Here is a 56,991-nt window from a genome sequence, read left to right as displayed (position 1 = left end):
GGCGGCCGACGGCCCGTTGCTGTCGTACGTGGTCAACACCAGGCCCGATCGCTCCACCATCAGGTCCGTCGAACGGGCGATAGCCGCGGCCGGCGGCCAGGTGGTCATCTCGTACGACAAGATCGGCGTCATCGTCGTCCACTCGGCGAACCCCGACTTCGGCGCGACGATACGCAAGGCGCGCGGCGTGCAGACCGCGGGCGCGACCCGTACCGCCGCGCTGTCCACGGCCTCGACAACCGACGAGGGCGCGCCGGAGGTGCTGAGCGCGGCGGAGGTCGCGAAGGCCGAGGCGGGCGCCACCGACGGGCAGGAGCCGCTGGAGGCCAACCAGTGGGATCTGCGGGCCATCGGCGCCGACAAGGCGGCCAAGATCAACGACGGCAGCCGCAAGGTCACGGTCGCCGTCATCGACACCGGTGTCGATGACACGCACCCGGACATCGCGCCGAACTTCTCCGCCTCCCAGTCCGCGAACTGCGTCGGCGGCGTGGCCGACACCAGCGCGGGCGCCTGGCGTCCCTACGCCCCGACCGCCTACCACGGCACGCACGTGGCCGGCGAGATCGCCGCCGCGCGCAACGGAATCGGCGTCGCGGGCGTGGCCCCGGGTGTGAAGGTCGCCTCGATCAAGGTGGCCGACCCGGACACGCAGCTGTTCTACCCCGAGAGCGTCGTCTGCGCCTTCGTCTTCGCCGCCGACCACGGCATCTCGGTCACCAACAACAGCTACTACATCGATCCCTGGCTCTACAACTGCCTCGACGACCCCGACCAGCGGGCCATCGTCGACGCCGTCAACCGGGCCTCGCTCTACTCCCAGGCCAAGGGCGTCCTCAATGTCGCCTCGGCCGGCAACTCCAACGACGACCTCGACTCCGACGCGATCGTCGACGACTCCAGCCCGGACGACACGACCGCGGTCACCCGCACCATCGACCCGCACACGTGCTTCGACATCCCGACCCAGCTGCCGGGTGTCGCCACCGTCTCGGCGACCGGCGTCCAGAACCTCAAGTCGTACTACTCCAGCTACGGCCTGGGCGTCATCGATGTCGCGGCCCCCGGCGGCGACCGCTACCAGATCCCGGACACCCCGGACGCCAACGGCCGGATCCTGTCCACCCTGCCGGGCAACACGTACGGGTACCTCCAGGGCACCTCGATGGCGAGCCCGCACGTCGCCGCTGTCGCCGCGCTGGTGAAGAGCACCCACCCGCACGCCACCCCGGCGCAGATCCTGCGGATCCTCAAGGCCGAGGCCGTCAACCCCGGCTGCCCGACGGGCCTGTACGACCCGGACGGCAACGGCGTCGCGGACTCCACCTGCACCACGGGCAAGGGGATCAACAGCTTCTACGGCTCCGGCATCGTCAACGCGCTGGCCGCGGTGACGAAGTAGCAGCCGTCCCGGAGCCGTCCCGGCCGTACCGCCTTCAGGCGCTCAGAGCTTCACGAGCGTCCTGAGGGCGGTGCGGACGGGTTGGGCCGGCCCGCTGGCCCGCTCATACGCCCGCGGCTCCCAGCAGGGTCCCCGCGGCGTAGGTCACCGCCATCGCGAGCGCGCCGCCGCCCATGTTGCGCAGGACGGCCGGGCGGACCGGGGCCGAGCCGAGGCGGGCGCTGCCCCAGCCCGCGAAGGCGAGGGCGAGGAGCACCGACACGAAGGTGACCGGCACGCGCAGGGCGGTGGGCGGCAGCACGATGGCGAGCAGGGGAAGCAGCGCGCCGACGGTGAAGGCGAGGAAGCTGGCCCCGGCGGCGTGCCAGGGGTTGGTGAGCTCGTCGGGGTCGATTCCGAGCTCGATCCGCGCATGCGCGCGCAGCGCGTCCCGCTCGGTGTACTGCTCGGCCACCTCAAGGGCCAGTTCGGGGGTGAGGCCGCGGCCTTCCAGCAGGTCGGCCAGTTCGGCGAGCTCGGCGGCCGGCTCGGTCTCCAGCTCGCGCTCCTCCTGCGCGAGGGCGGCTTTCTCCGAGTCGCGCTGGGTGCTTACGGAGACGTACTCCCCCGCCGCCATGGACAGCGACCCGGCCAGCAGTCCGGCGAGCCCGGCGGTGAGCAGGGCGCTGCGGGAGCCGGTGGCCCCGGCGACGCCGACGACCAGGCCCGCCGTCGAGACCACGCCGTCGTTGGCGCCGAGCACGGCGGCCCGCAGCCAGTTGAGCCGGGTGGCGAGGTCACCGTTGTGGGCCTCGTGGTGGTTGGCTTCGTCGCTCACCCCGCGAGGGTAACGGTCGGTGTCCTCACCGGACTCGCCGGACTCACCAGACGCGCACCGAACCGCCCGGCGCGAAGGCGGGGCTGGTGGCGTCCGCCGGAGGCTCCTTCAGCGGCTCTTCCAGTTCAGCCACCGTGGGCCCGGTCCTGGCGGCCATGGCGGCGATCTCGGCGGGCGGCAGGCCCGCGTAGGCGATCCGGAGCCCCTCGCGGGTGTAGGAGGCGGGCCTGGCCAAGTTCGGCGCCGGGCTGGCCAAGGCAATGGGCAAGGGCCCCAGGGCCGTATGGCAGGAGAACTGCTTCGTCGGCGCGAGCTTCATACGGCCCCACGAGGTGCCGCTGCGCGAGCGGATAGGCCTCGACAAGATCATGTGGGGTAGCGACTACCCGCACGACGAGGGCACTTACCGTTCCCATGGACTGAGCGGGAGTAAGTCCTGTTGCCAGAACGCATGCTCAGCCGTGAGCCCCGAACGGTGTTGGGCACACTGGTCCCCCGCTTTCGCTCCACCACCGGGCGGCACGCATCGTGTGCGTGGTCCGGGCAAGTGGGGGCGGGTTTCCTCACGCCTTCGGGTGTCCGGTCGGGCCTGGACGGTCCGATGCCCATGCACATCGCTCTGGTGTGCATGGGGCGGTGTCGTCCGTCGCCGGATCGGATGTCCGAGGGCGCGCCTTCCGACCGCGATGCTCGCCGCATCGTGCCGGGTGGTCTTGCGGGTAGGGGTGGCCAGGGGTTTCTGCCAGTACTGGCCACCCCACCGACTGGTGTAGGCCGGATCGACCGCGACGACCGCCACGTTCTGTTCGGCGGCCATCGACACGAGTCGGGCCTTGAGTTTCGCGGTCGGGAAGCGGGAGATCAGCCGACGGAAGCGTTTGTTGCGGCCGTGCTTCTCCCGGCTCTTGCCGTCAGTGAAGTCGAGGTCCTCGACGGCGATCGCCGTGGCGCCGCAGCGGCGGGTGTAGTGCAGCAGCCGGGTCAGTGCGTGCCGGAGCTGCGCATCCCGGTGATCCGCGCTCCCGGTCAGGTCGTAGAAGAAGCGCTGCGGCTCTCCGGCCGGGTTGCCGTGCACATCGAGTTGCCAGGCGGCGAGGTGATCGTCGTTCATGTCCACCCCCACAACCCCCCGGGCCAGTGCCGCCTCAAGGGGCAGGACGGGGACGGCGGCCCGCTGCCAGGACGCGGTCACATACCAGCGCCCGCGCACCGTGTCGTGGTGGATGCGGTAGCGGACCGCCCGGTCGGCGGTGATCCGGTCGAGCCACTCCTGGCCCCCGGTGCTGGAATGCCACCCGAGCGTCCAGTACGTACCTGCCATGCGGCGCGTTGGCCAGGTGGGCCAGTGGGAGCGGGAGTCGGAGCGAGAGCTGTCCGCTGCCGGTGACGCGGATGGTCTCGTTGCCGAAGCGCTTACCGGACTCCCCGTCCGCGGCCAGGTACATCCGCGCCGCCTGCCACCGCTCCCGCCACATCTCCTCGCTCAGCCCAGCCTCAGCGAGGTGGTGACGGGTGTTCGCCAACCGCTTGCCGCCGCGCACCACCCGCACCCGACCCGCCGCCCAGTCCGCCTCCAGCGCCGCCAGCCGCCCCTTCAGGACGTGCAGGCGACGGGACTTGGCATGCCACTCCGCACGGGATGCATAGCCGCGTACCAGCCCCGCCCATTTGTCGGCCTTGGCACCCAGCGGGCGTGCCAGGCGGGCCTCGATCTGCTCGATCTGCCCCCGCAGCCAGATGATGTGGGCGGCCTGGCCGCGCCGGGCCAGCGCCCACTGATCATGCGTGGCCTTGGTGATACTCCCCGACCAGCGCGACGACGAGCGCCCGGTCAACTCCCGCTTGCGCACCGCCCAGGCGGCGGCATCATGCGCCAAGCCGTGGCGGGACCGGGCCGCGAGATCCCCCGCGGCCAGCGAACCCAGGAAGGCGCCGACCTCACCTAGCACGGCTACGTCCACGTCGGAGACCCGCAACCGGTCCCGGACGGCCACCCCGCAAGGGCCGGGCACCACGAACGACGCCACCAACTCCCGTACCCCGTTCACCCGTTCACCCCCGCTCGGCCGAAGACCCTGTCACGGCAATCAACGAACCCCACCCGCAAAGGTCACCCATTCGACCCAAGAACCTCCGTTCCCCTCCCGAAACGGGCCCGGAAAACACCATCCAGACGACAGGGAAACCTTCTCCGACACGCGGCCGGACAGCCATGTCCTGACCGGCCCGGTACTTACTCACACTCGCCAGAAATCACTTCCGTGCAATGCACCGACAGCAGTTCCCAACCCCCGCCCGCCGCCCGGGCGCCCGGGCGCAGAAGTCGGCGCGCAGCTCGAACTCCCCGGCGGTGGGCGGTGGGGCAGTCAGCGAGCCGCTGGGGAATGGCGGCGGCGCAGACGTAAAGACTCATGCAGGCCCAATACGGAAAGCGGTCGCCCGGGCGCGCAGAGCTACGCTCCGCGAGGCTCCGGCTTCGACCACTGTCAGCGGCGGCCCGTATTGTGTTCCACCATGCACGCGCCCCCGATTCCGCAGCCGCCACAGCCCCAGCCGTGGCCCGAGGCCTACCCCGACGGATACGCCGTCGTGGACGTCGAGACCACCGGCCTGGGCCGCGACGACCGGATAGTGTCCGCCGCCGTCTACCGGCTGGACGCGCGCGGCGATGTGCAGGATCACTGGTACTCCCCCGTCAACCCGCAGCGGGATCCCGGCCCGGTGTGGATCCACGGCCTCACCAGCGCGATGCTCGACGACGCCCCGCTCTTCCCGGAGATCGCCGCCACCCTGGCGGAGCGGCTGGACGGCCGGGTCCTGGTCGCGCACAACGCGGTCTTCGACTGGTCGATGCTGGCCCGCGAGTACGCCCGCGCCAACTCGGCCGCGCCCGTCGAGCACCGGCTGTGCACCATCGTGCTCTCCAAGGAGCTGCGGCTGCCGCTGGCCAACCACAAGCTGGAGTCCCTGGCCGCGCACTACGGCGTCGTGCAGCAGCGCGCCCACCACGCCCTCGACGACGCCCGCGTGCTGGCCGAGGCCTTCCGGCCCAGCCTCCATCTGGCCGCCGAGGCGGGGCTGCGGCTGCCGCTGCACGCCTGCCGGCCGCTGACCGAATGGGCCGACGGCTCCGGAGGCATGTCGGGCCTCAACAACGGCTCGGCCGGCTATCGCTCCACGTACCGGCCGATGAGCTGGCGGCCCTCCCGCAAGCGGCCCTCCTGCCCCTACCCCAACCCGGGGCGGATGCCCGCCGAGGGGCCGCTGACCCAGGGCATGCGGGTCGCCTTCTCCGGTGACACCGCCATAGACCGCGAGCTGCTGGAGGACCGGGCGACCGACGCCGGGCTGCATGTGGCGTCCAGCGTGAGCCGGCTCACCAGCCTGCTCGTCACCAACGACCCGGACTCCCCCAGCAGCAAGGTCACCAAGGCCGGCCAGTTCGGCACCCCGGTCATCGACGAGCGGCGCTTCGTCGAACTGCTGAAGGACGTGGCCCCGGCGCCCGACGTCCACGGCTAGGACACGAAGCAGGCTCTAGCGCCATCCGGGTGGTGCCGCCGCGACGCACCCGGTTTCCGGTTGCCGCGTCCGGCACCGCGCTTCACCCTGGGCCCCATGGCGAGATGTGAAGTTTGCGGCAATGACTACGTAATGAGCTTCGAGGTGCACGCGCAGGGCGCGGTCCATGTCTTCGACAGCTTCGAGTGCGCCATCCACCGGATGGCACCGGTCTGCGAGCACTGCATGGTGCGGATCGTGGGCCATGGCGTCGAGGTCAACGGCAAGTGGTACTGCGGTGGCCACTGCTCCAAGGCGGCCGGAGAGACCGGGATCGTGGACCGCGTGGGCACACTGCCCTCCACCGCGTAACCCTCCCCTACCGACAGGCACCCCACGACCGAGTTGTACGGTCGTGGGGTGTACCGCTTCCTGTTGTCCCGGCAATGGGTGATCCTCACCCTCATCGGCCTGCTCGTGATGCCCACCATGTACAAGCTGGGCTTCTGGCAGCTGCACCGGCACGACCGCAAGGAGGCGACCAACCATGTCATCGACCGGAACCTGGCCGCCCCGGCCGTGCCGGTCGAGTCGCTGACCGGGCCGGGTCGCACCGTGCCGTCCTCGTACCTCTACCGCACGGTCACCCTGCGGGGGCACTACGACGCCGCGCACGAGATGGTCGCCCGGCAGCGGACGGCGGCGGACGGCGACAGCATCGGCTACCACGTGATCACACCGCTGGTGCTGGCGGACGGCAGGGCGGTACTGGTCAACCGGGGCTGGATCGCCGCCGGTGACGACCTCACGACGTTCCCGAAGGTCCCCAAGGCGCCGGGCGGCGAGGTCACCCTCACCGGAAGGCTGCGCCCGGACGAGACGACGGCCGCGACGGGCATCCGCAACCGCGCCGGCCTGCCCGACCGCCAGATCTCGCTGATCAACAGCACCCTGGTCGCCAAGCAGGTCCCCGAGACCCTGGTCGGCGGCTACGTCGAGCTGGCCACCACGGCGCCGAAGCCGGCCGGCGCGCAGCCCGAGCTGATCCCCGAGCCCGGCGACATCAGCTCCGCGCTCAACATGGGGTACGCGATCCAGTGGTGGCTGTTCACCGCCATGGTCCCGGTCGGCTGGGTGATCCTGGTCAGGCGCGAACGCAGGGAACGGCTCGCGGCCCCGCCCGGCGGCAGCGACACCAAGGCGGAACCGGTCCCTGCGGTCGCGTCGCCCCAGCATTCCGGGGCAGGCTAGCGGTATCCGTAGAGAGGCGGGCACCGTGCCAGGACGCATCGAGGACTACGCCGTCATCGGCGACCTGCAGACCGCCGCGCTGGTCGGCAAGAACGGCTCCATCGACTGGCTTTGCCTGCCCCGCTTCGACTCCGCCGCCTGCTTCGCCGCCCTCCTCGGCGACCAGGAGAACGGCCACTGGCGGATCGCCCCGGCCGGCAACGACGGGCCCTGCTCCCGGCGCTCCTACATGGGCGACACCCTCGTGCTGGAGAGCGTCTGGGAGACCGCCGCCGGCGCCGTCAAGGTCATCGACTTCATGCCGCAGCGCGATCGCGCGCCCGATGTCATCCGCATCGTCGAGGGGATCTCCGGCCGGGTCGAGATGAAGGGCGAGCTGCGCCTGCGCTTCGACTACGGCAGCGTCGTCCCCTGGGTGCGGCGCGTCGACGGCCACCGGGTCGCCATCGCCGGACCCGACTCCACGTGGCTGCGCAGCGAGCCCGAGGTGCACACATACGGCAGGGACTTCTGCACGCACTCCGAATTCACGGTCAACGCCGGCGAGCGGGTCGCCTTCGTCCTCACCTGGCATCCCTCGCACGAGAAGCGGCCGGGTCTCGTCCATCCGTACGAGGCGCTGGAGCAGAGCCTCCAGGACTGGGAGAAGTGGGCCTCCCAGTGCCGCTACGACGGGCCGTGGCGAGAGCCGGTGCTCAGGTCGCTGATCACACTGAAGGCCCTCACCTACGGACCCAGCGGGGGCATCGTGGCCGCCGCGACCACCTCCCTGCCCGAGGAGATCCGGGGCGTACGCAACTGGGACTACCGCTACTGCTGGCTGCGCGACGCGACACTGACCCTCAACGCACTGCTGACCAGCGGCTTCCAGCAGGAGGCCGCCGAGTGGCGCGACTGGCTGCTGCGCGCCGTCGCCGGAGACCCGGCCGACCTGCAGATCATGTACGGGATCGCGGGCGAGCGGCGGCTCCCGGAGAGCGAGCTGCCCTGGCTCGACGGCTACGAGGCCTCACTGCCGGTCCGGGTGGGCAACGCGGCCGTCGAGCAGCTCCAACTGGACGTCTACGGCGAGGTACTCGACTCCCTCTACCTCGCGCAGACCTGCGGGCTGAGGGAGAAGAAGCACGCCTGGGCGGTGCAGCGCGCGCTGATGGACTTCCTGGAGAGCAAGTGGCGCGAGCCCGACGAGGGGCTGTGGGAGGTGCGCGGCGAGCGGCAGCACTTCGTGCACTCGAAGGTCATGGCCTGGGTCGCCGCGGACCGCGCGGTGCGCATGCTGGAATTGCGGCCCCAGCTGAAGGGCAACCCGAACCGGTGGCGCGCGATGCGCGAGGCGGTGCACCGCGAGGTGCTGCGCAAGGGCTTCGATCCCGTACGCGGCACCTTCACCCAGTTCTACGGCTCCCGGGAACTCGACGCGGCCACGCTGCTCATCCCGCAGGTCGGCTTCCTCCCGGCGCGGGACCCGCGGGTGGCGGGCACGGTCGAGGCGGTGCGACGGGAACTGGACCACGGCGGGTTCGTGCGGCGCTACACGCTGGAGGAGAGCAGCGTGGACGGCCTGCCGGGCAGTGAGGGGGCCTTCCTGGCCTGCTCCTTCTGGCTGGCCGACGCGTTGCACCGGGTCGGCCGGGAAGGGGAGGCCCGCGAGCTGTTCGAGAAGCTGCTGTCGCTGCGCAACGACGTGGGACTGCTCGCGGAGGAGTGGGACCCGGTGGAGGGGCGGCAGCTGGGGAACTTTCCGCAGGCCTTCAGCCATATCGGGCTGGTGAACACGGCGCTGACACTTTCGGGGGCGGGCGTCGTGCGATAGGCCTTTGCGCCGGCCGGATGGTCAGCTCACGCGCGCGGCGCGATGGCTCACCGCGCGCAGGCGGGCCTCCACCGGCAGGGGGTCGAGGGCCGCGGTGGTGCGGGCGCGGGCGAGGACGGCGGTGTCGAGGTCGGTGAGGAGCGCGCCGGGGTTGGCGTGCGGGGCGAGGGCGAGGAGGAGGCTGGCGGCGGGGGTGCCGCGCCTGCCGGAAAGGGCGGTGTGGGCGCGGGCGACGCCCGGGAGGCGCTCGGCCTCGGCGGCGATGATCTCTTCCAGTGCGCGGCCGCGCAGCACCGCGCCCCGGCCGTCGCCGCTGTCGATGTGGATCTGGCGGAGCCGGCGGTCGCGCAGCTGCGCCAGCAGCCACCACAGAGCACCGACGACCAGTACTCCCAGAGCCCCGATGACGGTGGGCCACCACCAGTCCTCGCTCCGGTAGCGGCGCCGCGTGCCCGCGGTCAGCAGTACGTGGTGCGGCGCTTCGAGCCCTCGGGCCAGCACGGCCAGGCCGACGGCGAGCAGGACGAGCCCGATGAGCCCGAGCAGCAGCCGGTTGACGGTCGTACGACGCATGCGCATTCCGTCTCAGCCTCCTGTCATACGGCGGAGGGACAGGGAGAGCGCCGGCGGGCGGGCCAGGCACAGCTGGCCGAGCCCCTCGGCGAGGGCCACGTCGAGTTCGGCGCGTACGGCGTCGGTGTCGCGGAAGCTGACTTCGGCGCGGACCCGGGCCCGGCGGCGGCTGACGGTGACACGCGCGGACCGGACGCCGGAGATCTCCATCGCCCGGTCGCGCAGGGCGAGTTCGGCGGCGTGCCGGTCGAGGCCGGCCCGCAGGGCGGTGGGGGTGGTGTCCCGGCGCATGGGCAGTACGGCACGCAGCCCGGGGGTGAGGGCGAGCAGGATCAGCCACAGGCCGAGTGCGCAGGCGACGGCGGCGCCCGTGATAACCCAGACGTCGTCCAGGGGGCGGTGGGCCAGTTCGTCGGCGAGGGTGCGGCGCCAGCCCATGCCGGGGCGGCCCGCGCGCACCGCCGCGATGTCGTAGAGCAGCAGTCCTGCCGCGCCGAGCACCACCAGCGCGGTGAGCGCGGCCGGGATCCGGCGGGCGGACCAGAAGCGCCGCGCCGGGGGAATCCGGGGAGCTTCGGGAGCTTCGGGAACCTGGGGGACGTCGGGCACAGGGACGGCTTCCGGTGCGCTCATCGGACCCTCCCCTCGTCGTCGGGATGCGTCGCGGGCGAGTGCAGCCGCTCCACCTCCACGGCCACGTCGGGCACGTCCATCCCGGTCAGCGCCTGTACGCGATCGGCGACATGGAGGCGTACCGAACGGGCCACCGCCCCGATGTCGTTGGGGTAGCCCAGCTCGACCGACAGCCGTACGTACGCGCTCCCGCGCCGCAGCGCGACCGAGGCGTTCGGCCTGGTGCCGATCGGCACGTGCTCGGCCTGGGGCGCGTCGGCCAGCGCGTCACGCGCGGCGCGGGCCGCGATCTTGGCGACGACGCGGTCCGCGATGCGCAGCGAGCCTCGCTCGGCGGGGGGCACGGGCACGGGGACGGTCACTTTCGTACGCTCACCGGCGGCGGTCGCGGCCGCGGAAGAAGTCGCCCAGCTCCAGGTCGCCGTCGAGCAGCCTTCCCGCCACGAATCCGACCGCACCGAGCGCCGCGACCAACAGGAAGGCGGCGAATCCGCCGAAGTACCCGGCGAATCCGAGTGCCATCCCCGCGATCAGGCCCACCACGGAATTGCTCATCACTGGACCCTCTGCTCAGCTTCTTCGTCATCGTCGTCATCGGGCAGCTTCACATCGCCCACGGCGATGTTGACCTCGACGACCTCGAGGCCGGTCATCCGCTCGACCGCCGCGATCACGTTCTCCCGTACCGTACGCGCCACTTCGACGATGGACACGCCGTAGTCCACGACGATGTCCAGATCGAGCGCGGTCTGCACCTCGCCGACCTCCGCCTTGACCCCGCGCGTCTGCGACTTCCCGCCGGGCACCCGGTCCCGTACGGCACCGAAGGTGCGGGACAGGCCCGTGCCGAGGGCATGCACGCCCACCACGTCGCGGGCGGCGAGCCCGGCGATCTTCTCGACGACGCCGTCGGCGATGGTGGTACGTCCCCGGGTGGCCGGGGTCCCCAGCGGCGCGCGCCGTCCCGCCGCGCCCGGGCCCATGCCCGGGCTGGTGCCCTGTTCCAGGGTCTTGCCGTTGCCGGCAGGCTCTGTGTCGCTCATCGCGAGTCATCCCCTTCCGCTCTGTGGCCCACACTAGGTGCCGGAGGAGGAAGCCGCGATGACGTCAGAGCGTTTGGCCGAAGCAGTACGTGCGCAGGTCGCCCTTGGCCGCCTGCTGCCGCTCGGCGAGCCCGCCGAGGGTCTGTGGATCACCGAGCAGGCCGCTGCGGGCGTGCTGCGCACCGCGGCCGCGGAGGTCGCGGGCGTACGGCTGGGCTCGCTGCGCATGGGCCCGGACGAATCCGGTGCGCTGCATGCGCATGCGGCGTTCGAGGCCGCCCCCGACCGGCCGCTGCCGATCACCGCGCAGCGGCTGCGCGGTGTGCTGTGGGAGGCCGCCCACGACGGCCTCGGCCTGCGAATCGCCGCCGTCGACCTCACCGTCACCGGGCTGATCGACGAGGCCCCGGTGCCGCCGGATCCAGTGCCGCCGGAACCGGCGGCTTCCCTGCCGGAGGGTGAGCCCGGCCCGGTCCCCGGCACCCGCGTGACCGCACGGCTGGGCGGGGCGGGTTCGGAGGCGTACACGCAGATCGCCGTGATGGCCGGGCACCGGGTGCCGGACGTGGCGCGGGCGGTGCGGCAGGTGGTCGCACCGCTGGCCGTGCTCGTCACCGATGTGGAGTAACCCACCAAACCGCCGCGCAGGGGCCTACTCCGCGATTCCCGCCAGGTCCCGCAGCCGCCGGGCCTGCGCGGCGCGCTCGGCGGCGCGCTGCTGGTCGTAGTCGCGCGTGCCGGCGCCGCGCAGCAGGGCCTTGGTCTCGATCACCGCGTCGCGCGGGGCGGCGAGGAGCGGGGCGGCGAGGTCCTTGACGGCGGCGTCGAGTTCGGCGGCGGGGACGACGAGGTTGGCGAGGCCGATGCGGTAGGCCTCCTCGGCGCCGACGAAGCGGCCGGTGGCGCAGATCTCGAGGGCACGGCCGTAGCCGACCAGGTCGAGGAGGGGCTTGGTGCCGGTGAGGTCGGGGACGAGCCCGAGGCTGGTCTCGCGCATGGCGAACTGCACGTCGTCGGCGACGACGCGCAGATCGCAGGCGAGGGCGAGCTGGAAGCCGGCCCCGATCGCATGACCCTGGACGGCGGCGATGGTGATCACATCATGACGCCGCCACCAGGTGAAGGCCTCCTGGTAGGAGGCGATGGTGGCGTCGAGTTCGGCCTCGGAAGCGCGTGCGAGGTCGATGAATGACGGTTCACCGTCGATTCCTTCGGGAGTGAACATCTGCCGGTCGAGCCCTGCGGAGAAGGACACGCCTTCCCCGCGCAGCACGACCACCCGGACACTGCCCGACAGCTGCCGGCCTGCCTCGGCCAACGCCCGCCACATCGCGGGCGACTGGGCGTTCCGCTTGCCCGGGTTGCTCAGTGTGACTGTGGCTACGGCGTCTTCCGCCGTGAGCCGTACTCCGTCACGGTCGAGCAGCACAGTGGGGTCGGACATCGGGCACCTCCGAGCGAACCGCGGATTCGATTACCGAAGAGTAACCACCCGGTCGGTCGGTAATGCGACCGGGTGGCACCAACGGAGATCCACGGACGGGAGCCCGGAGAGGTGCGCCGACGCCCATCGATATGTGCTGGACGTCAGGACGCGGGGACCTTCTTGCCCCGTGTCGCTCCACCGCGACCACGCAGGGTCACGCCGGATTCGCTGAGCATCCGGTGTACGAAGCCGTAGGAACGGCCGGTCTCTTCGGCCAGTGCCCGGATGCTCGCACCGCCGTCGTATTTCTTCTTCAGGTCTGCCGCGAGCTTTTCGCGCGCGGCGCCGGTCACCCGGCTGCCCTTCTTCAGAGTCTCGGCCACCCGTGCCTCCTCCAGGGAAGTGCGCTTCGGACTCTCATGATCACCCCTTGGGCGCTTCCTGGCCACCCATTCGGCAAGGTCCGTCCGACAACATTTCCGCCGGGAATGGTGCCCCCTGCACGCTTCTGCCGGACGCGTCCCGATGGCCGCAGAGAAAGGGCAGGTCACCATGGTCGGTAAGGGGTTTCCGCATGTGATGCCGCTGATCGACACGGAGAGTCGCCACTCCCCGGGCGTCCCCGGGGAGTGATGAGACGGACTCACACAGATGAAGGATCACCCGTCGGCCGAAAGATCCAGAAGTTGATCCACCCGAGTGGATCAGGCCGCCGCATCAGCGGCGGATCGCCGCCGGATCAGCGGCGGATCAGGCCAGCGAGACCAGATCCGCGTAGTCCTCGCCCCACAGGTCCTCGACGCCGTCGGGCAGCAGGATGATCCGCTCGGGCTGCAGCGCCTCCACCGCGCCCTCGTCGTGGGTGACGAGCACCACCGCGCCGCTGAAGGTGTGCAGCGCGCCGAGGATCTCCTCGCGGCTGGCCGGGTCGAGGTTGTTGGTGGGCTCGTCGAGCAGCAGCACGTTGGCACTGGAGACGACCAGGGAGGCCAGCGCCAGCCGGGTCTTCTCGCCGCCGGAGAGCACCCCGGCGGGCTTGTCGACGTCGTCGCCGGAGAACAGGAACGAGCCGAGGATCTTGCGGATCTCGACCAGGTCCGTGTCGGGCGCGGCCGAGCGCATGTTCTCCAGGACCGTGCGGTCCGGGTCGAGCGTCTCGTGCTCCTGCGCGTAGTAGCCGAGCTTGAGGCCGTGGCCGGGCTCGACCTTGCCGGTGTCGGGTGTCTCGACGCCGGCCAGCAGGCGCAGCAGCGTCGTCTTGCCGGCGCCGTTGAGGCCGAGGATGACGACCCGGGAGCCCCGGTCGATGGCCAGGTCCACGTCGGTGAAGATCTCCAGCGATCCGTACGACTTGGACAGCCCCGAGGCCATCAGCGGGGTCTTGCCGCAGGGCGCGGGATCGGGGAAGCGCAGCTTGGCGACCTTGTCGGAGGCGCGTACGGCCTCCAGGCCGGAGAGCAGCTTCTCGGCGCGGCGGGCCATGTTCTGCGCGGCGACGGTCTTGGTGGCCTTGGCGCGCATCTTGTCGGCCTGCGAGTTGAGGGTCGCGGCCTTCTTCTCCGCGTTGGCGCGCTCGCGCTTGCGGCGCTTCTCGTCGGCCTCGCGCTGGGCCAGGTAGAGCTTCCAGCCCATGTTGTAGACGTCGATGTGGGAGCGGTTGGCGTCAAGGTAGAAGACCTTGTTGACAACCGTCTCGACCAGGTTGATGTCGTGGGAGATCACGACGAAGCCGCCGCGGTAGGTCCTGAGGTAGTCGCGCAGCCAGACGATGGAGTCGGCGTCGAGGTGGTTCGTGGGCTCGTCGAGCAGCAGGGTGTCGGCGTCGGAGAACAGGATCCGGGCCAGTTCGACTCGGCGGCGCTGGCCGCCGGACAGGGTGTGCAGCGGCTGGCCGAGCACGCGGTCGGGCAGGCCGAGCGCGGCGGAGATGGTGGCGGCCTCGGCCTCGGCGGCGTACCCGCCCTTGGTGAGGAACTCCGTCTCCAGGCGCGAGTACTTCTTCATCGCGTTCTCGCGGGTGGCGCCCTTGCCGGTCGCCATGCGCTCCTCGTTCTCGCGCATCTTGCGCAGCACCTCGTCCAGCCCGCGGGCGGACAGGATGCGGTCGCTGGCGAGGGTGTCGAGGTCGCCGGTGCGCGGGTCCTGCGGCAGATAGCCGACCTCGCCGGAGCGGGTGACGCTGCCTGCGGCGGGGATGCCCTCACCGGCCAGCACCTTGGTGAGGGTGGTCTTGCCGGCGCCGTTGCGGCCGACGAGGCCGATGCGGTCGCCGCGGGCGATACGGAACGAGGCGGACTCGATGAGGACGCGGGCTCCGGCGCGCAGCTCAAGGCCGGTGGCAGTGATCACGGGAAAGACTCCAAGGCGTGGCGGACGGCAGTCGGGACGGTGGATGAGTGTTGCGACGCCGTCTATTGCGCGAGGAGAACTGCCATGCAGGCCAGTCTACCGGGAGCGGTCCAGCGGATTGCCAGGCGATAACGGCCAGGACTGACCCTGGCGGCCGGAACCACCAGGGGCGATTGTCAGACCCCCCTGCCAGACTGAGATCCAGGTCACATCAAAGGGGAGAGTGATCGTCATGGCAGGCAACGGAGCCACGCCCACCATCTGCCCGACGCTGCGGTACCGGGACGCGAAGGCCGCCGTCGCCTTTCTCAAGGACGCGTTCGGCTTCACCGAGGTCGCCCTGTACGAGGGCGGGGACGGTGTGGTCCACCATGCCGAACTCGCTTACGGCAACGGCATGGTGATGCTGGGCAGCGCGCAGAACGACAGTGCGTTCGGGCGGATCGCCAAGGACCTGGGACCGGTGTCGGTGTACGTGGTGGTGGCGGACGCCGACGCCCACCACGCGCGGGCGGTGGCGGCGGGCGCGGACGTCGTGCTGCCGCTCAGTGACCAGCCCTACTCATCAGAAGAGGGGGTCGGGTCGCGGGACTATTCGGCCCGCGACCCGGAGGGCAACATCTGGAGCTTCGGCACGTACCGGCCCCGGATACCGGCCTGAGTCACTCGCCGCCCGTGTGGACCTGGAAGGCGGCGCGGCGCATCGCCTTGGCCAGGGCCGGGTCGGGGTGGGCGGCTGCGAGCGCCACCAGCACCTGGACGGTGCGGGGGTGCCCGATGGCGGTGAGCTCGGCGAGGAGGCGGGAGACGGAACCCTGCAGAGCGGCGTCGAGGTGACTGACCAGCAGGTGGCTCTCGCCGTGCTCGGCGACGGCCGCGGCGGTGTCCACCCAGAGCCAGGTGGCCTCCTCACGGGTGAGCAGTTCGTCGATGGCGTCGGGGTCGCCGCCCTCCTGCTCGGCGATCCAGAGCAGGGCGTACGGGCGCAGTGACGCCTCGCCGGTGACGGCTCGGACGGCGGGCTCGGCGGGGGCGCCGACGGAGCGCAGTGCCTCGAAGGCCAGGCCGCGCAGCAGGGCGTCGTCGCCACGGGCGACGTCCAGCAGTTCGGCGACGGCCCGGTCGACCGGGCGGGCGGCCAGCCAGGCCTGGTGCTCAGTGCGGGCGGGCCCCGGGGAGAGGCCGACGCAGGCCTTGAGCATCTCCTCGGCGGACTGCTCGATATTGCCGGCGGGGCCCTGCGCGGCCACGCAGATCTGCTCCAGCTTGACCCACACCGCCCAGCTGCCGAGTGCGGTGATCGTCACCTCGTCGGCGCGCTCCGGGTCACGTGAGCGCAGGGCGCCGACCCGGGCGAGTGCGTCGAGGGTCCAGTCCAGGAGCAGCGACAGCTCGTCCCGGCTGCCGCCGGTTCCGTCGGCGGGTGGCTCGTGGCGTTCCTCACGGAGCTCGGCCACGCGCTGGCGCAGCAGGTCCAGGAGTGCGGCGACGGCCACGGGACCGGATGACAGATGGAGAAGGGAGAGCAGCTGAGGAGCGGCCTCGACGACTTCCGCGACCAGGGAGGGGTCGCAGCCCTCGTACGCCGGGTTCTGGTCTGCGGGGTGCGCGAGGGACCACGCGTCGAACAGGGCGACCCAGCCGCGCAGCACGGCGGTGTCGTCCCGGTCCCAGGCGCGCAGCCGCCAGCCGGGGCGGGCGGCACCCTTGTGCAGCTCGATGAGGCCGGCCAGGCGCGCGCGGTCCCAGGCGGCGCGCACCTGCCGGTCTGTCAGCCGCAGGACGGCGGCGGCCCGCTGGATGTCGGCATCCCGCAGTATGCCGCCGGCGCCGGGGCGGGCGGTGGCGGTCGCCATCGCGGTCGCGGCGTCGGCCCAGCGCGCGAGGCGCACGGCATCGGCGAGTTCGGTACGGGCCCGGCGGGCGAGTTCGGGAAGTGCGGGGGTCCCCTCCGGGGGTCTGGGCGGACGTGAACGGCGCGCTGCGGCCGCGCGGGGCGCAGCTGCCAACGGCCTGCGGGGGACGAGGCGAAGCGGAGTGTCTCGCGGAATACGGGACGTCACGGGAGCAGTCTTGCGGGTGAGCGCCCAGAAACCCAAACGGGCGTATCCGCGAGGCGCCTCGGCGGCACGTGATTTGCGCTGAGCAGCGACGATTTGCCCGGGCTCTCGGACCAGCGCTGTCAGACCAGCGGGATGACGAAGCGGCGCAGCGTCTCCTCGTAGCGGTGGGGGTCGCGGTTCCACATGGCGGCGTGCGGAGCGCCGGGGAAGGAGTGCAGGGAGACCAGGTCAGGGCGGGCCGCGGCCAGGCGGCGGGAGGGGGCCCAGGGTGCGAGGGTGTCGTCGGGCCCGTGGAAGATGAGGGTGGGGACGCGCAGGCGGGCCGGCTCGGCGGAGTCGGCGAGGCGTGCGGCGTGCAGCCCGGTGCGGCCTTCGGCGGCGCGCACGGCCAGGGGCAGCAGCAGGCCGGGGACGCCGTGACCCGCGGCGGACGCCCGTAGCGTGGTCTGCCATTCCAGGACGGGCGAATCGAGGATCAGGCCGTTGACGCGGTCGCTCAGCGGGGAGTGGTCCGCGGCGCGCAGCGCCATCGTGGCGCCGGTGGACCAGCCGTAGAGGAGTACACGGCGGGCCCCGTGCCGGACGGCATAGCGCATGGCTGCGTCCAGGTCGCGCCATTCGGTGTCCCCGAGGTGGCCGATGCCGTCCGGCGAGCGGGGGGCGCCGGCGTCGTTGCGGTAGGTGATGTTCAGCACCGGGAGCCGCCGGTGGTGCAGGGCGGCCATGACGACAAGGGGGTGCTCACGGGTGGTGCCGAGGCCGTGCACGGTGATCACCCAGACATCGCGGGCGCCGGGGAGGAACCAGGCGGGCAGCGGTCCGAGCTCGCCCGGGATCCGGACCTCGTCGAAATCCAGGCCGAGGGCTTCGCGCGGGTCGCCCGCGTAGGCCTGCGGGGTGAGCCGGACCGCCGCACCGGGCGTGAGCCTGCCGCGCGGGGTGCCCGGGGTGCGGCGCAGGCTGCGGGTCACGGAGTCCGGGGCGGTGGACAGGACGTCGCCGACGGTGGCGTGCACATCCCCGGAGGAGCCGGGTGAGCCGGACGAGCCTGAGGAGCCGCACAGGCCGTAGACGCCGGGGCGGGCGGAGGCGAGGGTGCGGGTGAGGGTGACGTGGCTGTCGTCCGCGGCGTGCACGGTCAGCGGGGCTTCCGGTTGTGCGCCGTCCCGGGAGGGCTTGAGCGCGAAGTCGGATGCGTACCGGCCGGCCGCGACGGCGGCTGCGCCGGCACCTATCGCTGTCGTGGCGGCCATGGCGGCCGCGGTTCGCAGGCGCATCCCCTCCAGTGTCGGGCGGGGATGCGGGGCCTGCCAGTGGGCGGCGCCTCAGCGTCTGCCCTCACACGCCGGGCGGGCCCTCGTCGGGCTGATCGGGCTGGTTGGGCTGGCCGTAGTCGCGGAGTTTCTCCGCGACGCGGGCCAGTTCGCGCTTGGAGAGCAGGGAGGGGGAGAAGCCGTCGACCGAGCGGGCGGCGAGCCAGACCTGGCACATCCATTCGAGCTGGGCGGTGCGGTCGTAGGCCTGGTCGAGGTCGTCGCCGTAGACGATGGTGCCGTGGTTGCGGATGAGGCAGCCGGTGCGCTCGCGCAAGGCGTGGAGGACGTTGGCGGCGAGCTGCTCGCTGCCGTAGGTGGCGTAGTCGGCGACGCGGATCTTGCCGCCGAGGGCGGCGGCCATGTAGTGGATGGCGGGGAGTTCGTAGAGGAGGGTGGAGACGGCGGTGGCGTGGACGGCGTGGGTGTGGACGACGGCGTGGGCGTCGGTGTGGAGGTAGATGGCGAGGTGCATGGGGAGTTCGCTGCTGGGGCGGAGCGTGCCCATGACCTGCTTGCCGTCGAGGTCCACGGCGACTATGTCGTGGGGACCGATGCGGTCGTAGGGGACGCCGGTCGGCGTCACCAGCACCAGGTCGCCGACCCGGACGGAGACGTTGCCGGACGTGCCGACCACCAGCCCGTCCTCGACCGAACGCAGAGCCGTGGCCACGAGCGCCGACCAGGCGTCCTGCACGTCCTGTTGTACCTCCGGACGGTCCTGCTCTGACATCCGACGCACCTCCAGTCCCTGATCCTGACAGGTTGGTCGTTGCCGCGCCCTCCCGGGGCGCAGTAACGTCCCGCCAATCGGTCCGCATCGATCAGTCATACGAATTGCAGGGGCTCAAATGACCACCGTCAACGGCGGAATCTCCTTCTGGTACGCACAGGAGGGCATTCCCGCACCGCGCGAGCCGCTGCCCGGCGACATGACCGCCGACGTGTGCATCGTCGGCGGCGGGTACACCGGTCTGTGGACCGCGTACTACCTGAAGAAGGCCGTGCCCTTCCTGCGGATCGTCGTCCTGGAGCAGAAGTTCTGCGGCTACGGCGCCTCCGGCCGCAACGGCGGCTGGCTCTACAACGGCATCGCGGGCCGCGACCGGTATGCGCGCCTGCACGGCCACGAGGCCGCCGCCGCGCTGCAGCGGGCCATGAACGACACCGTGGACGAGGTGGTTCGGGTCGCCGCCGAGGAGGGCATCGACGCGGACGTCCACAAGGGCGGCGTGCTGGAGGTGGCGTACTCCCCCGCGCAGCTGGCCCGGCTGAAGGCCTTCCACGAGGCCGAGGTCGCCTTCGGCGAGAAGGACCGGCTGCTGCTGGGCGCGGCCGAGTCCGCCGAGCGGATCCGGATCGCCGGCACGGTGGGCGGCACCTGGACCCCGCACGGGGCGCGCATCCATCCGGTGAAGCTGCTGCAGGGGCTCGCCAGGGCGGTGGAGGCCGCGGGGGTGGTGATCCATGAGTCGACCCCGGTGACCGAGATCCAGCCGAAGCACGCGATCACGGCGTACGGAACGGTGCGCGCGCCGTATGTGCTGCGCTGCACGGAGGGTTTCACCGCCTCCGTCAAGGGCCAGAAGCGGACCTGGCTGCCGATGAACTCCTCGATGATCGCGACCGAGCCGCTGCCCGAGCACGTCTGGCGGACCATCGGCTGGGAGGGCCGCGAGGCCCTCGGCGACATGGCGCACGCCTACATGTACGCGCAGCGCACCGCCGACGACCGGATCGCGCTGGGTGGCCGGGGCGTGCCGTACCGCTTCGGCTCGCGCACGGACAACGACGGGCGTACGCAGCCCGCGACCATCGAGGCGCTGCGCGACATCCTGGTCCGCTTCTTCCCGGCGACGGCGGGGGTCGCCATCGACCACGCGTGGTCGGGCGTCCTGGGTGTGCCGCGCGACTGGTGCGCGACCGTGGAGCTGGACCGCTCGACCGGGCTCGGCTGGGCGGGCGGCTATGTCGGCAGCGGGGTGGCGACGGCGAACCTCGCCGCGCGCACGCTGCGCGATCTCGTGCAGCTGGACTCGGGCCAGGCGCACGGGACGGCGCTGACCGCGCTGCCGTGGGTGGGGCACCGGGTGCGCAAGTGGGAGCCGGAGCCGCTGCGCTGGCTCGGGGTGCAGGGGATGTACGCGGCGTACCGCGGTGCGGACCGCCGTGAGCTGGCCGGACGCAGCGCGGAGACGGACCGGGTGGCGCAGCTCGCGGACCGGGTGTCGGGGCGGCACTAGGGCCTGTCTTGTGGATCTCCGTGGGGAAGGAGCGGGGTCTGGTGCGTGCGATCGCAAGGCGGAGGAGGGAAGCGACGCGGAGCGTCGTTGACCGACGACAACGCCGCGAGCGTGCGTGCCAGGGCGCGCGACGCCGCGGAGATCCACAAGACAGGCCCTAGTGCTCTGACAGGGCCTCCGCGCGGCCTCATAGAGACCCGCCACCACCCAGCCGCCCCTAGTTAACCTTCCGTTCACCCGGATTACGTACGGTCGCCACCGCCACTGTCCGATCGAACGATTGCCTGGGTAAATGGAACACATCACGCTCCTGATCGGAATCGTGATCGTTACCGCTCTCGTGTTCGACTTCACGAACGGTTTCCACGACACCGCCAATGCGATGGCAACCACCATCTCCACTGGCGCGCTCAAGCCCAAGACGGCGGTGGCCATGTCCGCCGGCCTCAATCTTGTCGGTGCCTTCATCTCCGTCGAGGTCGCCCTGACCATCTCCAAGGGCATCATCGACGAGAGCGCCGGCGTCCAGCCGGAAGTGATCTTCGCCGGTCTGGTCGGCGCGATCCTGTGGAACCTGGTGACCTGGTACCTCGGTCTGCCCTCCAGTTCCTCGCACGCCCTGATGGGTGGTCTGATCGGCGCCACCATCGCCTCCGTCGGCCTGTCCGGGGTCAACGGCGACGCGGTCGCCGAGAAGGTGCTCATCCCGGCCATCGCGGCCCCGGTCGTCGCCGGTATCGCCGCCCTGCTGGCGACCCGCCTCACCTACCGGATCGGCCGCGACGCCGACCCCAAGGCCACCGCCAAGGGCTACCGCGCCGGCCAGATCGCCTCGGCCGGCCTGGTCTCGCTGGCGCACGGCACGAACGACGCGCAGAAGACCATGGGCGTGATCACCCTCGCCCTCGTCACCGGCAAGGTCATCGCCCCCGACGCCGACCCGCCGCTGTGGGTCATCGTCTCGGCCGGTCTCGCCATCGCGCTCGGCACCTTCATCGGCGGCTGGCGGATCATCCGCACCATGGGCAAGGGCATCACCGACATCCAGCCCCCGCAGGGCTTCGCCGCCCAGACGGGCGCCGCGACGGTGATCCTCGCCTCCTCCCACCTCGGCTTCTCGCTCTCCACGACGCACGTCGTCTCCGGCTCCGTCATGGGCGCCGGTCTCGGCCGCAAGGGCGGCGTCATCCGCTGGAGCACCGCCGGCCGCATGCTCGTCGCCTGGGCGCTGACGCTGCCGGCCGCCGGCCTCGCCGCCGCCGGCGCCGCGCTGCTGGCCGACCAGGGCGACTGGGGCGTCGGCGTCGTCGCGGCCCTGGCGGCCGCCGCCTGCGCGACCATCTGGGTCGCGGCGCGGCGCAAGCCGGTCGACCACACCAACGTCAACGAGGTGGAGGCGGAGGCGCCCGGCGTCGTCACCACCGCCATCGCCGCCGTCACTCCGCCGCCGGCCGGCCCGCTGACAGCCACCATCCCGGCCCCGGTCGCGGCGCCGACGACACCGGCCGCGCCCGCCGCCCAGACCACCACCCTCTAAGGACAGCAGCATCATGAGCATCGACTGGGCAGCCCTCGGCTCCGTCTTCGGAGTCAGCCTCGCCGTCACCGTCGGCCTTGTCGGCCTCTTCTCCCTGGGCATCGTCGGCCTCGCCAAGGAGGGCGCGACGGTGGCCCGTACGGGCGCATACGCCGCCTTCGCGCTGTGCGCGGCGGCAGTGGCGTACGGGATCTTCCTGATCGTGAGCTGACGCAGTACGGCAGTACGGCACCTGTACGAGCGGGGCACGGACCTGGTCCGTGCCCCGCTCGTTTGTGCGCTCGTGTGTGGATTCACACATCTTCCTTTGCAGGTCAAGGGTGAGTTGACGGGCATTGGCGCACGTGGTGGAGTTGCGGATGCCAAGCGGCGGCAGGAGAGGAAGTCCGGTGTGAATCCGGCGCGGTCCCGCCACTGTCACCGGGGAGTGCACCTCCGCACTCGGCCACGGCCCGTACGCGGGCTGGAAGGCCGGAGGTGTGCCGATCCGGGAGCCAGGAGACTCTCGCCACCGGTCACAGTCGAACCAGGGCGCGGACCCTGAGTGAGGACATCAGCCATGCGCGGCAGCCGCCGTTCGCACGACCCCGCCACGGCGGGCTGATCCCATGGCAGCGGATCGCATCGCGCCGGTCGGCGCCGGTGTCTTCGCCTGTGGCGCGGCACTTGGCTGGCTGGCCGACCTCACGTTCGCCGACCCCCGGCGCGGGCACCCCGTCGCCGCTTTCGGACGGGCCGCCGGGCTGCTGGAACAGCGGCTCTGGCGTGACAGCCGGGGCCGGGGCGCGCTCTACACCGCGCTGTGCGCGGGCGGCGCGGTGGGCGCCGCCGTGCTCGGCGCACGGGCCGTACGCTCCTCCCCCACCGCGTCCGCCGGGCTCACCGCGGCCGCCACCTGGGCGGTGCTCGGCGGCACTTCGCTGCGGCGCGAGGCCCGGACGGTGGGCGCGGCGCTGGAGGCCGGGGACCTGGCCGCGGCGCGGGAACGGCTGCCGCATCTTTGCGGACGGGACCCGAAGGCTCTGGACGAGCGGGAGATCGCGCGGGCGGTGGTGGAGTCGGTGGCCGAGAACACGTCCGACGCCGTCGTGGGCGCGCTCGTATGGGGCGCCGTGGCCGGCGTACCGGGGCTGGTCGGTTTCCGGGCCGTCAACACGCTGGACGCGATGGTCGGGCACCGGTCGCCGCGCTTCCGGCGGTTCGGGTGGGCCTCGGCCCGGCTGGACGACGTGGCCGGGTGGCCGGGTGCGCGGCTGACGGCCGCGCTGACGGTGCTCGCCGGGCCGGACCGCCGGGGGGCGTGGCGGGCCTGGCGTACGGACGGTGCGAAGCACCCGAGCCCCAACGCGGGGCCGGTCGAGTCGTCGTTCGCGGGGGCGTTGGGCGTGCGGCTGGGCGGGACGCTGGCGTATGGGGGGCGGGTTGAGCACCGGCCCGTGCTCGGTGGGGGCAACCGGGCGGTTGAGGTGCGCGATATAGAGCGGGCGGTGCGGCTTTCGTGGCGCGTGAGCGCGCTCGCGTTGGCGGCTGCGGTGGGTGGGCGGCTGGCGTGGGGCGTTCTGTCCCCCACCCCGCCCCTTCCCGAAACCGGGGCTCCGCCCCGGACCCCGCTGGGGCTCCGCCCCAGACCCCGGTCCTCAAACGCCGGACGGGCTGATTGGCGAGGTCGCTCATGAGCGGGGCTCTTCTCGTTGCTGGGACCACCTCCGACGCCGGCAAGAGCGTCGTAACCGCAGGCATCTGCCGGTGGCTCACCCGTCAGGGCGTCTCCGTCGCGCCGTTCAAGGCGCAGAACATGTCACTGAACTCGTATGTGACCCGGGAAGGCGCCGAAATCGGGCGTGCGCAGGCCATGCAGGCACAGGCCGCACGCGTGGAGCCGACGGCACTGATGAATCCCGTGCTGCTCAAGCCCGGTGGGGACCGCACCAGCCAGGTGGTGCTGCTCGGGAAGCCGGTCGGGGAGATGAGCGCGCGTGGCTATCACAACGGGCGGCGGGCGCAGTTGCTGGAGACGGTGGTGGGCTGCCTGGAGGAGCTGCGGGGGCAGTACGACGCGGTGATCTGCGAAGGGGCGGGCAGCCCGGCGGAGATCAACCTCCGGCAGGGGGACATCGTCAACATGGGGCTTGCGCGTGCCGCGCGGCTGCCGGTGGTCGTGGTGGGGGACATCGACAGGGGCGGGGTGTTCGCGTCGTTCTTCGGGACGACGGCGTTGCTGAGCGCGCAGGACCAGGCGCTAGTGGCGGGGTACATCGTGAACAAGTTCCGGGGCGATGTGTCGTTGCTGGAGCCGGGGCTGGAGATGCTGCGCGGGCTGACCGGGCGGCGGTTCTACGGGGTGCTGCCGCACCGGCAGGGACTGGGGATCGACCAGGAGGACGGGCTGGAGATCGCCCGGGAGCGGAGCGCGGCGCCACCGTACGGCGAGGATGTGCTGCGGGTGGCCGTGGTGGCGGTGCCGTTGATGTCGAACTTCACGGATGTGGACGCGCTGGCGGCGGAGCCGGGGGTGGTGGTGCGGTTCGCGGACCGGCCGGAGGAGCTGGCGGACGCGGATCTGGTGGTGCTGCCGGGGACTCGCGGGACGGTGAAGGCACTGGCGTGGCTGCGGGCGCGCGGGCTGGCGGAGGCCATAGACCGGCGGGTGGCCCAGGGCCGGCCGGTGCTGGGGATCTGTGGCGGCTTCCAGATGCTGGGCGAGTCGATCGAGGACGAGATCGAGTCGCGGGCCGGGACGGTGGACGGGCTCGGGCTGCTGCCGGTGCGCGTGCGCTTCGCGCCGGAGAAGACTCTCGCCCGCCCCTCCGGGAAGGCGTACGGGGAGCGGGTGGAGGGGTACGAGATCCACCATGGGGTCGCCGATGTACGCGGTGGGGACGAGACCTTCCTGGACGGCTGCCGGGTCGGGGCGGTCTGGGGCACGCACTGGCACGGCTCGCTGGAGAGCGACGGTTTCCGGCGCGCCTTTCTGCGCCGGGTGGCCCAGGCCGCCGGGCGGCGCTTCGTACCGGCGCCCGACACCGCGTTCAACGCGCTGCGCGAGGAGCAACTGGACCGCCTCGGCGACCTGATCGAGGAGCACGCCGACACCGACGCGCTGATGCGCCTGATCGAGGACGGCGCACCCGCCGGCCTCCCCTTCGTAGCCCCGGGGGCACCGTGAGCACCGTACTTCTGCTGTCCACCGCCGACACCGACCTGCTGGCGGCCCGCGCTTCCGGCGCGGCGTACCGGATCGGCAACCCGACCCGGGTCGGTGTCGCCGACGAGCTGCCGGCGCTGCTGGCGGGCGCCGACATCGCGGTCGTACGGCTGCTCGGCGGCAAGCGCGCCTGGGAGGACGGGCTCGCGGCCCTGCGCGCTTCCGGGATTCCCACCGTGCTGCTCTCCGGTGAGGCCGTGCCGGACGCCGAGCTGATGGCCGAGTCGTCCGTCCCGGCGGGCGTGGTGGCGGAGGCGCTGCGGTATCTGGTCCAGGGCGGGCCGGAGAATCTGCGGGAGCTGACCCGGTTCCTGTCGGACACCGTGCTGCTGACGGGTGAGGGCTTCGAGCCACCCGCCGCGATGCCGGACTTCGGGACGCACGGCTCGTACGCGTTCGAGGAGGGCCGGCCGACGGTCGGTGTGCTCTTCTACCGGGCGCACGAGCTGTCGGGGAACACGGCCTTCGTCGACACGCTGTGCGAGGCGATCGAGGCGAAGGGCGCCAACGCGCTGCCGGTGTACTGCGGTTCGCTGCGGGGCGCGGATGACGGACTGTACGAGCTGCTGGGCCGGACCGACGCGATCGTCGCCACGGTGCTGGCTGCGGGCGGTACGCGGGCGAGCGACGCCAGCGCCGGCGGGGACGACGAGGCGTGGGACATCGGCGCGCTGGCGGAGCTGGACGTACCGGTGCTGCAGGGGCTGTGCCTGACCTCGTCGCAGGCGGCGTGGGAGGCGTCGGACGCGGCGCTGTCGCCGATGGACGCGGCGATGCAGGTGGCGATCCCCGAGTTCGACGGGCGGCTGATCACCGTGCCGTTCTCCTTCAAGGAGGAGGGGCCGGACGGGGTGCCGGTGTACGCGGCCGATCCCGAGCGGGCGGCGCGCGTGGCGGGCATCGCGGTGCGGCATGCCGCGCTGAAGCACAAGCCGAACGCGGAGAAGCGGCTGGCGGTGGTCTTCACGGCGTATCCGACCAAGCACTCGCGGGTCGGCAACGCGGTGGGCCTGGACACCCCGGCCTCGGCGGTGCGGCTGCTGGACGCGCTGCGCGAGGCGGGTTACGCCGTCGACTCCTACCCGGACAACGGCGACGAGCTGATCCACCGGCTGATCGCCGCCGGTGGCCATGACGTGGAGTGGCTGACGGAGGAGCAGCTGGCCTCCGCCCCGGCGCGCGTGCCGCTCGCGGACTACCAGCGGTGGTTCGCGGGGCTCGACGCCGGGCTGCGCGAGGGGATGCTGCACCACTGGGGCGAGGCGCCGGGCAACCTGTATGTCGACGGCGACGACATCGTGCTGGCGTCGCTGCAGTTCGGCAATGTCGTGGTGATGATCCAGCCGCCGCGCGGCTTCGGCGAGAACCCGATCGCGATCTACCACGACCCCGACATGCCGCCGTCGCACCACTACATGGCCGCGTACCGCTGGCTGGAGCTGTCGTTCGGCGCCGACGCGATCGTGCACATGGGCAAGCACGGCACCATGGAGTGGCTGCCCGGCAAGGGCCTCGGCCTGTCCTCCGGCTGCGCCCCGGACGCCGTGCTCGGCGAGCTGCCCCTGGTGTACCCCTTCATCGTCAACGACCCGGGCGAGGGCACCCAGGCGAAGCGGCGCGGCCACGCGACGGTCGTGGACCACCTCGTGCCGCCGATGGCGCGCGCCGACTCGTACGGCGATCTGGCGAAGCTGGAGCAACTGCTCGACGAGTACGCGCTGGTGAGCGACCTCGACCCGACGAAGGCGCCCGCCGTGCGCAGCCAGATCTGGACGCTGGTGCGGGCCGCCGAGCTCCACCACGACCTGCATGTCGACGACCAGCCGGACGACGACGCCTTCGACGAGTTCGTCATGCACATCGACGGCTGGCTCTGCGAGATCAAGGACGTCCAGATCCGCGACGGCCTGCACATCCTCGGCGGCGGCCCGGTCGACGAGGCGCGGGTCAACCTGGTGCTCGCCGTGCTGCGTTCGTCCCAGGTCTGGGGCGGGGTGGGAGGCGCTCTGCCGGGGCTGCGGGCGGCGCTGGCGGCCTCCTTCGGGCTGGAGGAGAAGTCGCTGCTTGCCGAGCCGGGGGCGCGGGTGGCGGTGCCGACTGAGTTGAGCGCGCTGGCGGACGGCCCCGCCCGGACCGCGTCCGATGCCATCGACCTGCTGGAGGCGCTCGCGCGGCGGCTCGCCGAGGCCATGGAGGCGGGCGGCTGGGAGCGCAAGGCGGCCGGCCAGGTCGTCGCCGACGCCCTCGGCGGGCGTGAAGTGCCGGACGCCGTGCGCGTGCTGGAATTCGCGGCCGAGGAGGTCGTCCCGCGCCTGGCCCGCACGACCGACGAGATCGACAACATCCTGCGCGCGCTGCGCGGCGGCTACGTACCGGCGGGACCGTCCGGCTCCCCCACCCGTGGGCTCGTCAACGTCCTGCCGACCGGGCGCAACTTCTACTCCGTCGACCCGAAGGCCATCCCGTCACGGCTGGCCTGGGACGTCGGCACGGCGCTGGCCGACTCGCTGCTGGCCCGGCATCTGGCCGACACGGGCGCGTACCCGAAGTCGGTCGGGCTGACGGTCTGGGGCACATCCTGCATGCGCACGCAGGGCGACGACATCGCCGAGATCCTGGCGCTGCTGGGCTGCCGCCCCGTGTGGGACGACGCTTCACGGCGGGTGACGGGCTTCGAGGTGGTGGGCCTTGAGGAGCTGGCCCGGCCGCGTATCGACGTCACCGTGCGCATCTCCGGGTTCTTCCGCGATGCCTTCCCCCATGTCGTCGCGCTCATCGACGACGCGGTGCGGGCCGTCGCCGAGCTGGACGAGCCGGCCGAGCAGAACTTCGTGCGTGCGCATGCCGACGAGGACACCGCCGAACACGGCGACCGGCGCCGGGCGACCGCCCGTATCTTCGGCTCCAAGCCGGGGGCTTACGGTGCCGGGCTGCTGCCACTGATCGACGCCCGCAACTGGCGCAGCGACGCGGACCTGGCCGAGGTGTACGCGGTGTGGGGCGGCTATGCGTACGGGCGCGGGCTGGACGGGCGCGCGGCGCGCGGCGACATGGAGGCGTCGTTCCGGCGGATCCAGGTCGCGGCGAAGAACGTCGACACGAGGGAACACGACCTTGTCGACGCGGACGACTACTTCCAGTACCACGGCGGCATGGTCGCCATGGTCCGCCACCTGACCGGGGTCTCCCCGGAGGCGTACGTCGGCGACAGCGCGATGACCGACCAGGTCAAGACGCGGACGCTGGGCGAGGAGACGCACCGGGTCTTCCGTGCCCGGGTCGTCAACCCGAGGTGGATGGCGGCGATGCGGCGGCACGGCTACAAGGGCGCCTTCGAGATGGCTGCGACGGTCGACTATCTGTTCGGCTACGACGCCACGGCGGGTGTCGTGGACGACTGGATGTACGAGCGGCTGGCGGCGGAGTACGTCTTCTCTCCCGAGAACCGGGAGTTCATGGAGAAGTCCAACCCCTGGGCTCTGCGCGGCATCAGCGAGCGGCTGCTTGAGGCGGCCGAGCGGGGGCTCTGGGCAGAGCCGGAGTCCGCGACGCTCGACCGGTTGCGGGAGACGTACCTCCAGCTCGAAGGCGAACTGGAGGGCGACGCGTGAGTGCGGTGACCCTTACGGCGGGTGTTCTCCCCCACCCCGCCCCTTCCCGTTGCATCCGATATGCGGCTGGCGCCGCGTGGCGGGGCTCCGCCCCGGACCCCGAACGCCCTGCGGGCGTGTCCTCAAACGCCGGACGGGCTGAAATGAAGGAACTCGCATGAGCACCCCTTACCCCTTCAGCGCAATCGTCGGGATGGACGATCTGCGGCTGGCGCTGCTGCTGAACGCCGTGTCGCCGGCGGTCGGCGGCGTGCTCGTACGAGGCGAGAAGGGCACCGCCAAATCCACCGCCGTGCGGGCGCTCTCCGCCCTCATCCCGGAGCTTGAGGTCGTCCACGGGTGCCGGTTCAGCTGCGACCCTGCGGCGGCGGACCCCGCCTGCCCGGACGGGCCGCACGCGGACGCACCGGGGGCGGCGCGTCCCGCGCGCATGGTCGAGCTGCCGGTCGGGGCGTCGGAGGACCGGCTGGTGGGGGCGCTGGACATCGAGCGGGCGCTGGCGGAGGGCGTGAAGGCGTTCGAGCCGGGGCTGCTGGCGGCGGCGCATCGGGGGGTGCTCTATGTGGACGAGGTCAACCTGCTGCACGACCACCTGGTGGACCTGCTCCTGGACGCGGCGGCGATGGGCGCGTCGTACGTCGAGCGGGAGGGCGTGTCCGTGCGGCACGCGGCGCGATTCCTGCTGGTCGGGACGATGAACCCGGAAGAGGGCGAGCTGCGGCCGCAGTTGCTGGACCGGTTCGGGCTGACGGTCGAGGTGGCGGCGTCGCGGGAGACGGACGAGCGGGTGGAGGTCGTACGGCGGCGGCTCGCGTATGACGAGGACCCGGCGGCGTTCGGGGCGAAGTGGGAGGCCGAGGAGGGCGCGCTGCGCGCGCGGATCGCGGGGGCACGGGCACTGCTGCCGTCGGTACGGCTGGGGGACGGTGCGCTGCGGCAGATCGCGGCGACGTGTGCGGCGTTCGAGGTGGACGGCATGCGCGCGGACATCGTGATGGCCCGTACGGCGACCGCGCTGGCGGCCTGGGCGGGGCGTACGGAGGTGCTGGCGGAGGACGTACGGCAGGCGGCGCTGCTCGCGTTGCCGCATCGCAGGCGCCGGAACCCCTTCGACGCGCCCGGGCTCGACGAGGAGAAGCTCGACGAGACGCTGGAGCAGAACAAGGGGGAGGAACCGGAATCGGACCCGGATCCGGACGGCCCCGACGACGGTGGCGGGCAGCCGCCGGAGGACGGACCGCAGGAGGGACCGCAGGACGACGGGTCCGGCGCCGACACCGAGCCGGTCCCGGTTCCCGGAGGCGGCGCCGAGCAGAAGCCGGCCGCCGCCGGGGAGCCGTTCAAGGCCAAGGCGCTGACCGTGCCGGGGCTCGGGGACGGGACGGCCGGGCGCCGGTCGCGGGCGCGTACGGCCCACGGCCGGACGACGGGGGCCAGGCGGCCCCAGGGCGCCCTGGGCAAGCTGCACCTGGCCGCGACCGTGCAGGCGGCGGCGCCGCACCAGCGTGCGCGGGGGCGCAGCGGGCCGGGGCTGGTGATACGCAGGGACGACCTGCGGCAGGCCGTACGGGAGGGGCGCGAGGGCAATCTCGTGCTGTTCGTCGTGGACGCCTCCGGGTCGATGGCGGCGCGGCAGCGGATGAGCGCGGTCAAGGGCGCGGTGCTGTCGCTGCTACTGGACGCCTACCAGCGGCGCGACAAGGTCGGCCTGATCACCTTCCGGGGCTCGGGCGCCGAGCTGGCGCTGCCGCCGACCTCCTCCGTGGAGGCGGGCGCGGCCCGGCTCGGGCAGCTGCCCACGGGCGGGCGCACCCCGCTGGCCGCCGGGCTGCTCAAGGCGCGTGAGGTGCTGCGGGTGGAGCGGCTGCGGGACGCCTCGCGGCGGCCGCTGCTCGTGGTCGTGACCGACGGGCGGGCGACCGGAGGACCGGAGCCCGTCGCCCTGGCCTCGCGGGCGGCGCGGCTGCTGGCGGCCGAGGGCACGGCTTCGGTGGTCGTGGACTGCGAGTCGGGGCCGGTGCGGCTCGGGCTGGCGGGCGCGCTGGCACGCGATCTGGCCGGGGCCGCGATCACCCTGGAGGAGTTGCGCGCGGACACCGTGTCCGCGCTGGTACGGGACGTACGGAGGGCCTCGTAATGCCGCAGGGACAGCCGAGTGTCGTGCCGGAGGACGGGCTGACGACGCGGCAGCGGCGGAATCGTCCGCTGGTCGTCGTGCACACCGGGATCGGGAAGGGAAAGTCGACCGCCGCCTTCGGGCTCGCGCTGCGGGCATGGAATCAGGGCTGGCCGATCGGAGTGTTCCAGTTCGTGAAGTCCGCGAAGTGGAAGGTCGGCGAGGAGCGGGCACTGCGCGTGCTCGGCGACTCCGGCGAGGGCGGGAGCGTCGCCTGGCACAAGATGGGCGAGGGCTGGTCCTGGGTCCAGCGCGACATGGAGTCGAGTGAGGAAGCGGCCCGCGAGGGCTGGGAGCAGGTCAAGCGGGACCTGGCGGCCGAGACTTACGGGCTGTACGTGCTCGACGAGTTCGCGTACCCGATGCACTGGGGCTGGGTGGACGTCGACGAGGTCGTCGCCGTGCTCCGGGACCGGCCCGGGACGCAGCACGTCGTCATCACCGGGCGCAACGCCCCGGAGAAGCTGATCGGGGCGGCGGATCTCGTCACCGAGATGGGCAAGGTCAAGCACCCGATGGACGTCGGCCAGAAGGGCCAGAAGGGCATCGAGTGGTAGCCAGACTTGTCATCGCCGCGCCGGCCTCCGGCAGCGGCAAGACGACCGTCGCGACCGGCCTCATGGCGGCATTCGCCGAGGCCGGGCTCGCCGTGTCCCCGCACAAGGTCGGGCCGGACTACATCGACCCCGGCTATCACGCGCTCGCGACGGGCCGCCCCGGGCGCAATCTCGACGCCTACATGTGCGGGCCGGAGCTTGTCGCCCCGCTCTTCCTGCACGGCGCGCGCAATGCGGATCTCGCGGTCGTCGAGGGTGTCATGGGGCTGTACGACGGGGCCTCGGGAGAAGGCGAGCTGGCTTCCACCGCGCATGTGGCGAAGCTGCTGCGCGCGCCGGTGGTGCTCGTGGTCGACGCGTCCTCGCAGTCGCGGTCGGTGGCCGCGCTCGTGCACGGCTTCGCCTCCTGGGACCCGGAGGTGCGGGTCGCGGGCGTCATCCTGAACAAGGTCGGGTCGGACCGGCATGAGGAGCTGCTGCGCGCCGCGTTGGACGAGTCCGGGGTCCCGGTCCTCGGTGCCCTGCGGCGCGACGGTGCGGTGGGCGCGCCCTCGCGCCACCTCGGGCTGGTGCCGGTCGCCGAGCGGCGGGCGGAGGCCGTGGAGTCGGTGCGGGCTCTGGCGGCGCGCGTGCGCGCCGGGTGCGACCTGGAGGGGCTGCTGGCGCTTGCGCGCAGCACGCCTCCACTTGGGGCGGAGCCGTGGGATCCGGCCGCCGTGGTGGCCGCCGACGCCGGACGGGCTGGAGTCGTCGCCGTCGCGGGCGGCCCCGCCTTCACCTTCTCGTACGCCGAGCACGCCGAGCTGCTGGCCGCCGCCGGGGCGGAGGTCGTGACCTTCGACCCGCTCCACGACGAGGCGCTGCCGGAAGGCACCGCCGGGATCGTCATCGGCGGCGGCTTCCCCGAGGTGTACGCACCCGAGCTGTCGGCGAATGAGCCGCTGCGCAAGGCGGTCGCGACCTTCAACGGGCCGATCGCCGCCGAATGCGCGGGCCTGCTGTACCTGTCCCGCGAGCTGGACGGCAAGCCGATGTGCGGGGTGCTCGACGCGACCGCGCGCATGACGGATCGCCTGACGCTGGGCTACCGCGAGGCGGTGGCCCTGTCGGACAACGTGCTGGCGGTGGCCGGAACCCGGGTGCGGGGGCATGAGTTCCACCGGACGGTGGTGGAACCGGGGGCGGGCGGAGGCCCGGAACGACGGACGGAGTCCGGCGCAGCCGACCGAAGCAAGCGCAGCGCCCGCGAGGACGGCACGAGGAATGGGGCCCACCGGACGGTGGTGGAGCCCGGGGCGGGGGCGGGCGGAGGCCCGGAACGACGGACGGAGTCCGGCGCAGCCGACCGAAGCAAGCGCAGCGCCCGCGAGGACGGCACGAGGAATGGGGCCCACCGGACGGTGGTGGAGCCCGGGGCGGGGGCGGGCGGAGGCCCGGAACGACGGACGGAGTCCGGCGCAGCCGACCGAAGCAAGCGCAGCGCCCGCGAGGACGGCACGAGGAATGGGGCCCACCGGACGGTGGTGGAGCCCGGGGCGGGGGCGGGCGGAGGCCCGGAACGACGGACGGAGTCCGGCGCAGCCGACCGAAGCAAGCGCAGCGCCCGCGAGGACGGCACGAGGAACAGGTCGGCGGCGTGGGGGCTGACGAGGCCCGCGCGGCGGCTGGAGGGGTTCGTTCAGGAGGGTGTGCACGCCTCGTACCTGCATGTGCACTGGGCGGCGGAACCGTCGCTCGCCCGGAGGTTCGTAGAGAGGTGTGAGGGAGTATGAGCAGCCGTCTGATCGGGGTGGGGGTCGGCCCGGGCGATCCGGAGCTGGTGACGGTGAAGGGCGTGAACGTGCTGCGCATGGCGGATGTCGTGGTGGTGCCGGTCATGGACACCCTCGAGCGCGGCCGGGCCGAGGCGACGGTGCTGCACTACGTGCCCGAGGAGAAGGTCGTACGGGTCGTGTTCGCGCTGAACGAGCGCAGCGACCGCGCGCGGCGGGAGGCGGCGTGGGACGCGGCGGGCGCGAAGGTGGCCGAACTGCTGCATGCGCATGACGTGGTGGCGTTCGCGACGATCGGGGATCCCAACGTCTACTCGACGTTCACCTACCTTGCGCAGACCGTTGCGGAGCTGGTGGACGGAGTGGCCGTGGAGAGCGTGCCGGGGATCACGGCGATGCAGGACCTGGCCGCGCGCAGCGGGGCCGTGCTGGCCGAGGGGACCGAGCCGCTGACGCTGGTGCCGGTGACGGCGGGGGCGGCGGTGCTGAAGGAGGCGCTGGAAGGCCCGGGGACGGTGGTGGCGTACAAGTTCGGGCGGCTGGCCGAGGAGGTCGCGACGGCGTTGCGCGAGACGGGCCGTACGGAGGGCGCGGTGTGGGGGTCGGCGCTGGGGCTGGACGAGGAGGCCATCCGGCCGGCGAGCGAGCTGCTGGACGGGCCGCTGCCGTATTTGTCGACGCTGATCGCGCCCGCGTCGCGGGACTCGCGAGGAGGAAAACTGTGACGGGCAAGGTGACGTTCGTCGGGGCCGGTCCCGGTGCCGCCGACCTGCTGACCTTCCGGGCCGCCAAGGCCATCGCGGACGCGGACATCGTGATCTGGGCGGCGAGCCTGGTGCAGGCCGAGGTGCTGGAGCACGCCCGCGAGGGTGCGGAGATCCTGGACTCGGCGACGATGTCGCTGGAGGACGTGGTCGCGGTCTACGAGCGTGCGCAGCGGGACGGTCTGAAGTGCGCGCGGATCCACTCCGGCGACCCGGCGCTGTGGGGCGGTACGCAGGAGCAGGTCGACCGGTGCGCGGCGATGGGCGTCGATGTCGAGATCGTGCCGGGGGTGTCGTCGTTCTCCGCCGTGGCCGCCATCGCGCAGCGCGAGCTGACGATTCCGGAGGTCGCGCAGTCCGTGATCCTGACCCGGCTGGGCGGCGGGAAGACGCCGATGCCGCCGGGCGAGGAGGTCCGGGAGTTCGCGCGGCACGGGACGACGATGGCGCTGTTCCTGTCGGCCGCCCGGTCGGGCCAGCTGGTGACGGAACTGCTGGAGGGCGGCTATCCGGCCGACACCCCGGTCATCGTGGCGTATCAGGCGACCTGGCCGGAGGAGCTGGTCCTGTCCTGCGACATCGCGACGCTGGAGGCCACGGTCAAGGAGCACAAGCTCTGGAAGCACACCCTCTTCCTGGTCGGCCCCGCCCTGTCGGCGACCGGCACGCGCTCGCACCTGTACCACCCGGGCCACTTCCACGGCTATCGCAGGGCCGATCCGGTGGCGCGCCGCGCGCTCCGGGAGTCGCGCGGCTGAGCCTGCGTAGCGTACGTAACCGACCAGACCTGAAAGGAGGGACGGACCTTGAGCGACACACCGTACGAGGAACCGCCGCTGCGCGAGCCCGATCTGCCGCGCACCGCCAAGGTGCGTCCCAAGGCGCTGCGCACGGGCTGGACGACCGGCACCTGTGCGTCGGCGGCGGCGCGGGCGGCGGCGCTGCACCTGGTGACCGGGACGCCCCAGCCGTGGGTGGAGGTCGGGCTGCCGTCGGGGCGGCGGGTGACGTTCGCGGTGGAGCGGTCGGCGGAGCTGCGGGCGGGGCGTACGGAGGCGGTGGTGGTGAAGGACGCCGGGGACGATCCGGATGTCACGCACGGCGCGCGGCTGACGGCGACGGTGAGCTGGCGGGACGAGCCGGGCATCGGGCTGCACGGCGGCATCGGGGTCGGGGTCGTGACGAAGCCGGGGCTGGGGCTGGAGGTCGGCGGGCCGGCGATCAATCCGACGCCGCGCGCGATGATCACGCAGGCGGTGGGCGAGGTCGTGGACCTGGCGTCACGCGGGGTCGAGGTCACGATCAGCGTGCCGGACGGCGAGCAGCGGGCGAAGAAGACCACCAACGCCAAGCTCGGCATCCTGGGCGGGATCTCCATCCTCGGCACGACCGGGATCGTACGGCCGTTCTCCACCGCCTCCTGGCGCGCGAGCGTCGAGCAGGCGGTGGCGGTGGCCGCCGCCCAGGGCGAGCCGGCGGTGGTGCTGTGCACCGGTGGCCGTACGGAGAAGGGTGCGATGGAGCTGCTGCCGCAGCTGCCGCCGGTGTGCTTCATCGAGGTCGGCGACTTCACGGGGGCCGCGCTGCGGCGGGCGCTGGAGCTGGGGGTCGGGCGGGTCGTGTTCGTCGGCATGGCCGGCAAGCTGACCAAGCTCGCGTCGGGCGTGCTCATGACGCACTACACCCGCTCGAAGGTCGACACGGAGGTCCTGGCCGACATCACGCGTGCGGTGGGCGGGGACAGCGCACTGGCGGACGAGGTCGCGGCCGCCAACACCGCACGGCACGCGTACGAGTTGTGGGATGCGGCGGGGCTGCTGGCCCCGGCCGGGCTTGAGCTGTGCCGCCGGGTCGCCGATGTCATGGAGCGCTTCACCGACCGGCAGGTCGCGGCCGAGGCGGCGATGGTGGACTTCACCGGGCGTGAGGTCATCGCCCGGTGGGGTGAGGGGCTGTTGTCGTGATTACGGTCATCGGTACCGGGACAGGGACTGCCGTTCCCGCGATCCCGGCTGACGCCACGCTTGTCGTCGGCGGTCGGCGGCATGTCGACGCCGCCGTGCTCCCGCCGGGCGTCGGGCGGATCGTCCTCGGGCCGCTCGCCCCGGCCCTCGACGCGATCGGGGAGCACCTCGCGAAGGACGGCCAGGTGGTCGTCCTCGCTTCCGGCGATCCCGGGTTCTTCGGGATCGTACGGGCGCTGGCCGAGCGCTTCGGCGCGGCCGCGCTGGACGTCCGGCCGTCGTCCCCGTCGGTGGCCGTGGCCTTCGCCCGGCTCGGGCTGACCTGGGACGACGCGGTCGTGGTGAGCGCCCACGGGCGCGATCCGCGTACGGCGGTCAACGTCTGCCGGGCGCACCCCAAGACGGCCGTCCTGACCGGGCCGGGCGCCGGGCCCGCCGAGCTGGGCGCGGCTCTGGCGGGCGCCGGCATCGAGCGACGGCTCGTGGTCGCGGCGGCGCTCGGGACGGCGGAGGAGTCGGTCGAGCGGCTGTCCCCGGCGGAGGCGGCGGCGCGGGACTGGTCGGGGGTCGGCGTGAGCGTCGTGCTGTGCCTGGACGAGCGCCGCGCGCTCGCTCCCGGCGCCGTTACGGTCGCCGGTGCTCCGCCCGCTCCGGCGGGGTGGGCGCTGCCGGAGGAGGCCTTCGCCCACCGCGATTCCATGGTCACCAAGTACGAGGTCCGGGCGCTGGCCCTGGCCCGGCTCGGGCCGCGTACGGGTGAGCTGGTGTGGGACATCGGCGCGGGATCGGGGTCGGTGGCGGTGGAATGCGCCCGGTTCGGCGCGGCGGTGGTCGCGGTCGAGCGCGCCGCTGACGGCGTCGAGCGGATCCGGGCCAATGCGGTCGCCCATGGGGTCGATGTCCAGGTGGTCCATGGGTCCGCGCCATCGGTTCTGGACGCGCTGCCGGAGCCCGACGCGGTTTTTGTGGGCGGGGGCGGTGGTGACCTGGCGGCGATCGTCGCGGCGTCCGCCCTTCGGGCGCGGCGCGTTGTCGTGGTGACGCTCGCGGCGATCGACCGGGTGGCGGAGGTCCGGGCGGCGCTCTCCCAGGCGGGGCTGGTGGTGGACGGTGTGCTGTTGCAGTCCTCGCGGCTTGCGCCGCTTCCGGGTGGGGTGAGCCGGTTGGCGGCGGCCAACCCGGTGTTCGTGCTCTGGGGTGAGCGGGGTTCCTCCCCCACCCCGCCCCTTCCCGCTGCATCCGATATGCGGCTGGCGCCGCGTGGCGGGCTCTGCCCGGACCCGCTGGGGGCTCTCCCCCAGAGCTTCGCCTGGGAGGTACCCCCACCCCCAGACCCCCGGTCCTCAAACGCCGGACAGGCTGAAACCACTGAAGACCCTGAAGGAGCAACAACGTGATCGGGCTGATAGCCGCAACCGCGGCGGGACAGCGCGGCTGCGAACGACTCGCCGCCGCCTGGCCGGACCGTGCGCGCGTGTACGACGGCCCGGTTCGTGAGGCCGTCACCGTCGCGTTCGCCGAGTGCGAGCAGCTGGTCTGCTTCCTGGCAACGGGCGCAGCCGTGCGGCTGATCGCCCCGCTGCTCGCCGACAAGGCGACCGACCCGGGGGTGGTGTGCGTCGATGAAGCGCATCGGCACGCCGTGGCGCTGCTGGGCGGGCATGGGGGCGGGGCGAACGCGCTCGCAGCGGCGGTGTCCGAGGTCCTCGGGACGGCGCCGGTCATCACCACGGCGACGGACGCGGTGGACGCGTACGGGCTCGACATGCTCGGCCTCCCCGTGGAGGGGGCGATCGCGGCGGTGAGCCGGGCGATGCTGGACGGGGAGCCGGTGGCGATGCGGGCGGACGCGGTGTGGCCGCTGCCGGCGCTGCCGCCGAACGTGGGGGAGGCGGGGGAGGCCGAGATCCGGGTGACGGACCTCGTCGTGCCGGCCGGGGAACGCACCGCCGTGCTGCGGCCCGCGTCGCTCGTGGTCGGGGTCGGGGGCAGCCGGGGCGTGGCGGCGGAGGAGGTGCTGGGGCTCGTACGGGAGGCGCTGGAGGGGGCCGGGCTGTCGGCCCGGTCCGTGGCGGCGCTGGCGACGGTGGAGGCCAAGGCGGACGAGGCCGGGATCGTGGCGGCGGCGGAGCGGCTGAACGTACCGCTGCTCACGTACGCCGCCGGGACGCTGGCCGGTATCGAGGTGCCGAACCCGTCCGCCGCACCGCTCGCGGCGGTCGGGACGCCGTCCGTGGCGGAGGCGGCGGCGCTGGCGGCGGCGGGGCAGGGCGGCGAACTGGTCGTCCAGAAGCGGAAGTCCGCGATGGCCACGGCCGCGGTGGCACGGCGGCGTCCGCGCGGGCGGCTCTCGGTGGTGGGGCTCGGCCCCGGCGCGCGCGACCTGCTGACGCCCCGGGCCCGCGAGGAGCTGCGCCGGGCGGCGGTCGTGGTCGGCCTGGACCAGTACGTCGACCAGATCCGTGATCTGCTCCGCCCCGGCACCCGGATCCTGGAATCCGGCCTCGGCGCGGAGGAGGAGCGGGCCCGCAGTGCTGTGGCCGAGGCCCGCGCTGGGTACGCCGTCGCCCTCATCGGCAGCGGCGACGCCGGGGTCTACGCGATGGCCTCCCCCGCCCTGGCCGAGGCCAGCGCCGACATCGACGTCGTCGGGGTGCCCGGGGTGACGGCGGCGCTGGCGGCCGCCGCGATCCTGGGGGCGCCGCTCGGGCACGACCATGTGTCGATCAGCCTGTCCGACCTGCACACCCCGTGGGAGGTCATCGAGCGGCGGGTGCGGGCGGCCGCCGAGTCCGATCTCGTCGTCACCTTCTACAACCCCCGCAGCCGCGGCCGCGACTGGCAGCTCCCGAAGGCCCTCGCCATCCTCGGCGAGCGCCGCACCCCGCAGACCCCGGTCGGCGTCGTCCACGCCGCGTCCCGCCCGGACGAGCGCAGCGAGGTCACGACCCTGGCGGCGCTGGATGTGACGACGGTCGACATGGTCACCGTCGTCACGGTCGGCAACACGGCCACCCGCGAGGTCGCGGGACGGATGGTCACCCCGCGCGGCTACCGGTGGCAGACGTGATCCCGGCGGTGGACGTCACCGACCGCTGCGCGGGCTGCGGGGCGTGCCTGCTGACCTGCCCGACGCATGCCATCCGGCCGGACGGCGGAAGCCTGTACGTGCTCGCGGAGCTGTGCACCGGATGCCTGGAGTGCATCGACGTGTGCCCGGTCGACGCCATCGACGAAACGACCAGCAGTCACGGAGGAGCCCGATGACCCGCGCCACGGTCCACCCGATCGAGCAGGAGTCCTTCCGTATTCTGCGGTCGCGGCTCGACACGACCGAACTCCCGCCGCTGACCCGCGCGGTCGTCGAGCGGGTGATCCACTCGAGCGCGGACCTGGACTACGCGGACGACCTGGTCTGCGACGAGCCGTCGCTCGTCACGGCGCACGCGGCGCTGCTCGCGGGCGCGCCGATCGTCGCGGACGTGGAGATGGTGTCCGCCGGCATCACCACCCGCAAGGCGGTGTGCCGCCTGAAGGAGGCACGGTCCGGGCCGGGGCTTACTCGCTCGGCGCATGCCGTCCGCCTCGCGTACGAGGAGGTGGGGCCCGGCGCGGTGTGGGTGATCGGGTGCGCGCCGACCGCCCTGGAGGAGCTGCTCCTGATCGAGGACGCGGCACCGGCGCTCGTGATCGGACTGCCCGTCGGCTTCGTCGGCGCGGCGGAGAGCAAGGCGGCGCTACGGGCCTCCGGCCTGCCCGCCGTCAGCAACGTCTCGGAGAAGGGCGGTTCGGCGGTGGCCGCGGCCGCGCTGAACGCCCTGCTCTACACGGAAAACCCCAACAAGGAGCAAGACCTGTGACCCCGCCCGCACTCCTTCTCGTCGGCCACGGAACACGTGACGAGGCCGGGGCCGAGGCCTTCCGCGACTTCGTACGGCAGCTCGGCGAGCGCAACCCCGGGCTGCCGGTGGGCGGCGGCTTCATCGAGCTGTCGCCGCCCCCGCTGGCGGACGCCGTGGCCGAGCTGGTGGAGGGCGGCGCGAGCCGCTTCGCCGCCGTGCCGCTGGTGCTGGTGTCGGCCGGGCACGCCAAGGGCGACATCCCGGCGGCGCTGGCCCGGGAGGAGCAGCGGCACCCGGGCACGTCGTACGCGTACGGGCGCCCCCTCGGCCCGCATCCGGGGCTGCTGGCGGTGCTGGACCGGCGGCTGGAGGAGCAGGTCACGCTGGCCGAGCGCGCGGACACCACCGTGCTGCTGGTCGGCCGCGGCTCGACCGACCCGGACGCCAACGCCGAGGTCTGCAAGGTCGCGCGGCTGCTGTGGGAGGGCCGGGGCTACGCGGGCGTGGAGACGGCGTTCGTGTCGCTGGCGGCGCCGGACGTGCCGTCGGGTCTCGACCGGTGCGCGCGGCTGGGGGCCAGGCGGGTCGTGGTGCTGCCGTACTTCCTGTTCACCGGGATCCTGCCGGAGCGCGTACGGCAGCAGGCGGAGGGCTGGGCGGCGGCGCACCCGGAGGTCGAGGTGCGGCAGGCGGATGTGATCGGCCCCGAGCCGGAGCTGGCGGAGCTGGTGATGGAGCGGTACCGGGAGACGCTCAAGGGCGATCTGCGGATGAACTGCGACACCTGCATGTACCGCATCAAGCTGCCCGGCTTCGAGGAGCGCGTCGGCCTGCCCCAGCAGCCGCACCACCACCCGGACGACCCGTCGCACAGCCACGGCCACGATGGACATCATCACCATGCCCACTGACGGCTACGACCTCCGCCACCACGGCGACTCGGAAGTGCGCGACGACGGCGACGGTCTCGTCGACCTGGCCGTCAACGTCCGTACGGGCACGCCCCCGCGCTGGCTCAGGGACCGGATCGCCGCCTCGCTGGACGGGCTCGCCGCCTATCCCGACGGGCGGTCCGCGCGGGACGCCGTCGCCGTACGGCACGGCCGTCCCCCGGCGGAGGTGCTGCTGACGGCGGGCGCGGCCGAGGCCTTCGTGCTGGTCGCGCGGGCGTTCTCGCCGCGCCGGCCGGTCGTGGTGCACCCCCAGTTCACCGAGCCCGAGGCCGCGCTCCGCGATGCCGGGCACGCGGTCGAGCGGGTGCTGCTCGACGGCTCCCGGGGCTTCACCCTCGACCCGGCCGCCGTCCCGGACGACGCGGACCTCGTCGTCATCGGCAATCCGACCAACCCCACGTCCGTGCTGCACCCGGCGGACGCCATCGCCGGGCTCGCCCGCCCCGGGCGCACTCTCGTGGTCGACGAGGCCTTCATGGACGCGGTCCCCGGCGAGCGCGAGTCCCTGGCCGGGCGGCGCGATCTGCCAGGGCTGGTGGTGCTGCGCAGTCTCACCAAGACCTGGGGGCTGGCCGGGCTCCGGATCGGCTATGTGCTGGCGGGAGCCGACCACGTGGCCGCGCTGGAGCGGGCGCAGCCGCTGTGGGCGGTGTCCACGCCCGGGCTGGCCGCGATCCGCGCCTGCGTCGCGCCTGCGGCGGTGGCCGAGGCTGAGGCGGCGGCCGTCTCCATCGCGGCCGACCGGGACCACCTCCTCGCCCGGCTCGCCGAGTTCCCCGCCGTCCAGGTCGCGGGGGGCTCCCCCGCGGCCCCCTTTCTGCTTCTACGGCTGCCGGGCGCGGCGGCTGTGCGGGAGCGGTTGCGGGAGCTGGGGTTCGCGGTGCGGCGGGCCGATACGTTTCCGGGGCTGGGGCCGGAGTGGCTGCGGGTCGCGGTGCGGGACCGGGACACGACGGACCGGTTCGTGGACGCGCTCGCCAAGGCGCTGGGCTGAGGCCGTCCTCAATCGCCGGACGGGCTGTTTATGCCACGCCCAGCGCCTGCAGGTCCACGCCGCCGAGTGCCGGGTGCAGGTAGACGTTGGTCAGCCGGTCGGAGCGGTAGTTGAGCCGGCGCTCGTACATGAAGGGCAGCAGGGTGCCCCGGTCCTGGGCGGTGGAGTCGACGGTGCGCCAGAGGTTGTCGGCGGCGTTGCGGTTGGTCTTGGCGTCGGCCTCGTCCATGAGGCCGTTGATGTCGCGGTCGTTGAGGGCGGCGTAGTTGTAGGGGCTGTCTGGCAGCAGCAGGGGCCGCAGGAAGCCGGCGGGGGTGGGCCAGTCGGCGAGCCAGCGGCTGAGGACGATCCCCCAGCCCTTCTCCTTGAGCTTGGCCTGGTCGGTGAGGACGGGCCAGAAGTCGGCGGGCGCGGGGTGCTCGACGGTGGCCTCGATGCCGACGAGGGCGAGCTGCCGGCTCAGCTCCTCGGCGGCGGCCTTGCCCTCGGTGTCGCCCTCCGGGGAGACGATGGTGGTCTTGAAGCCATCGGGGTTTCCGCACTCGCTGAGGAAACGCTCGGCCTGCGTCCGCTGGCTCTGCCCGCTGACGGTGCCGTAGGTGTCGAGGTGCTCGTCGTAGCCGCCGACGGTCGGCGGGAGCATGCCGCCGGCGACGTCGCCGGCCTGCGCACCGCCGGCCGCGTCGCGCAGGGCGGTGCGGTCGGTGGCGTACTGGACGGCCCAGCGGCAGCGGTAGTCGTCCAGGGGGGCGACGGCGGTCTGGAGGGAGAAGTAGCGGACGGCGCCGGTCTGGGCGAGGTCCGCGTCGGCCTTGAGGGCGGTGTCGCCGAGGATCTTGGTGCCGGTGGCGGCCTCGACACCGGCCTGGGCGGGGTCCAGGTCCGCCGATCCGTTGAGGAGCGCCTGGTCGACCTCGGCCTGGGTGCCGACAACGGTGAGGTCGACCTCGTCGGGGAGCGCTGTGCGGATCTGGTCGGTGGCGGGGTCCCAGTCCTCGTTGCGGACGAGCCTCAGGCTCTTGTCCGGTACGTAGGAAGCGATCTCGTACGGGCCACTGGCCACCGGCCGCTTCTGGTAACTCTCCTTGGTGTCCTCGGACTTCGGGACGGGCGAGGCCGCGGGCAGCGCCAGGACGTACGGGAAGTCGGCGAAGGGCGCGTCGAGATGGAAGACCACAGTGCGCTCGTCGGGGGTGTCGACGCTGTCCAGGCCCAGCTTGTCCGAGTCGGTGTCCTTGTACGGGCCGGGGTAGTTCTGGCCCTGGTCGAGCAGATCGCGCAGGTGGGTGGGGCCGGTGTTGTACAGGTCGGTGGCGAAGCCGCGCTCGATGCCGTACTTGATGTCCTGGGCGGTGATCGCGGTGCCGTCCTCGAAGCGCAGGCCCTCCTTGAGGGTGTACGTGTAGGTGCGGCCGCCGTCGGTGACCGTGCCGGTGGTGGTGGCGAGGTCGGGGACGAGCTTGGCGCCGGCCTTGCCGGGCTGGGGGGCGTAGTCGACGAGCTTGCGCAGGAAGAGGCGGCTCAGGTTCCACGTCAGCGGGGAGTAGCTGCGGACGGGGTCGAGGGAGTCCGGGGCGTACTGGGAGATCAGTTTCAGCGTGCCGCCCTTGGTGGTGGAGGGGTTGACGGCGGCGTTCAGGGCGCCGTTGTAGCCGCTGGCGGTCCGGCGCTGGTCGACGAGGTCCAGGGCGGTGGGGGTGCCGGAGCCGCCCTTGTCGCCCTTGCCGTCGAAGGGGTGCAGGAGGAGGGTGCCGATGACGCCGGCCGTGACGACGCCGGCCGTGACGGCGGTGATCACCGGCCAGCGGCGGCGGCGCGCGGGGCGCGGCACCGGCGGGGCGAGGATCCAGGTCTGCTGCGGCGGGTTGTACGCGGGGTGGAGCGGCGGGCGCATCGCGGGCAGGGGCATCGGCGGCGTGGAAGGCGGCGCAGGAAGGTGCTGGGGCTGGGGCTCCGGACGCCGCTGCCAGCGCGTCAGCGCGTCCCGCATCGCGGGGGCGCTCTGCGGGCGCAGCGCCGGGTTCTTGGACAGCGCCGACAGCACGATGGCGTCCAGCGCGGGCGGCACGCGCGGGTTGCGGGCCGAGGGCGGCGGCGGGGTCTGGTGGACGTGGGCGTACATCACCGACAGCGGTGTGAGCCCGGGGAAGGGGACGGTGCCGGTGAGGAGTTCGTTGAGCATGCAGCCGACCGAGTAGAGGTCGCTGCGGGCGTCGACCTCGTGGCCGGCGACCTGTTCGGGCGACATGTAGCCGGGTGTGCCCAGCGAGGTGCCGGTGCCGGTGATGCGGGACAGGGAGTGGACGACGCGGGCGATACCGAAGTCGGCGACCTTGACCGAACCGCCGGTCGCGATCAGCACGTTGGACGGCTTGACGTCGCGGTGGACCAGGCCGCGCGCATGGGCGTGGGCGAGGGCGTCCAGGATGTCGCAGGTGATGCGGATGGCCCGGTCGATCTCCAGCGGGGCCTGCTCGCGGGCGAGTTCGGAGAGGGTGCGGCCCTCGATGTGCTCCATGACGAGATACGGCACGACCTCGTCGCCGTCGGTTCCGTCCGTCTTGGTCTCGTCCTGGTCGTGGACGGTCACGATTCCCGGATGGTTCAGCCCGGCCGCCGCCCGTGCCTCGCGCGCGAACCTGCGGCGGGCCTCGGGGTCGCGGGCCAGCTCGGGCAGCAGCGTCTTGAGCGCCACGGTCCGGGCCAGCCGGGTGTCGTAGGCGAGGTGTACGCGGGCCATGCCGCCCGAGCCGAGCAGCCCCCGGATCTCGTACCGTCCCCCGAACAGCGTGCCCTCGTTCATGAAGCCCCCCCGGCCTGAGGCCTGTCCGCCGGACAGGCCCTCGCGCTTACCCCTCCCTCAGGGTAGGGGTGGAGGGCGGCGCCGGACACTGTCGCCGCCCTCCACGTTTCCCCCTTAGGGTCTGGCCGGTGGATCTCCGTGGCGTCGCGTGCCCTGGCACCAGCGCTCGCGGCGTTGCCGAAACGCCCACAGGAAACCACCCTGTGGGCGCTCCGGCGCCTTGCGATCACAGGCACCAGACCCCGCTCCTTCACCCACGGAGACCCACCGGCCAGACCCTAGGCCCGTCAGTCCTTGACGTCCACCGGCGCCGGCCTGCGCCGGCGGGCGGCGTAGGCCACCAGGCTGCCGGCGGCGAGCAGGCCCGCCGCGCCTGCGGCGAGGTACTGGGTGGCCGCGCTGCCGCCGGTGTCGGCGAGGTTCTGCTCCGTGGCGTCAGTAGTGGCGACGTTCTGGGCCCGGGCCTCGGTTCCGGCGCTGGGGGCGGTTTCGGTACCCGAGGCGGATTCGTTACCGGGGTTACCGGAGGCGGTTTCGGTACCGGATGAGCTTTCGGTGCCGGCTCCCCCGGGCGTCTCGCAGGTCGCCGCCGCCAGCGTGACCCGACCGGTCACCTCGGCCACGTTCAGGTTGAGCGGATCGACCGCCACCGTCAGCACCAGCGCGGTGGCCGCCGCCGTTCGGGAGGTGGTCTCCCGCTTCGACAGGTCCAGCCGCACCTCGCCGATCCCGGGCACCGTGACCTTCGTCGGGCCGCCCGCGCTGAGGGTGACCCGCTTCCCGAGGACTGACACCCTCCCCAGCAGATTCGACTCCGCCACCGGCGGCTTCCCGACCTCGCAGGTCGCCCGTGAGGTGATCGTCTCCGCCTTGATCAGGCCGAGCAGCGGCAGGCCCGGGACATTGACCCGCGCGCCGACCACGTTCACGTAGCCCTCGGCCTTCCGGCCGTCCGCCGTCGCCCGGGCGGTGGCGACCTCGGCCCGCAGCACGCTGAACGGCCGCCCGTGGTCGACCGCGTCGAGCCTCGCGGTCAGTGCGGTACGGCCGGAGTCGGCGGGCGCGTGCACATCGCTGAGGGACACATTCAGCGGCACGTCGGCCGACTTGCTGAGCAGCGACACATCGAGCCCGGCCCGCAGGACGGCGGCCGTGGCTTTCCCGCTGCTCGTGCTCTCCGTCGCGTGCGCGCTCACCGCGGACGACAGGACAAGCGTGCCCGCCGCGAGCGCGGCGGCGGCGGGCATGCTGAAGGCAGTGCTGTACAAGGTGGAAAACCCCCAACTGGCATGGGTCCATGGCGCCGCTGATGGGGACAGCGCGTTCGCCGAGGACCTCGACGCCCGCCATGATTTACGCACTGAGAGTGAAGTGACGGCTACCTGCCGCCAGTTCACTCCAAAGGGTGGTTTTCGCATCCACGGTCGAATCTTTCGGCACGCCCGTTCCCCTGCGTCACCCGGACCACGGTATTGGCCGGTCACTTGCGCGAGAGTGTGAAACGAGCGGCCCGCGCCGCGGGTCACGCACCGTCAACTCGCGTACTCCCTCGCGTATTCGATCAGCTTCGCGAAATCGAGGGCTCCCGGATCCCCGTGCAGGTTTTCCGGGACGTGGCTGTGCCCGCACACACCCTTGAAGGCGTTCCACGCCTTTCCCGACATCCGCTGCCCGTTCCCCGACCCGTACGACTCCGGGTAGGGCTTCCACAGCTTCGGCCCGCTGAGCGGCACGTCGTGTTCCTCGTTCATCCACGCCAGGAACCGCGCGACCTCGCGCAGCGCCCACTCCGGCGCCTGCGGCCAGTAGATGTGCCGCCCGCTCCCCCAGCGCTCGTGCCGGTCCGGGTCGCAGGTGCCCACCAGTTCCACCTGGCAGACGTTGAGGGTGTTGGTCTCCACGCCGCCGCGCAGATTGACCAGCGCGCGGGAGGAGATGTCGATGTCGAAGTGCTGGTACCACTTCAGCTTTTCCGCCTCGAAGTCCGGCAGCGCCGTCAGATTCGGCGCGCTCGCGCCCTCCTCGTACGAGGGCACGTTCCGGCCCTCCGTCGTGTGCAGGACGACGACATTGACCTCCATCGCGTCGCCGCCGTAGTCGTCCTGCCACCAGTAGCGCCGCGACGCTCCCGGGTACTTCTGCGGTCCTCGCCTGGTCATGGCTGCTCTCCCCGTCCTGTGCCGTGGTTCGGATCGGTCACCTCCGATACCAGCACAAAGGCCCTATACGGGTCAGCCGGTTCCGGCCCGATCACCCGAATCGGGGGGCTACCCGACGACCCGCCCCCGGAGCACGATGCGGCTGGGGGCCGCCAGCACCCGTACGTCCGCCCGGGGATCGGAGGGGTAGACGACGAGGTCGGCCGGGGCGCCCTCGGTGAGGCCGGGGCGGCCCAGCCAGGCGCGGGCGGACCAGGTGGCGGCGGCGAGGGCGTCGAGGGCGGGGAGGCCGGCGCGGGTGAGCTCGGCGACCTCGTCGGCGATGAGGCCGTGGGCGAGGGAGCCGCCGGCGTCGGTGCCGGTGAAGACGGGGATGCCGGCGTCGTGGGCGGCGCGCACGGTGTCGTAGCGGCGGGCATGCAGGCGGCGCATGTGGTCCGCCCAGCGGGGGAACTTGGCGTCAGCGGGGGCGGCGAGCTTCGGGAAGGTGGCGATGTTCACGAGGGTGGGGACGATGGCGACGCCATGCTCCACGAAGAGCGGGATGGTGTCCTCCGTCAGGCCCGTGGCGTGCTCCACGCAGTCGATGCCCGCCTCGACCAGGTCGCGGAGCGCATCCTCCGCGAAGCAGTGCGCGGTGACCCGCGCGCCCTCCTCGTGGGCGGCCGCGATCGCCGCCTCCACGGCCCCGCGCGGCCAGCAGGCGCCCAGGTCCCCCGTCTCCCGGTCGATCCAGTCCCCGACCAGCTTCACCCAGCCGTCCCCGCGCCGCGCCTCCTGCCGGACGTACGCGACCAGGTCCTCGGGCTCGATCTCCCAGGCGAAGTTACGGATATAGCGGCGCGTACGGGCGATATGGCGGCCGGCCCGGATGATGCGGGGCAGGTCCTCGCGGTCGTCGACCCACCGCGTGTCGGCCGGCGACCCGGCATCCCGCAGCAGCAGCGTCCCCGCGTCGCGGTCGGTCAGCGCCTGCTTCTCCGACGTCTCCGCGTCCACGGCGCCCTGGTGGCCGAGGCCGACATGGCAGTGCGCGTCCACCAGCCCGGGCAGCGCCCAGCCCTCGACGGTCACCGCGTCGAGGGTGCCCACCGGCCGGTCGTAGCTGACCCTGCCGTCGATCACCCACAGCTCGTCCCGGGTCTCCTCCGGCCCCACCAGAATCCGGCCCCTGATGTGCAGCGTCTCGCGTTCGCCCATACCGGGCACTCTACGAGTCGCCCGCCATCCGTGAGGCCCCGCCCGGCTCTCCGGGCGAGACCTCACTCCGCGTCCCCGTGTTGGCTGCGCGTTCAGCCAAGGACAGCGTGGCATGGGGGTACGACAGACGCGCCTACCTGCGCCGACGTGGCACTGTCACAAATCGCCGGCGTCTCTCGTCTCCATGCCGGAACCCCACCGGAGAGGTGGAGGCGAGATGTCGAGTGGCGGGAGCGTGACCTCATGAACCTCGCACTGTGGATCGGTGCCGGGCTGCTGGCCGTGGTAGCCCTGGCGGGCGGCGTCAGCAAGGCCTTCGTACCCAAGGAGAAACTGGCCGCGGCCCATGGCGGGGGATGGACCGAAGACGTCAGTGTCGGCTTCGTCAAAACCCTCGGCATCCTCGAGCTCCTGGCTGCGCTGGGCCTGATCCTGCCCGCTGTGGTCGACATCGCCCCGGTTCTGGTGCCGGTGACTGCCGTCTGCTGGGTCCTGCTGATGGTCGGCGCGATGGTCACCCATGGCCGACTCGGCGAAGCCAGGTTCGTGGCGCTGAACCTGGTCTACCTCGCGCTGGCGGCATTCATTGCGTGGGGCCGCTTCGGCCCCGGTTCCTTCACCGGCTGACCGCCGGACGGAGTCCGGCGTCAAGAAGAGGTTGCCGCTCGCGGTCGGGCCGTTGGCATGGGGGGCCAGGGCTACGGTTCCGACCGCGGGCGGCGGGGGACGCGAGAGGGGCCATTCTCTTCAGTCCCACATGCAGGTCGCCGCCGGTGGCGGATAGGTTGCCGCGGATTCCAAAGTTTTTTCGGCGACTTCTCAAGGGGCGTCGTGACGCTGTGTTTTGTTCGGTTTTGAGCGCCACACCTCGAACAACTCCGGCCGCGCTGATACGCTCACGCACCATCCGCAGGGCATGGCAGCGAGTCAGGGGAGAGGTCACCGTGGGCACAGCCGTCGACGATGTCGCCGCTGCCGAGTTCCATGAGTTCTTCGAGCGGCATCACAATGAACTGTCCCGTCTGGCCTACCTCCTGACGGGTGATTCGGATGCTGCGGACGACCTCGCGGCGGACGCGCTCGTCGCGATGTGGCACCAGTGGGACCGGGTCCGCTCGGCGGACCATCCGGCGGCGTACGCACGCGGGGTGGTGACGAACCTGGCCCGGTCGCGCATACGCAGCCTGGTGCGGGAGCGCCGCAGGGTCGCACTCTTCTGGGGCCAGCGCAGCGAGCGCGTGGACGATCCGGACGTGCCGGCGGTGCTGGACGTGCGAGAAGCGCTGCGAAGACTTCCGTTCCGCAAGCGTGCGTGCGTCGTGCTGCGGCATGCTTTCGACATGTCCGAGAAGGAGACAGCGGTCACGCTGGGCATCTCGGTCGGTACGGTGAAGAGCCAGACGTCGCGCGGCATCGCGGAGCTGGAGAAGCTGCTCGGCGCGGCCGGCCCCGTACGGGTACTGGGCGGCGATCCACCTCGCGGCGGCGAGACGGCGGCGGCAACTGCCGGACACGCGGGACGGAGGAACTGATGGGCGGCCGGAAGCACCCTGAGGCACTGAGCGACCTGCGCACACAACTGCGGCAGGCGGGACTGGCGCACCAGCCGAACCGGGAGCGGATGCTGGCCCGGGTCGAGCGCGGGATGGCGCTGCCGGAGCCGGGGAGCCGGCGCGGGCACCGCTCGCCGTCTGGCCCGGCGCCGTGGGCGCGGGTCGTGGGGGTGACGGCCGGGCTGGTCGGCGCCTTCGGGATCGGCGGGCTCGCGGTCGGCCTGACGGTGAACGCGGGCGACGAGCCCCCGCAGACTCCGCAGACCGTGGTCAACTCCCCCGACGTGCCGACGCCGACGGTCTCGCAGTCCGCCCGGCCGGTCACGCCGCCGTCCGGCGCGTCCAGCCACAAGGCGACGCCGACCGGAAAGGCCACGGCCGGGGCGTCCGCGTCCACCTCCCCCGGCATCATCAAGCGCGGCAACCACCCGCAGGACGGCTACCTCTGGTCGGACGGTTCGATCGACTCGGGCAGCAACGACTTCTGGGCGCAGAGCAACGTCACCGTCAAGAACAGCGAGCCGCTGACCTCGCTCACCGTCGAACTGCGCGTCATCAAGACCGACGGCGTGGCCAGCACCGGCTCCTGGTCGACGGTTGCCTCCGGCGACTACGACGTGACCGTCACCGAGGTCGACGGCGCCCTCGTCTACCGCTGGACCCTGAAGTCCGGCAAGACCCTGCCCACGGGCACCCATGTCTTCGCGGGCCAGTACAACCACGCCAAGGGCGGCCGGGATGCCGGAGGCGACCTGTACGCGGCCCAGGGCGACGGCTCCGGCGGCGCGGTGGAGGTCCGCGGGGACTTCTACTAGGCGCTCCGCTTTCCGTTAACGCCGGACGGGCTGGTGATCCAGCCCGTCCGGCGTTTTGGCACACGCGCTGCCGTCAGGCCTCCCGGACGCCGTCCACCCGGCGGGGCAGGCCCAGCGGGTTGCCGTCGCGGAGCTCGGGCGGGAGCAGGGCCTCGGGGGTGTCCTGGTAGGCGACGGGGCGGAGCCAGCGCTCGATGGCGGTGCCGCCGACGGAGGTGGAGGTGGAGGTGGTGGCCGGGTAGGGGCCGCCGTGGTGCTGGGCCGGGGCGACGGCCACACCGGTGGGCCAGCCGTTGACCAGGACGCGGCCGGCGAGCGGGGTGAGGCGGGCCAGCAGTTCGGCGCCGGCCGGGTCGGTGCCGGCGGCCTCGGCCTCGCCGACGTGGGCGGTGGCGGTGAGGTTGCCGGGGAGGCGGCCGAGTACGGCGGCGACCTCGCCCTGGTCGGCGTAGCGGGCGACGACGGTGACCGGCCCGAAGCACTCCTCCAGCAGGGCGTCGTGCTCGCCGCCCTCCACCGCGAGGCGGGCTGCGGGGACGGTGACGAAGCCGGGGCGCACCAGGTGCTCGCCGCCGTCGCCGGGCTCGACCGGGGCCTCGACGCCGGGCAGTTCGGCCCGCTCGCGTACGCCGGCGATGAAGTTGTCCCGCATACGGGCGTCCAGGAGGGTGCCCGCGGGCGCGTCGGACACGGTGCCGACGAGGGACTTCAGGAGGCGGTCGCCCGCCTCGCCCTCGGGGGCGAAGACCAGGCCCGGCTTGACGCAGAACTGGCCGACGCCGAGCGTCATGGATCCGGCCAGGCCCGCGCCGATCTGCTCGGCGCGCTCCTCGGCGGCGGCCTCGGTGATGACCACCGGGTTCAGCGAGCCCAGCTCGCCGTGGAAGGGGATCGGGACGGGCCGGGCGGCCGCCGCGTCGAAGAGGGCACGGCCGCCGCGGATGGAGCCGGTGAAGCCGGCCGCCGACACCAGCGGGTGCTTGATCAGCTCGACGCCGGCCTCGAAGCCGTGCACCACCGACAGCACCTCGGCCGGGAGGCCGAGGGAGACGGCGGCCCGGCGGATCGCGTCCGCGCACAGCTCGCTGGTCGCGGGGTGGTCGGGGTGGGCCTTGACGACGACCGGGCAGCCTGCCGCGAGCGCGCTGGCGGTGTCGCCGCCGGGGACGGAGAAGGCGAGCGGGAAGTTGCTGGCCGAGTAGACCGCCACCACGCCCAGCGGGATCTTGTAGCGCCGCAGGTCGGGGCGCGGGGGCGCGAGCGAGCCGTCCGCGTGGTCGATGATCACGTCGAGGAAGGCGCCCTCGTCGACGCTGTCCGCGAAGGCCCGCAGCTGGTAGGTCGTACGGCCGAGCTCGCCGCCGAGCCGTACGGGACCGAGCGCGGTCTCCGCGTCGGCGGCCTCCAGGATGCGCGGCCCGGCCTCCTCCAGGAAGTCGGCGGCGGTGCGCAGCAGCCGGGCGCGCACGGCCCGGTCGGCGAGCGCCGGCACGGCGGCGGCAGCCGCCCGTACGACCTCGTCGATCTCCTGGGCGGTCGCTTCGACTGCTACCTGCTCCCGCTGCTTCCCGGTACGGGGATCCACACTCCACACTGGTACAGCCACCGCGGGTACCTCCGAGCTTTCTCTTCGTCATGTTCGATATGCTGAACAACGTCCGCAATTTTGAATACGCTCGGAGCCTACGTCCGGGCGTCCCGGCCGAACAAGAGGGGTCCCAGGATGGCTGCTGACGAGGTCGGCGGAGCTCAGGTCAAGTCGGCGGTCCGGACCGTCGAGCTGCTGGAGTTCTTCGCCGGACGCCCGGGCATGCACAGCCTCGCCACCGTCCAGGAAGCGGTCGGATATCCCAAGTCCAGCCTCTACATGCTGCTCCGCACCCTCGTCGAGCTCGGCTGGATCGAGACCGACGCCACGGGCACACGCTACGGCATCGGGGTGCGGGCCCTGCTCGTCGGCACGTCCTACATCGACGGCGACGAGGTCGTCGCCGCCGCCCGCCCCACCCTGGACCGGCTCGCCGACGACACCGGCGAGACCATCCACCTGGCCCGGCTCGACGGCACGAACGTGGTCTACCTCGCCACCCGCCAGTCCCAGCACTACCTGCGGCCCTTCACCCGGGTCGGCCGGCGGCTGCCCGCCCACTCCACCTCCCTGGGCAAGGCCCTGCTGGCGACGTACACCGACGAGCAGGTCCGCAAGCTGCTCCCCGAGACCCTGGACCAGCTGACCGAGCACACCCGCACCGACCGCGAGAAGCTGATCCTCGAACTCCGGCAGATCCGCGAGCAGGGCTACGCGGTCGACCGCGAGGAGAACACGCTCGGCCTGCGCTGCTTCGGCGTCGCCATCCCGTACCGCACCCCCGCCCGGGACGCGATCAGCTGCTCGGTGCCGGTGGCCAGGCTGACCCCGGCACACGAGCAGCTGATCAAGGACGCGCTCCTCGACGCGCGGGACCGGCTGACGATGGCCACGCGTCACCTCTGAGCGGTCGCTAGCGGTGGCTGAACCACCGCATCGCGGGCAGCGCCTTGTTGTCGTAGTCGAACAGCGCCTGGTTCTCCCAGGCGTTGCCGGACGACGCGTCGGCCGGGTCCCAGCCGTTGCCCGTCACGGCGGTCCACGCGGGCTCCCAGTAGAAGATGCCCAGGCCACGGCCGTTGGGGACGGCCTCGACGACGTTCATGATGTCGCGGAGGTTGGCCGCCTGACCGGCGGGGGTCGCGGGGTAGCCGGAGACCAGCTCGGTGGCCGTGTCGATGATGTTCTCCAGGGCGTCGTCGGTGCCGAGGGTGAAGGCGTAGGCGGTCTCGGCGACGAAGACGGGCTTGTCGTAGCGGGCCACCATGTCGTCCAGGGTGGTCTGGAGGTCGTTGAGGAAGCCGTGCCAGTAGCCGTAGTACGACAGGCCGATCACGTCGAAGGGCACGCCGTACGAGACGACGTTGTCGAAGAACCAGCGGGCGCCGCCGTCGTCCCCGGCGTTGGCGAGGTGGAGGGCGACCTGGGTGGACCGGCTCACCGCCTTGGCGGCCTCGGCGCCGGAGGTGAGGAGCGCGGCCAGGCCCGGCCAGTTGTCCCAGCGGCCGTCTGGCCACAGCAGGCCGCCGTTGATCTCGTTGCCGATCTGGACCATGTCGGCCTTGGTGCCCTGGCGCTTCAGCGCGCTCAGCACGTCGTACGTGTGGTTGTAGACGTCGGCCTTGAGCTGGGCGAAGGTGTCGTCGGCCCAGGCTGCGGGCTTGTTCTGCTTGCCCGGGTCGGCCCACGCGTCGGAGTAGTGGAAGTCGACGAGCAGCTTCATGCCCTGGGCCTTGATGCGCCTGGCCATGGACAGGATGTGGGCCTTGTCGTTGTAGCCGTCGGCGGGGTCGACCCAGACCTTGAGGCGGGCGTAGTTCATCCCGGCGGAGGCGAGGATCTGCACGGCGTCGCCGCGTCGGCCGTCGCTGTAGCGGTAGACGCCGCCGAGGGCCTCGCTCTTGGCGAGGGAGGAGATGTCGCCGCCCTTGATGGTGAGGCCGGTGGTGCCGGGGGTGAGGGTCACGTCGTCGACGTTGATCCAGTTCCCGGCGTTGGCGTCCGAGACGACGCTGACCGTGAGCCGGTGGTGGGTCACCCGTACGGAGGTGACGAGCCGCACCCAGCCGCCGTTGGAGGTGGGCGGCAGGTCGGTGCGCTGCTCGGCATGCGCCCGGGTGTTCAGGGCGAGGTAGGCCGCGTTCTGGCCACCGGAGGAGCGGACCCAGGCGGTCAGGGTGTAGTGGCCGTTGGCCAGGCCGGTGACCTCCTGGTAGGTCTCCGTCTTGTACGCGGCCGCCGACCAGTGGGACAGGCGGTACGAGCCGGAGTGGCCGCCGGCCTCGGTGTACGAGGCGTTGTCCTGGCCCGGGGCGTTGCGGGTGGTCCACCCGGCGGGGGTGGCCGTGCCGGTGCCGTCGGCTTCGAAGTCACCGTTGACGAGGGTCGCCCCGGCAGCGTCGGCCGCGTACGCGGTGCCGATGCCGCCGGAGGCGGCGAAGGTCAGCGGGATGGCCGCGCCTGCGGCCAGGAGGGTGCGTCTGGAAGGGAGCATGGGGTGTCCGTTCGAGGCGTGGGCGGTAAGTGGGTGGCGTGCGTGGACGACCTGCGGTCCGTGGCCGGGTTGGGCCGGCCCGCTCCGCCTCAGGCGAGCGGCCTACCCCCAACCCGGGGTAGTTCAGGGGCGCGTGGGGGTCCCCCCGGCCGGAGGCTGGGGGAGAACGGAGCGATCGGCCGGCCACAACCCGCAGGCAGTGACCGGCCTCGCGCAACGCGCTAGCGGTGGCTGAACCAGCTCATCGCGGAGGTCGCCTTGTCGCTGTAGTCGAACAGCGCCTGGTTCTCCCAGCCGTTGCCGGACGTGGCGTCGGTGGGGTCCCAGCCGTTGCCGGTGACCGCGCTCCACGTGGCTTCCCAGTAGAAGACGCCGAGGCCACGGCCGTTGGGGACGGCCTCGACGATGTTCATCACGTCACGGAACCAGGCGGCCTGGCCGGCCTGCGTTGCCGGGTAGCCGGTGACCAGTTCGGCGCTCGTGTCGATGATGTTGGTGAAGGAGTCCTCGCTGTCGAGACGGAAGGGGTAGGCCGTCTCGGCGATGAAGACGGGCTTGCTGTACCGCGAGGCGACGTCGTCCAGGGTCGTCTGGGCGGAGGCGAGCGAGCCGTGCCAGTAGCCGTAGTACGACAGGCCGATCACGTCGTAGTTGACGCCGTTGGAGGCGGCGTTGTCGAACCACGTACGCACGGCCGAGTCGTCGCCGGCGTTGGCCAGGTGCAGGGCGACCAGGGTGCTGGAGGAGACCGCCTTGGTGGCGCTGTAGCCGGAGTTGAGGAGCCCGGCGAGCTGGGACCAGTTGGAGGTCGAGCCCTCGGAGAAGAGCATGCCGGCATTGATCTCGTTGCCGATCTGGACCATGTCGGCGGTCGTGCCCTGGGCCTTGAGGGCGTTGAGGACGTCGTATGTGTGGTTGTAGACGTCGGTCTTGAGCTGGCTGTAGGTGTGACCGGACCAGGCGGCGGGCTTGGCCTGGGCGCCGGGGTCGGCCCAGGTGTCGCTGTAGTGGAAGTCCACGAGCAGCTTCATGCCCTGGGCCTTGATGCGGGTGGCCATCGCCAGGACGCGGGCCTTGTTGTTGTAGCCGTCGGCCGGGTTGACCCAGACCTTGAGGCGGGCGTAGTTCATGCCCGCGGACTTCAGGATCGCGAGGGCGTCGCCGGTCGTGCCGGAGGTGGTCTTGTAGACGCCGCCCTTGGCCTCGCTCTTGGCGAGGGAGGAGATGTCGGCGCCCTTGATCGACAGCCCGGTGGAGCCGGAGGCGAAGGTGAGGTCGTCGACGTTGATCCAGTTGCCCGCGTTGGCATCGGAGTTGATGCTGATCGTGCACTGGTTGTTGGTCACGGCGATCGAGGTGACGATCCGGACCCAGGAGCTGGAGCTGACGGGGAGGTCCGTGCGCTGGTCGGTGCTGCCACAGTTCTTCAGCGCGATGTACGCGGAGTTCTGGCCGCCGCCGGAGCGGACCCAGGCGGTGAGGGTGTAGTTGCCGTTGGTCAGGCCCGACAGGTACTGGTACGTCTCGACCTTGTAGGCCGAGGACGAGTAGTGGGTGAGCCGGTACGAGCCGGCGTGGCCACCGGCCTCGGTGTACGAGGCGCTGTTCTGGCCGGCCGCGGAGTAGGTGGACCAGCCGGTGGGGGTGGCGGTGCCGGCGCCGTCGGACTCGAAGCCGCCGTTGGTGAGCGTGCTTGCGGCGGCCGCGGGCGGTGCCTGTATGAGGGCCAGCCCGATGGCCGCGACCACCGGCAGCGCCAGGGCACGGGCAAGGGCCCGGGTGAAGGTGGGTCTGAGACGGAACATCGTTGTCCCTTCGATGGTGCCATTTCGATGAAGCCATGGAGTAGAGCGGGGCGGCGCCGCCCCTCAGCTGCGCGCCGCCCCTTTGCCGGCCGGGGCCAAGTGTCCCCAGGGCGCCCGGCCGGAGTCTGTGCGGGCTGCTACTGCGGTGACCGCGAACGTTCGCCGGGTTGCGCAGCCGCCGGCTGCGCTTTGTCCTCAATCGCCGGACGGGCTGAGTTCAGCCCGTCCGGCGATTGAGGACGGACCCGGTGCACCATTCCGGTCACCGCACTAGCTGTCCGTGCCAACGACACGCACCGCGCCCGGCGGCACGGCGAGGACCCCGGCGAAGCGCTCGCCGGTGATCAGCTCTGTGCCGGAGGCGCCGACCGGGACCTTGGCCTCGGTGCCGGTGTGGTTGATGACGAAGACGTAGGAGCCGTGCTCGCCGGTCCGCCGGACGACCTCCACGTCGCGCGGCAGGTCGTCGCGCGGGGCGATCCCGGCGTCGCCGGCCGCGGCGGCGATGACCGCGTCCAGCTCCGCCGCGCCGAGCCGGGTCGACACGTACCAGGCCGTGCCCTGCCCCAGCTCGTGCCGGGTGACGGCGGGGCGGCCGGCGGCGGGGCCGTCGGCGTACGTCCACACCGGCTCGGCGCCGTTCAGCTCGACGAACTCCGCCCACAGGTCCCCGGCCAGCTCGGAGCCGTCGGCGGCCTCGATACGGACCCGCTCGCCGTCGAGCAGGGGGGCGAACTCCTCGACGGTGAGGCCGAGTACGTCGCGCAGAGCG

General features: G+C 72.5%; 48 protein-coding genes, 4 pseudogenes and 1 riboswitch (2 of these 53 only partly in view). Of the genes and pseudogenes, 30 read left to right on the top strand and 22 right to left on the bottom strand.

Features of this window, described 5'->3' with window-relative positions:
* On the top strand, positions 1–1,402 hold the 3' portion of the coding sequence (locus tag OG607_RS36265) for a S8 family serine peptidase (RefSeq protein WP_405732749.1). 152 nt of this gene lie to the left of the window's left edge; 1,402 of the gene's 1,554 nt are visible here — the last part of the coding sequence; its start codon lies beyond the left edge, outside the window; the stop codon is at positions 1,400–1,402.
* Between the two features lie 103 nt (positions 1,403–1,505).
* Here OG607_RS36265 and OG607_RS36260 read toward each other — a convergent pair whose 3' ends face one another.
* Positions 1,506–2,219, bottom strand: coding sequence for a VIT family protein (locus tag OG607_RS36260; protein WP_405732747.1), 714 nt, complete (start codon positions 2,217–2,219; stop codon positions 1,506–1,508).
* A 43-nt stretch (positions 2,220–2,262) separates the two neighbouring features.
* Positions 2,263–2,436 (bottom strand): annotated as a pseudogene (locus OG607_RS36255) (amidohydrolase); the annotation flags it as partial.
* Between the two features lie 13 nt (positions 2,437–2,449).
* Here OG607_RS36255 and OG607_RS36250 point away from each other — a divergent pair.
* A pseudogene (locus tag OG607_RS36250) lies at positions 2,450–2,626 on the top strand (amidohydrolase family protein); the annotation flags it as partial.
* Here OG607_RS36250 and OG607_RS36245 read toward each other — a convergent pair.
* Positions 2,623–4,267, bottom strand: a pseudogene (locus tag OG607_RS36245) (IS200/IS605 family accessory protein TnpB-related protein). The pseudogenes OG607_RS36250 and OG607_RS36245 sit on opposite strands and share 4 nt — an antisense overlap.
* A 466-nt stretch (positions 4,268–4,733) precedes the next feature.
* Between OG607_RS36245 and OG607_RS36240 the strand changes: the two are divergent.
* The 4 genes from OG607_RS36240 to OG607_RS36225 all read left to right on the top strand — a co-directional run bounded on the left by OG607_RS36240 (position 4,734) and on the right by OG607_RS36225 (position 8,784).
* Positions 4,734–5,741, top strand: coding sequence for a DEDDh family exonuclease (locus OG607_RS36240; protein WP_405732744.1), 1,008 nt, complete (start codon positions 4,734–4,736; stop codon positions 5,739–5,741).
* Between the two features lie 96 nt (positions 5,742–5,837).
* Positions 5,838–6,092 (top strand): hypothetical protein, encoded by a 255-nt coding sequence (locus OG607_RS36235; protein WP_405732741.1) that lies wholly within the window; start codon positions 5,838–5,840, stop codon positions 6,090–6,092.
* A gap of 48 nt (positions 6,093–6,140) precedes the next feature.
* Complete coding sequence (locus OG607_RS36230) at positions 6,141–6,971, top strand: SURF1 family protein (protein WP_405732739.1); 831 nt, start codon at positions 6,141–6,143, stop codon at positions 6,969–6,971.
* A gap of 25 nt (positions 6,972–6,996) precedes the next feature.
* Positions 6,997–8,784: a glycoside hydrolase family 15 protein gene (locus OG607_RS36225; protein ID WP_405732737.1), complete on the top strand. Its 1,788-nt coding sequence runs from the start codon at positions 6,997–6,999 to the stop codon at positions 8,782–8,784.
* A gap of 21 nt (positions 8,785–8,805) precedes the next feature.
* On the opposite strand, the gene amaP is transcribed toward OG607_RS36225, so the two are convergent.
* Genes amaP through OG607_RS36200 form a run of 5 tightly spaced genes read right to left on the bottom strand, consistent with a single transcriptional unit; the run spans position 8,806 to position 10,973 of the window.
* Positions 8,806–9,363: an alkaline shock response membrane anchor protein AmaP gene (gene amaP, locus OG607_RS36220; RefSeq protein ID WP_405732736.1), complete on the bottom strand. Its 558-nt coding sequence runs from the start codon at positions 9,361–9,363 to the stop codon at positions 8,806–8,808.
* A 6-nt stretch (positions 9,364–9,369) separates the two neighbouring features.
* Positions 9,370–9,990 carry a DUF6286 domain-containing protein gene (locus OG607_RS36215; protein ID WP_405732733.1) on the bottom strand — a complete coding sequence of 207 codons (621 nt, stop codon included), beginning with the start codon at positions 9,988–9,990 and terminating at the stop codon, positions 9,370–9,372.
* Entirely contained in the window at positions 9,987–10,352 is a 366-nt protein-coding gene (locus OG607_RS36210) for a hypothetical protein (protein WP_405732730.1), read from the bottom strand. The genes OG607_RS36215 and OG607_RS36210 overlap by 4 nt, the downstream gene beginning before the upstream one ends.
* Positions 10,353–10,362: 10 nt before the next feature.
* Entirely contained in the window at positions 10,363–10,545 is a 183-nt protein-coding gene (locus OG607_RS36205) for a hypothetical protein (RefSeq protein ID WP_405732727.1), read from the bottom strand.
* Positions 10,545–10,973 (bottom strand): Asp23/Gls24 family envelope stress response protein, encoded by a 429-nt coding sequence (locus OG607_RS36200; RefSeq protein ID WP_405737265.1) that lies wholly within the window; start codon positions 10,971–10,973, stop codon positions 10,545–10,547. The genes OG607_RS36205 and OG607_RS36200 overlap by 1 nt, the downstream gene beginning before the upstream one ends.
* Positions 10,974–11,091: 118 nt before the next feature.
* Here OG607_RS36200 and OG607_RS36195 point away from each other — a divergent pair, with 118 nt between their 5' ends.
* Entirely contained in the window at positions 11,092–11,661 is a 570-nt protein-coding gene (locus tag OG607_RS36195; RefSeq protein ID WP_405732725.1) for a hypothetical protein, read from the top strand.
* A gap of 24 nt (positions 11,662–11,685) precedes the next feature.
* Here OG607_RS36195 and OG607_RS36190 read toward each other — a convergent pair whose 3' ends face one another.
* The 3 genes from OG607_RS36190 to OG607_RS36180 form a co-directional block, all read right to left on the bottom strand.
* Positions 11,686–12,477 (bottom strand): enoyl-CoA hydratase/isomerase family protein, encoded by a 792-nt coding sequence (locus tag OG607_RS36190; protein ID WP_405732722.1) that lies wholly within the window; start codon positions 12,475–12,477, stop codon positions 11,686–11,688.
* A 143-nt stretch (positions 12,478–12,620) separates the two neighbouring features.
* Complete coding sequence (locus tag OG607_RS36185; RefSeq protein ID WP_329319527.1) at positions 12,621–12,842, bottom strand: helix-turn-helix domain-containing protein; 222 nt, start codon at positions 12,840–12,842, stop codon at positions 12,621–12,623.
* Positions 12,843–13,209: 367 nt separating this feature from the next.
* A complete protein-coding gene (locus OG607_RS36180; RefSeq protein ID WP_405732719.1) occupies positions 13,210–14,808 on the bottom strand; it encodes an ABC-F family ATP-binding cassette domain-containing protein in 1,599 nt (532 codons plus the stop codon).
* Between the two features lie 232 nt (positions 14,809–15,040).
* On the opposite strand from OG607_RS36180, the gene OG607_RS36175 reads away from it, so the two are divergent.
* On the top strand, positions 15,041–15,469 hold the full coding sequence (locus tag OG607_RS36175; protein WP_405732716.1) for a VOC family protein: 429 nt from the start codon (positions 15,041–15,043) through the stop codon (positions 15,467–15,469).
* 1 nt (position 15,470) lies between these two features.
* Here OG607_RS36175 and OG607_RS36170 read toward each other — a convergent pair whose 3' ends face one another.
* The 3 genes from OG607_RS36170 to OG607_RS36160 all read right to left on the bottom strand — a co-directional run bounded on the left by OG607_RS36170 (position 15,471) and on the right by OG607_RS36160 (position 18,917).
* Positions 15,471–16,871, bottom strand: coding sequence for a hypothetical protein (locus OG607_RS36170; protein WP_405732713.1), 1,401 nt, complete (start codon positions 16,869–16,871; stop codon positions 15,471–15,473).
* A 119-nt stretch (positions 16,872–16,990) separates the two neighbouring features.
* Positions 16,991–18,148: an alpha/beta hydrolase family protein gene (locus OG607_RS36165; RefSeq protein ID WP_405732710.1), complete on the bottom strand. Its 1,158-nt coding sequence runs from the start codon at positions 18,146–18,148 to the stop codon at positions 16,991–16,993.
* Positions 18,149–18,209: 61 nt separating this feature from the next.
* The gene (locus OG607_RS36160; protein ID WP_405732708.1) at positions 18,210–18,917 is read right to left on the bottom strand and encodes a class II aldolase/adducin family protein; all 708 of its coding nucleotides are present in this window, start codon (positions 18,915–18,917) and stop codon (positions 18,210–18,212) included.
* Between the two features lie 118 nt (positions 18,918–19,035).
* Here OG607_RS36160 and OG607_RS36155 point away from each other — a divergent pair, with 118 nt between their 5' ends.
* From OG607_RS36155 to cobC, 18 genes and pseudogenes are all read left to right on the top strand, one after another.
* Complete coding sequence (locus tag OG607_RS36155; protein WP_405732705.1) at positions 19,036–20,427, top strand: NAD(P)/FAD-dependent oxidoreductase; 1,392 nt, start codon at positions 19,036–19,038, stop codon at positions 20,425–20,427.
* Between the two features lie 292 nt (positions 20,428–20,719).
* Positions 20,720–21,964: an anion permease gene (locus OG607_RS36150; protein ID WP_405732703.1), complete on the top strand. Its 1,245-nt coding sequence runs from the start codon at positions 20,720–20,722 to the stop codon at positions 21,962–21,964.
* A gap of 13 nt (positions 21,965–21,977) precedes the next feature.
* A complete protein-coding gene (locus OG607_RS36145) occupies positions 21,978–22,175 on the top strand; it encodes a hypothetical protein (protein WP_405732701.1) in 198 nt (65 codons plus the stop codon).
* A gap of 166 nt (positions 22,176–22,341) precedes the next feature.
* A riboswitch (cobalamin riboswitch) is annotated at positions 22,342–22,469 on the top strand.
* A 103-nt stretch (positions 22,470–22,572) separates the two neighbouring features.
* Positions 22,573–23,640 carry a cobalamin biosynthesis protein gene (locus tag OG607_RS36140; RefSeq protein ID WP_405732698.1) on the top strand — a complete coding sequence of 356 codons (1,068 nt, stop codon included), beginning with the start codon at positions 22,573–22,575 and terminating at the stop codon, positions 23,638–23,640.
* Entirely contained in the window at positions 23,637–25,130 is a 1,494-nt protein-coding gene (locus tag OG607_RS36135) for a cobyric acid synthase (protein ID WP_405732695.1), read from the top strand. Before OG607_RS36140 ends, OG607_RS36135 begins: the two co-directional genes overlap by 4 nt.
* The gene (cobN, locus tag OG607_RS36130) at positions 25,127–28,780 is read left to right on the top strand and encodes a cobaltochelatase subunit CobN (protein WP_405732692.1); all 3,654 of its coding nucleotides are present in this window, start codon (positions 25,127–25,129) and stop codon (positions 28,778–28,780) included. The genes OG607_RS36135 and cobN overlap by 4 nt, the downstream gene beginning before the upstream one ends.
* Positions 28,781–28,937: 157 nt before the next feature.
* Positions 28,938–30,917 carry a putative cobaltochelatase gene (locus OG607_RS36125; RefSeq protein WP_405732689.1) on the top strand — a complete coding sequence of 660 codons (1,980 nt, stop codon included), beginning with the start codon at positions 28,938–28,940 and terminating at the stop codon, positions 30,915–30,917.
* A complete protein-coding gene (cobO, locus tag OG607_RS36120) occupies positions 30,917–31,513 on the top strand; it encodes a cob(I)yrinic acid a,c-diamide adenosyltransferase (protein ID WP_405732686.1) in 597 nt (198 codons plus the stop codon). The genes OG607_RS36125 and cobO overlap by 1 nt, the downstream gene beginning before the upstream one ends.
* Positions 31,507–32,724, top strand: a pseudogene (locus OG607_RS36115) (cobyrinate a,c-diamide synthase); the annotation flags it as partial. The gene cobO and the pseudogene OG607_RS36115, both read left to right, overlap by 7 nt.
* Before the next feature lie 557 nt (positions 32,725–33,281).
* A complete protein-coding gene (gene cobI, locus OG607_RS36110) occupies positions 33,282–34,010 on the top strand; it encodes a precorrin-2 C(20)-methyltransferase (RefSeq protein ID WP_405732684.1) in 729 nt (242 codons plus the stop codon).
* The gene (gene cobM, locus OG607_RS36105) at positions 34,007–34,807 is read left to right on the top strand and encodes a precorrin-4 C(11)-methyltransferase (RefSeq protein WP_405732681.1); all 801 of its coding nucleotides are present in this window, start codon (positions 34,007–34,009) and stop codon (positions 34,805–34,807) included. The genes cobI and cobM overlap by 4 nt, the downstream gene beginning before the upstream one ends.
* A 48-nt stretch (positions 34,808–34,855) precedes the next feature.
* Positions 34,856–36,013, top strand: coding sequence for a cobalt-precorrin-5B (C(1))-methyltransferase (locus tag OG607_RS36100; RefSeq protein ID WP_405732678.1), 1,158 nt, complete (start codon positions 34,856–34,858; stop codon positions 36,011–36,013).
* Positions 36,010–37,410 (top strand): precorrin-6y C5,15-methyltransferase (decarboxylating) subunit CbiE, encoded by a 1,401-nt coding sequence (cbiE, locus tag OG607_RS36095; RefSeq protein ID WP_405732675.1) that lies wholly within the window; start codon positions 36,010–36,012, stop codon positions 37,408–37,410. The genes OG607_RS36100 and cbiE overlap by 4 nt, the downstream gene beginning before the upstream one ends.
* The gene (gene cobJ, locus OG607_RS36090) at positions 37,407–39,083 is read left to right on the top strand and encodes a precorrin-3B C(17)-methyltransferase (RefSeq protein WP_405732672.1); all 1,677 of its coding nucleotides are present in this window, start codon (positions 37,407–37,409) and stop codon (positions 39,081–39,083) included. Before cbiE ends, cobJ begins: the two co-directional genes overlap by 4 nt.
* Complete coding sequence (locus OG607_RS36085; protein WP_405732669.1) at positions 39,080–39,280, top strand: DUF362 domain-containing protein; 201 nt, start codon at positions 39,080–39,082, stop codon at positions 39,278–39,280. The genes cobJ and OG607_RS36085 overlap by 4 nt, the downstream gene beginning before the upstream one ends.
* Positions 39,277–39,873: a precorrin-8X methylmutase gene (locus tag OG607_RS36080; protein ID WP_405732666.1), complete on the top strand. Its 597-nt coding sequence runs from the start codon at positions 39,277–39,279 to the stop codon at positions 39,871–39,873. The genes OG607_RS36085 and OG607_RS36080 overlap by 4 nt, the downstream gene beginning before the upstream one ends.
* Positions 39,870–40,766 (top strand): sirohydrochlorin chelatase, encoded by an 897-nt coding sequence (locus tag OG607_RS36075; RefSeq protein WP_405732663.1) that lies wholly within the window; start codon positions 39,870–39,872, stop codon positions 40,764–40,766. Before OG607_RS36080 ends, OG607_RS36075 begins: the two co-directional genes overlap by 4 nt.
* Positions 40,756–41,802, top strand: coding sequence for an Rv2231c family pyridoxal phosphate-dependent protein CobC (gene cobC / locus OG607_RS36070; protein ID WP_405732660.1), 1,047 nt, complete (start codon positions 40,756–40,758; stop codon positions 41,800–41,802). Before OG607_RS36075 ends, cobC begins: the two co-directional genes overlap by 11 nt.
* Positions 41,803–41,830: 28 nt before the next feature.
* On the opposite strand, the gene OG607_RS36065 is transcribed toward cobC, so the two are convergent.
* From OG607_RS36065 to OG607_RS36050, 4 genes are all read right to left on the bottom strand, one after another.
* Entirely contained in the window at positions 41,831–44,605 is a 2,775-nt protein-coding gene (locus OG607_RS36065; RefSeq protein WP_405732658.1) for an ABC transporter substrate-binding protein, read from the bottom strand.
* A 287-nt stretch (positions 44,606–44,892) separates the two neighbouring features.
* Entirely contained in the window at positions 44,893–45,873 is a 981-nt protein-coding gene (locus OG607_RS36060; RefSeq protein WP_405732655.1) for an SCO1860 family LAETG-anchored protein, read from the bottom strand.
* Between the two features lie 264 nt (positions 45,874–46,137).
* A complete protein-coding gene (locus OG607_RS36055) occupies positions 46,138–46,764 on the bottom strand; it encodes a hypothetical protein (RefSeq protein ID WP_405732652.1) in 627 nt (208 codons plus the stop codon).
* Positions 46,765–46,872: 108 nt separating this feature from the next.
* On the bottom strand, positions 46,873–47,964 hold the full coding sequence (locus tag OG607_RS36050) for an amidohydrolase family protein (RefSeq protein WP_405732649.1): 1,092 nt from the start codon (positions 47,962–47,964) through the stop codon (positions 46,873–46,875).
* A gap of 243 nt (positions 47,965–48,207) precedes the next feature.
* Between OG607_RS36050 and OG607_RS36045 the strand changes: the two genes are divergently transcribed.
* From OG607_RS36045 to OG607_RS36035, 3 genes are all read left to right on the top strand, one after another.
* Positions 48,208–48,591 (top strand): DoxX family protein, encoded by a 384-nt coding sequence (locus OG607_RS36045; protein ID WP_405732646.1) that lies wholly within the window; start codon positions 48,208–48,210, stop codon positions 48,589–48,591.
* Between the two features lie 317 nt (positions 48,592–48,908).
* Positions 48,909–49,496, top strand: coding sequence for a SigE family RNA polymerase sigma factor (locus OG607_RS36040; protein WP_405732643.1), 588 nt, complete (start codon positions 48,909–48,911; stop codon positions 49,494–49,496).
* Positions 49,496–50,332, top strand: coding sequence for a hypothetical protein (locus tag OG607_RS36035; RefSeq protein WP_405732640.1), 837 nt, complete (start codon positions 49,496–49,498; stop codon positions 50,330–50,332). Before OG607_RS36040 ends, OG607_RS36035 begins: the two co-directional genes overlap by 1 nt.
* 73 nt (positions 50,333–50,405) lie before the next feature.
* Here the strand turns inward: OG607_RS36035 and OG607_RS36030 are convergent, their stop codons facing one another.
* Positions 50,406–51,938, bottom strand: a complete 1,533-nt coding sequence (locus OG607_RS36030; protein WP_405732637.1) for an aldehyde dehydrogenase (NADP(+)) — start codon at positions 51,936–51,938, stop codon at positions 50,406–50,408.
* Positions 51,939–52,055: 117 nt separating this feature from the next.
* Here OG607_RS36030 and OG607_RS36025 point away from each other — a divergent pair, with 117 nt between their 5' ends.
* Positions 52,056–52,826, top strand: a complete 771-nt coding sequence (locus OG607_RS36025) for an IclR family transcriptional regulator (protein WP_405732634.1) — start codon at positions 52,056–52,058, stop codon at positions 52,824–52,826.
* Between the two features lie 7 nt (positions 52,827–52,833).
* Here the strand turns inward: OG607_RS36025 and OG607_RS36020 are convergent, their stop codons facing one another.
* From OG607_RS36020 to OG607_RS36010, 3 genes are all read right to left on the bottom strand, one after another.
* Positions 52,834–54,414, bottom strand: a complete 1,581-nt coding sequence (locus OG607_RS36020; RefSeq protein WP_405732631.1) for a glycosyl hydrolase 53 family protein — start codon at positions 54,412–54,414, stop codon at positions 52,834–52,836.
* A 221-nt stretch (positions 54,415–54,635) separates the two neighbouring features.
* Entirely contained in the window at positions 54,636–56,219 is a 1,584-nt protein-coding gene (locus tag OG607_RS36015) for an arabinogalactan endo-beta-1,4-galactanase (RefSeq protein ID WP_405732628.1), read from the bottom strand.
* 270 nt (positions 56,220–56,489) lie between these two features.
* Positions 56,490–56,991, bottom strand: the end of a protein-coding gene (locus OG607_RS36010) for a beta-galactosidase (protein WP_405732625.1). Its footprint extends 1,508 nt past the window's final position; 502 of the gene's 2,010 nt are visible here — the last part of the coding sequence; the start codon falls outside the window, past its right edge — the gene reads right to left on this strand; its stop codon occupies positions 56,490–56,492.

Source organism: Streptomyces sp. NBC_01537, assembly GCF_045040445.1.
Lineage (GTDB): Bacteria > Actinomycetota > Actinomycetes > Streptomycetales > Streptomycetaceae > Actinacidiphila.
Note: the sequence above shows the minus strand (reverse complement) of the source record. Positions and strands in the feature narration are given on the sequence as shown.

Excerpts from the sequence above, each read along its gene's own strand:
- OG607_RS36240 (WP_405732744.1), top strand. The coding sequence starts at position 4,734 with ATGCACGCGCCCCCGATTCCGCAGCCGCCACAGCCCCAGCCGTGGCCC.
- OG607_RS36235 (WP_405732741.1), top strand. The coding sequence starts at position 5,838 with ATGGCGAGATGTGAAGTTTGCGGCAATGACTACGTAATGAGCTTCGAG.
- amaP (WP_405732736.1), bottom strand. The coding sequence starts at position 9,363 with ATGCGCATGCGTCGTACGACCGTCAACCGGCTGCTGCTCGGGCTCATC.
- OG607_RS36215 (WP_405732733.1), bottom strand. The coding sequence starts at position 9,990 with ATGAGCGCACCGGAAGCCGTCCCTGTGCCCGACGTCCCCCAGGTTCCC.
- OG607_RS36205 (WP_405732727.1), bottom strand. The coding sequence starts at position 10,545 with ATGAGCAATTCCGTGGTGGGCCTGATCGCGGGGATGGCACTCGGATTC.
- OG607_RS36200 (WP_405737265.1), bottom strand. The coding sequence starts at position 10,973 with ATGGGCCCGGGCGCGGCGGGACGGCGCGCGCCGCTGGGGACCCCGGCC.
- OG607_RS36195 (WP_405732725.1), top strand. The coding sequence starts at position 11,092 with ATGACGTCAGAGCGTTTGGCCGAAGCAGTACGTGCGCAGGTCGCCCTT.
- OG607_RS36190 (WP_405732722.1), bottom strand. The coding sequence starts at position 12,477 with ATGTCCGACCCCACTGTGCTGCTCGACCGTGACGGAGTACGGCTCACG.
- OG607_RS36175 (WP_405732716.1), top strand. The coding sequence starts at position 15,041 with ATGGCAGGCAACGGAGCCACGCCCACCATCTGCCCGACGCTGCGGTAC.
- OG607_RS36165 (WP_405732710.1), bottom strand. The coding sequence starts at position 18,148 with ATGCGCCTGCGAACCGCGGCCGCCATGGCCGCCACGACAGCGATAGGT.
- OG607_RS36160 (WP_405732708.1), bottom strand. The coding sequence starts at position 18,917 with ATGTCAGAGCAGGACCGTCCGGAGGTACAACAGGACGTGCAGGACGCC.
- OG607_RS36155 (WP_405732705.1), top strand. The coding sequence starts at position 19,036 with ATGACCACCGTCAACGGCGGAATCTCCTTCTGGTACGCACAGGAGGGC.
- OG607_RS36150 (WP_405732703.1), top strand. The coding sequence starts at position 20,720 with ATGGAACACATCACGCTCCTGATCGGAATCGTGATCGTTACCGCTCTC.
- OG607_RS36145 (WP_405732701.1), top strand. The coding sequence starts at position 21,978 with ATGAGCATCGACTGGGCAGCCCTCGGCTCCGTCTTCGGAGTCAGCCTC.
- OG607_RS36140 (WP_405732698.1), top strand. The coding sequence starts at position 22,573 with ATGGCAGCGGATCGCATCGCGCCGGTCGGCGCCGGTGTCTTCGCCTGT.
- OG607_RS36135 (WP_405732695.1), top strand. The coding sequence starts at position 23,637 with ATGAGCGGGGCTCTTCTCGTTGCTGGGACCACCTCCGACGCCGGCAAG.
- OG607_RS36125 (WP_405732689.1), top strand. The coding sequence starts at position 28,938 with ATGAGCACCCCTTACCCCTTCAGCGCAATCGTCGGGATGGACGATCTG.
- cobO (WP_405732686.1), top strand. The coding sequence starts at position 30,917 with ATGCCGCAGGGACAGCCGAGTGTCGTGCCGGAGGACGGGCTGACGACG.
- cobI (WP_405732684.1), top strand. The coding sequence starts at position 33,282 with ATGAGCAGCCGTCTGATCGGGGTGGGGGTCGGCCCGGGCGATCCGGAG.
- OG607_RS36080 (WP_405732666.1), top strand. The coding sequence starts at position 39,277 with ATGACCCGCGCCACGGTCCACCCGATCGAGCAGGAGTCCTTCCGTATT.
- cobC (WP_405732660.1), top strand. The coding sequence starts at position 40,756 with ATGCCCACTGACGGCTACGACCTCCGCCACCACGGCGACTCGGAAGTG.
- OG607_RS36065 (WP_405732658.1), bottom strand. The coding sequence starts at position 44,605 with ATGAACGAGGGCACGCTGTTCGGGGGACGGTACGAGATCCGGGGGCTG.
- OG607_RS36055 (WP_405732652.1), bottom strand. The coding sequence starts at position 46,764 with ATGACCAGGCGAGGACCGCAGAAGTACCCGGGAGCGTCGCGGCGCTAC.
- OG607_RS36050 (WP_405732649.1), bottom strand. The coding sequence starts at position 47,964 with ATGGGCGAACGCGAGACGCTGCACATCAGGGGCCGGATTCTGGTGGGG.
- OG607_RS36045 (WP_405732646.1), top strand. The coding sequence starts at position 48,208 with ATGAACCTCGCACTGTGGATCGGTGCCGGGCTGCTGGCCGTGGTAGCC.
- OG607_RS36035 (WP_405732640.1), top strand. The coding sequence starts at position 49,496 with ATGGGCGGCCGGAAGCACCCTGAGGCACTGAGCGACCTGCGCACACAA.
- OG607_RS36025 (WP_405732634.1), top strand. The coding sequence starts at position 52,056 with ATGGCTGCTGACGAGGTCGGCGGAGCTCAGGTCAAGTCGGCGGTCCGG.
- OG607_RS36020 (WP_405732631.1), bottom strand. The coding sequence starts at position 54,414 with ATGCTCCCTTCCAGACGCACCCTCCTGGCCGCAGGCGCGGCCATCCCG.
- OG607_RS36015 (WP_405732628.1), bottom strand. The coding sequence starts at position 56,219 with ATGTTCCGTCTCAGACCCACCTTCACCCGGGCCCTTGCCCGTGCCCTG.